Source organism: Mycolicibacterium iranicum, from assembly GCF_014190915.1.
Taxonomy (GTDB): Bacteria; Actinomycetota; Actinomycetes; order Mycobacteriales; family Mycobacteriaceae; genus Mycobacterium; species Mycobacterium iranicum_B.
Window position 1 is genome coordinate 112463 of the sequence record NZ_JACHVU010000008.1, and the last position, 57373, is coordinate 169835.

55 protein-coding genes and 1 tRNA gene (2 of these 56 cut by a window edge) are annotated in these 57373 nt (G+C 68.8%); 15 read left to right on the top strand and 41 right to left on the bottom strand.

Annotated elements, in window-relative coordinates; genetic code table 11:
- Positions 1-525, top strand: the 3' portion of a protein-coding gene (locus FHR72_RS17800) for an alanine racemase (protein ID WP_183470499.1). The gene continues 732 nt to the left of window position 1, outside the view; the window shows 525 of its 1257 coding nt (coding positions 733-1257); the start codon falls outside the window, past its left edge; its stop codon occupies positions 523-525.
- Between the two features lie 64 nt (positions 526-589).
- Here the strand turns inward: FHR72_RS17800 and FHR72_RS17805 are convergent, their stop codons facing one another.
- Positions 590-3148 carry an Ig-like domain-containing protein gene (locus FHR72_RS17805; protein WP_396888472.1) on the bottom strand — a complete coding sequence of 853 codons (2559 nt, stop codon included), beginning with the start codon at positions 3146-3148 and terminating at the stop codon, positions 590-592.
- Between the two features lie 468 nt (positions 3149-3616).
- Here FHR72_RS17805 and FHR72_RS17810 point away from each other — a divergent pair, with 468 nt between their 5' ends.
- Entirely contained in the window at positions 3617-4288 is a 672-nt protein-coding gene (locus FHR72_RS17810; protein WP_311736185.1) for a TetR/AcrR family transcriptional regulator, read from the top strand.
- Positions 4289-4304: 16 nt separating this feature from the next.
- Here the strand turns inward: FHR72_RS17810 and FHR72_RS17815 are convergent, their stop codons facing one another.
- The 11 genes from FHR72_RS17815 to ftsH form a co-directional block, all read right to left on the bottom strand.
- Positions 4305-5120, bottom strand: a complete 816-nt coding sequence (locus FHR72_RS17815; RefSeq protein WP_183470501.1) for a type III pantothenate kinase — start codon at positions 5118-5120, stop codon at positions 4305-4307.
- A 4-nt stretch (positions 5121-5124) separates the two neighbouring features.
- The gene (gene panD / locus FHR72_RS17820; RefSeq protein ID WP_183470781.1) at positions 5125-5532 is read right to left on the bottom strand and encodes an aspartate 1-decarboxylase; all 408 of its coding nucleotides are present in this window, start codon (positions 5530-5532) and stop codon (positions 5125-5127) included.
- The gene (gene panC / locus FHR72_RS17825; RefSeq protein ID WP_183470503.1) at positions 5532-6476 is read right to left on the bottom strand and encodes a pantoate--beta-alanine ligase; all 945 of its coding nucleotides are present in this window, start codon (positions 6474-6476) and stop codon (positions 5532-5534) included. Before panC ends, panD begins: the two co-directional genes overlap by 1 nt.
- Positions 6473-7420 carry a Rossmann-like and DUF2520 domain-containing protein gene (locus FHR72_RS17830; RefSeq protein WP_183470505.1) on the bottom strand — a complete coding sequence of 316 codons (948 nt, stop codon included), beginning with the start codon at positions 7418-7420 and terminating at the stop codon, positions 6473-6475. Before FHR72_RS17830 ends, panC begins: the two co-directional genes overlap by 4 nt.
- A gap of 77 nt (positions 7421-7497) precedes the next feature.
- Complete coding sequence (locus FHR72_RS17835; RefSeq protein WP_183470507.1) at positions 7498-8781, bottom strand: DUF6779 domain-containing protein; 1284 nt, start codon at positions 8779-8781, stop codon at positions 7498-7500.
- Between the two features lie 77 nt (positions 8782-8858).
- Entirely contained in the window at positions 8859-9335 is a 477-nt protein-coding gene (locus tag FHR72_RS17840) for a DUF3180 domain-containing protein (protein WP_183470509.1), read from the bottom strand.
- The gene (folK, locus tag FHR72_RS17845; RefSeq protein WP_183470511.1) at positions 9335-9862 is read right to left on the bottom strand and encodes a 2-amino-4-hydroxy-6-hydroxymethyldihydropteridine diphosphokinase; all 528 of its coding nucleotides are present in this window, start codon (positions 9860-9862) and stop codon (positions 9335-9337) included. The genes FHR72_RS17840 and folK overlap by 1 nt, the downstream gene beginning before the upstream one ends.
- Before the next feature lie 19 nt (positions 9863-9881).
- A complete protein-coding gene (folB, locus tag FHR72_RS17850; protein ID WP_183470513.1) occupies positions 9882-10262 on the bottom strand; it encodes a dihydroneopterin aldolase in 381 nt (126 codons plus the stop codon).
- The gene (folP, locus tag FHR72_RS17855; protein WP_183470783.1) at positions 10255-11082 is read right to left on the bottom strand and encodes a dihydropteroate synthase; all 828 of its coding nucleotides are present in this window, start codon (positions 11080-11082) and stop codon (positions 10255-10257) included. Before folP ends, folB begins: the two co-directional genes overlap by 8 nt.
- Positions 11083-11105: 23 nt before the next feature.
- A complete protein-coding gene (gene folE / locus FHR72_RS17860; RefSeq protein ID WP_183470515.1) occupies positions 11106-11711 on the bottom strand; it encodes a GTP cyclohydrolase I FolE in 606 nt (201 codons plus the stop codon).
- A gap of 29 nt (positions 11712-11740) precedes the next feature.
- Positions 11741-14107 (bottom strand): ATP-dependent zinc metalloprotease FtsH, encoded by a 2367-nt coding sequence (ftsH, locus tag FHR72_RS17865; RefSeq protein ID WP_183470517.1) that lies wholly within the window; start codon positions 14105-14107, stop codon positions 11741-11743.
- A gap of 188 nt (positions 14108-14295) precedes the next feature.
- On the opposite strand from ftsH, the gene FHR72_RS17870 reads away from it, so the two are divergent.
- Together FHR72_RS17870 and FHR72_RS17875 are read left to right on the top strand one after the other, a co-directional pair.
- The gene (locus FHR72_RS17870; RefSeq protein ID WP_183470519.1) at positions 14296-15258 is read left to right on the top strand and encodes an alpha/beta fold hydrolase; all 963 of its coding nucleotides are present in this window, start codon (positions 14296-14298) and stop codon (positions 15256-15258) included.
- Between the two features lie 86 nt (positions 15259-15344).
- Positions 15345-16082, top strand: coding sequence for an SIMPL domain-containing protein (locus tag FHR72_RS17875; RefSeq protein WP_183470521.1), 738 nt, complete (start codon positions 15345-15347; stop codon positions 16080-16082).
- A gap of 6 nt (positions 16083-16088) precedes the next feature.
- Here the strand turns inward: FHR72_RS17875 and FHR72_RS17880 are convergent, their stop codons facing one another.
- The 5 genes from FHR72_RS17880 to dacB are packed head-to-tail and all read right to left on the bottom strand — an operon-like array spanning position 16089 to position 22390.
- Positions 16089-18335: a molybdopterin-dependent oxidoreductase gene (locus FHR72_RS17880; RefSeq protein ID WP_183470523.1), complete on the bottom strand. Its 2247-nt coding sequence runs from the start codon at positions 18333-18335 to the stop codon at positions 16089-16091.
- 21 nt (positions 18336-18356) lie between these two features.
- Positions 18357-18923: a hypoxanthine phosphoribosyltransferase gene (gene hpt / locus FHR72_RS17885; protein ID WP_311736186.1), complete on the bottom strand. Its 567-nt coding sequence runs from the start codon at positions 18921-18923 to the stop codon at positions 18357-18359.
- Positions 18924-18957: 34 nt separating this feature from the next.
- Positions 18958-19935, bottom strand: a complete 978-nt coding sequence (gene tilS / locus FHR72_RS17890) for a tRNA lysidine(34) synthetase TilS (protein WP_183470527.1) — start codon at positions 19933-19935, stop codon at positions 18958-18960.
- Positions 19914-21014, bottom strand: coding sequence for an Rv3626c family coenzyme F420 biosynthesis-associated protein (locus FHR72_RS17895; RefSeq protein ID WP_183470785.1), 1101 nt, complete (start codon positions 21012-21014; stop codon positions 19914-19916). Before FHR72_RS17895 ends, tilS begins: the two co-directional genes overlap by 22 nt.
- Positions 21014-22390: a D-alanyl-D-alanine carboxypeptidase/D-alanyl-D-alanine endopeptidase gene (gene dacB / locus FHR72_RS17900; protein WP_183470529.1), complete on the bottom strand. Its 1377-nt coding sequence runs from the start codon at positions 22388-22390 to the stop codon at positions 21014-21016. Before dacB ends, FHR72_RS17895 begins: the two co-directional genes overlap by 1 nt.
- Positions 22391-22505: 115 nt before the next feature.
- Between dacB and FHR72_RS17905 the strand changes: the two genes are divergently transcribed.
- A complete protein-coding gene (locus FHR72_RS17905; RefSeq protein WP_183470531.1) occupies positions 22506-22991 on the top strand; it encodes an inorganic diphosphatase in 486 nt (161 codons plus the stop codon).
- A gap of 109 nt (positions 22992-23100) precedes the next feature.
- Complete coding sequence (locus FHR72_RS17910) at positions 23101-23622, top strand: 2-oxo-4-hydroxy-4-carboxy-5-ureidoimidazoline decarboxylase (RefSeq protein WP_183470533.1); 522 nt, start codon at positions 23101-23103, stop codon at positions 23620-23622.
- Positions 23623-23659: 37 nt separating this feature from the next.
- Here the strand turns inward: FHR72_RS17910 and FHR72_RS17915 are convergent, their stop codons facing one another.
- Together FHR72_RS17915 and FHR72_RS17920 are read right to left on the bottom strand one after the other, a co-directional pair.
- A complete protein-coding gene (locus FHR72_RS17915; protein ID WP_183470535.1) occupies positions 23660-24082 on the bottom strand; it encodes a hypothetical protein in 423 nt (140 codons plus the stop codon).
- 71 nt (positions 24083-24153) lie between these two features.
- Positions 24154-25191 (bottom strand): TerC family protein, encoded by a 1038-nt coding sequence (locus FHR72_RS17920; RefSeq protein WP_183470537.1) that lies wholly within the window; start codon positions 25189-25191, stop codon positions 24154-24156.
- A gap of 220 nt (positions 25192-25411) precedes the next feature.
- Between FHR72_RS17920 and FHR72_RS17925 the strand changes: the two genes are divergently transcribed.
- From FHR72_RS17925 to FHR72_RS17950, 6 genes are read left to right on the top strand one after another with little or no spacing between them, the layout of a single operon-like run.
- The gene (locus FHR72_RS17925; protein ID WP_183470539.1) at positions 25412-29362 is read left to right on the top strand and encodes a Pls/PosA family non-ribosomal peptide synthetase; all 3951 of its coding nucleotides are present in this window, start codon (positions 25412-25414) and stop codon (positions 29360-29362) included.
- The gene (locus FHR72_RS17930; RefSeq protein ID WP_183470541.1) at positions 29359-30705 is read left to right on the top strand and encodes a M1 family metallopeptidase; all 1347 of its coding nucleotides are present in this window, start codon (positions 29359-29361) and stop codon (positions 30703-30705) included. Before FHR72_RS17925 ends, FHR72_RS17930 begins: the two co-directional genes overlap by 4 nt.
- Positions 30702-31973, top strand: a complete 1272-nt coding sequence (locus tag FHR72_RS17935) for a hypothetical protein (RefSeq protein ID WP_183470543.1) — start codon at positions 30702-30704, stop codon at positions 31971-31973. Before FHR72_RS17930 ends, FHR72_RS17935 begins: the two co-directional genes overlap by 4 nt.
- Positions 31974-31982: 9 nt before the next feature.
- A complete protein-coding gene (gene galE / locus FHR72_RS17940) occupies positions 31983-32960 on the top strand; it encodes a UDP-glucose 4-epimerase GalE (RefSeq protein WP_183470545.1) in 978 nt (325 codons plus the stop codon).
- Positions 32961-32964: 4 nt separating this feature from the next.
- The gene (locus FHR72_RS17945; RefSeq protein WP_183470547.1) at positions 32965-34743 is read left to right on the top strand and encodes a hypothetical protein; all 1779 of its coding nucleotides are present in this window, start codon (positions 32965-32967) and stop codon (positions 34741-34743) included.
- A 25-nt stretch (positions 34744-34768) separates the two neighbouring features.
- Complete coding sequence (locus FHR72_RS17950) at positions 34769-35383, top strand: maleylpyruvate isomerase family mycothiol-dependent enzyme (protein WP_183470549.1); 615 nt, start codon at positions 34769-34771, stop codon at positions 35381-35383.
- A gap of 14 nt (positions 35384-35397) precedes the next feature.
- Here the strand turns inward: FHR72_RS17950 and FHR72_RS17955 are convergent.
- Together FHR72_RS17955 and FHR72_RS17960 are read right to left on the bottom strand one after the other, a co-directional pair.
- Positions 35398-35473, bottom strand: a tRNA-Thr gene (locus FHR72_RS17955).
- A gap of 47 nt (positions 35474-35520) precedes the next feature.
- Positions 35521-36735: a DNA polymerase III subunit delta' gene (locus tag FHR72_RS17960; RefSeq protein WP_183470551.1), complete on the bottom strand. Its 1215-nt coding sequence runs from the start codon at positions 36733-36735 to the stop codon at positions 35521-35523.
- Positions 36736-36817: 82 nt separating this feature from the next.
- On the opposite strand from FHR72_RS17960, the gene FHR72_RS17965 reads away from it, so the two are divergent.
- Positions 36818-38425 (top strand): adenylate/guanylate cyclase domain-containing protein, encoded by a 1608-nt coding sequence (locus FHR72_RS17965; protein WP_183470553.1) that lies wholly within the window; start codon positions 36818-36820, stop codon positions 38423-38425.
- A gap of 36 nt (positions 38426-38461) precedes the next feature.
- Here the strand turns inward: FHR72_RS17965 and topA are convergent, their stop codons facing one another.
- From topA to FHR72_RS17980, 3 genes are all read right to left on the bottom strand, one after another.
- Positions 38462-41302, bottom strand: coding sequence for a type I DNA topoisomerase (topA, locus tag FHR72_RS17970; RefSeq protein ID WP_183470555.1), 2841 nt, complete (start codon positions 41300-41302; stop codon positions 38462-38464).
- Between the two features lie 147 nt (positions 41303-41449).
- The gene (locus FHR72_RS17975; protein ID WP_183470557.1) at positions 41450-42040 is read right to left on the bottom strand and encodes a hypothetical protein; all 591 of its coding nucleotides are present in this window, start codon (positions 42038-42040) and stop codon (positions 41450-41452) included.
- Positions 42041-42269: 229 nt separating this feature from the next.
- The gene (locus FHR72_RS17980; protein WP_006243848.1) at positions 42270-42473 is read right to left on the bottom strand and encodes a cold-shock protein; all 204 of its coding nucleotides are present in this window, start codon (positions 42471-42473) and stop codon (positions 42270-42272) included.
- Between the two features lie 313 nt (positions 42474-42786).
- On the opposite strand from FHR72_RS17980, the gene FHR72_RS17985 reads away from it, so the two are divergent.
- Entirely contained in the window at positions 42787-45126 is a 2340-nt protein-coding gene (locus FHR72_RS17985; RefSeq protein WP_183470559.1) for a DNA 3'-5' helicase SftH, read from the top strand.
- A gap of 259 nt (positions 45127-45385) precedes the next feature.
- Positions 45386-46453 (top strand): PAS domain-containing protein, encoded by a 1068-nt coding sequence (locus FHR72_RS17990; protein WP_183470561.1) that lies wholly within the window; start codon positions 45386-45388, stop codon positions 46451-46453.
- Between the two features lie 44 nt (positions 46454-46497).
- On the opposite strand, the gene FHR72_RS17995 is transcribed toward FHR72_RS17990, so the two are convergent.
- From FHR72_RS17995 to FHR72_RS18080, 17 genes are all read right to left on the bottom strand, one after another.
- Complete coding sequence (locus FHR72_RS17995) at positions 46498-46878, bottom strand: Rv3654c family TadE-like protein (protein WP_183470563.1); 381 nt, start codon at positions 46876-46878, stop codon at positions 46498-46500.
- Entirely contained in the window at positions 46847-47155 is a 309-nt protein-coding gene (locus FHR72_RS18000) for a TadE family type IV pilus minor pilin (protein ID WP_183470789.1), read from the bottom strand. The genes FHR72_RS17995 and FHR72_RS18000 overlap by 32 nt, the downstream gene beginning before the upstream one ends.
- A 14-nt stretch (positions 47156-47169) precedes the next feature.
- Positions 47170-47298, bottom strand: coding sequence for a DUF4244 domain-containing protein (locus FHR72_RS18005; RefSeq protein WP_183470787.1), 129 nt, complete (start codon positions 47296-47298; stop codon positions 47170-47172).
- A 54-nt stretch (positions 47299-47352) separates the two neighbouring features.
- On the bottom strand, positions 47353-48333 hold the full coding sequence (locus tag FHR72_RS18010) for a hypothetical protein (RefSeq protein WP_183470565.1): 981 nt from the start codon (positions 48331-48333) through the stop codon (positions 47353-47355).
- A 2-nt stretch (positions 48334-48335) separates the two neighbouring features.
- Positions 48336-48983: a hypothetical protein gene (locus FHR72_RS18015; RefSeq protein ID WP_183470567.1), complete on the bottom strand. Its 648-nt coding sequence runs from the start codon at positions 48981-48983 to the stop codon at positions 48336-48338.
- Positions 48980-49438, bottom strand: a complete 459-nt coding sequence (locus tag FHR72_RS18020) for a hypothetical protein (protein WP_183470569.1) — start codon at positions 49436-49438, stop codon at positions 48980-48982. Before FHR72_RS18020 ends, FHR72_RS18015 begins: the two co-directional genes overlap by 4 nt.
- A gap of 175 nt (positions 49439-49613) precedes the next feature.
- On the bottom strand, positions 49614-49985 hold the full coding sequence (locus FHR72_RS18025) for a Gp19/Gp15/Gp42 family protein (RefSeq protein WP_183470571.1): 372 nt from the start codon (positions 49983-49985) through the stop codon (positions 49614-49616).
- A 214-nt stretch (positions 49986-50199) separates the two neighbouring features.
- Complete coding sequence (locus FHR72_RS18030; protein WP_183470573.1) at positions 50200-50496, bottom strand: hypothetical protein; 297 nt, start codon at positions 50494-50496, stop codon at positions 50200-50202.
- 470 nt (positions 50497-50966) lie between these two features.
- Positions 50967-51149, bottom strand: a complete 183-nt coding sequence (locus FHR72_RS26840) for a BRO family protein (protein ID WP_221193829.1) — start codon at positions 51147-51149, stop codon at positions 50967-50969.
- A 1342-nt stretch (positions 51150-52491) separates the two neighbouring features.
- A complete protein-coding gene (locus FHR72_RS18045) occupies positions 52492-53313 on the bottom strand; it encodes a phage major capsid protein (protein WP_183470577.1) in 822 nt (273 codons plus the stop codon).
- Between the two features lie 152 nt (positions 53314-53465).
- Positions 53466-53903, bottom strand: coding sequence for a hypothetical protein (locus FHR72_RS18050; RefSeq protein WP_183470579.1), 438 nt, complete (start codon positions 53901-53903; stop codon positions 53466-53468).
- Positions 53900-54112 carry a hypothetical protein gene (locus FHR72_RS18055; RefSeq protein ID WP_183470581.1) on the bottom strand — a complete coding sequence of 71 codons (213 nt, stop codon included), beginning with the start codon at positions 54110-54112 and terminating at the stop codon, positions 53900-53902. Before FHR72_RS18055 ends, FHR72_RS18050 begins: the two co-directional genes overlap by 4 nt.
- 262 nt (positions 54113-54374) lie before the next feature.
- Positions 54375-54551: a hypothetical protein gene (locus FHR72_RS18060; RefSeq protein WP_183470583.1), complete on the bottom strand. Its 177-nt coding sequence runs from the start codon at positions 54549-54551 to the stop codon at positions 54375-54377.
- A gap of 877 nt (positions 54552-55428) precedes the next feature.
- Positions 55429-55680: a hypothetical protein gene (locus tag FHR72_RS18065; protein ID WP_183470820.1), complete on the bottom strand. Its 252-nt coding sequence runs from the start codon at positions 55678-55680 to the stop codon at positions 55429-55431.
- 89 nt (positions 55681-55769) lie between these two features.
- A complete protein-coding gene (locus FHR72_RS18070; protein WP_183470585.1) occupies positions 55770-55922 on the bottom strand; it encodes a hypothetical protein in 153 nt (50 codons plus the stop codon).
- A gap of 495 nt (positions 55923-56417) precedes the next feature.
- Positions 56418-56735 carry a hypothetical protein gene (locus tag FHR72_RS18075; protein WP_183470587.1) on the bottom strand — a complete coding sequence of 106 codons (318 nt, stop codon included), beginning with the start codon at positions 56733-56735 and terminating at the stop codon, positions 56418-56420.
- A 1-nt stretch (position 56736) separates the two neighbouring features.
- Positions 56737-57373, bottom strand: the 3' portion of a protein-coding gene (locus FHR72_RS18080; protein ID WP_311736187.1) for a recombinase family protein. Its footprint extends 989 nt past the window's final position; 637 of the gene's 1626 nt are visible here — the last part of the coding sequence; the start codon falls outside the window, past its right edge — the gene reads right to left on this strand; the stop codon is at positions 56737-56739.

Here is a 57373-nt window from a genome sequence, read left to right on the forward strand (position 1 = left end):
GCCGTGCTGCGGCTGGCACCGCTGGTCGAGGCCGACGACATCCTCGTGACCGCCGGCGGCAGCACGTATTTCGACGACGTCGCCGACACTCTGAGCGACTGGCCGGCGGACCTGCCGGTGCGCACCGTGCTGCGCAGCGGCTGCTACCTCGCCCACGACCACGGCCTCTACGCGCGCACCTCACCGCTGACCCGCGACGGGGGCCACGCCCTGCGACCGGCACTGGAGGTTCACGCCCAGGTGGTGTCGCGCCCCGAACCGGACCTGGCGATCCTGACGATGGGACGCCGGGACGTCTCGTTCGACCAGGGCATGCCGGTGCCCCTCGGACTGCCGTCGAGCGCGGTGACCAAGCTCAACGACCAACATGCCTTTCTGCATCTGGGCGACGACGACAGGGCCGAGGTGGGCGACTGGCTGCGGTTCGGGATCTCGCACCCCTGCACCACTTTCGACAAGTGGCGGCTCATCCCGGTGCTGGACAGCGACGACCGCGTGGTCGACCTGGTCCGCACGTTCTTCTGAGTCGTTCTTCTGAGGCGTTCTTCTGAGGGTCAGCGGCCCCGCGCCGCTGACCCTCCGGAGGTTTTCACACCCCCGCTTTGGCGTCCTCGATCCGTTCGGGGTCGAGCAGCACCAGCACGTCGCCGTCGAGCACCGAGGTGATCTGTGTGCCGACTGCGCCTCCGGTCACCGAGGACGGTGTCGGAGCGATGGACCGAGACGTCTTGTTGATCAACACATCACCGGTGAGCGAGCCGGTGTGCGCCCCGGTCACCTCGATGTCGGCGACATAGCGGATCAGGTTCTGGCTTCCGGTCGTGTCCGTCCACTCAGTGCCGTTGAGAATCATGCCGGCCTCGTTCACGTAGTCGACGTACGTCACGGTACGCACGGTGTGCGTGCGGGGCCGTGGGCCGTTCGGATCCACCACATAGGACGTCTCGCTCACCGTGGCGGTACCACCGTTCTTCCCGGCATACGTTCCCGTAGGCGGGACTTCGGGTGCGGCGGGCACGTACTCACTGAGCTTCGTGGCCCAGGTCGCATCCGGTGTCGCCTTGATCTCGGCGACACCCACGCTTGTCGTGTACTTCAGGTTGGCGATGACTATGCGCGTCAGCGGCAGTGAGGAATCGGTGCCGGCGAGCCGTTCGTAGAAGGTCACCGCCGTGCCGTCGTGATTCCAGCTGGGCATGCTTCGCGCCGTATAGCCGTCGCCCTCGAATTCGGGGGTGCTCGGATCGTCGCTCACGAACAGTGGCAGGCCGTTCTCACGCTTCAGGTCGTCCTCCACCGCGACGAGCCACTCCTGGTTGGTCACATTGACTCCCTTCGCATACGCCTCGTACAGGGAGCCCTGGATCAACGCCGGCAGGAAGGAGGGCCGGACGATGCGCGACATCGGCGTCAACGCGTCGAGACCGTGCGCACTACCGATCGCCAACCAGCGGCCATTGGGAGACAAGTCGGTGTCCTCGTCGTAGTCGAGGTTGCCGGTCAGCCGGGTGACCTGCCCTGTGGCGATGTCCACGAGGATGTCGTCGACGTTACCGGCGTCGGCGAAACCACCGAGGATGATGACTCCCTGCCCGTCCGCGGTCCACTGCTTGGCCTCTCCGGTGTAGTAGATGACCCGGGGATCGGTGAGCTCGTAATTCATTGCGCCACGGGTGATTCCCGCTACGATCGGCACCGCCGCGATCAAGTAGTCCCCCGGGGGCTGCGCACCCGGTTGATCTTTCGGAACGAGCTGGATCTGCGTGAAGACGACGTGGGTGCCATCAGGGGAGATCCTCATCTCCCGGGTGCGATCCGCCGCGGGGACGATCGTGCCGGCCCTCGTGGGCGGCGGCGTGATCGCGACCAGTTTCGCTTCGGTCGCACCCTGGAAACCGACAGGCTCGAAGACGCTCCAGATGTTGTCCCCGGTCTCGACCAGCACCCGCCCGGATCCGTCCTCGAACGGGGTCATCTTGCCCAGGTCGTTCGGGATCGCGGCGCCGGCCGGGTTGTAGGCCGTCACCCCGCAGGTCAGGCATTGAATGCCGGTCCCGTCGATGTTGATCTGATAGAGCTCACGGCGCGGACGCGGCGCACCCGGCTCGAACGTCGGCTGCGCGTGGAACAACAGCGATTGGCCGTCCGAGGTGTAGCGCGGGTTCTGAGGGTTGACTATTCCCTCGGGCATCGCCACGATCGTGCGCTCGATGCTGGGGCTGAGCACGCCCACGTCGATGACGGACGTGGCGCGATGCGGTTGCCCGAGGAAGCTGAGCACGTTGACCTTGCCGTCGCTCACCGTGACGGTGAACGAATCAGTTTGTACCGCGGTGTAATTGATGTCGTCCGGCGTATACGTGAAGTCGCCCGTCGCCTGATCGATCGTCACCGTGCCGTGCTTGGGCCCCTTGGAGATGACGTAGGTCAGCGCGTCACCTTCGGCGTCTACCGCGCCGAGGTTGCCGGTCAGCGTCTGCCCGGTCTGTCCGGTCGTGTTCGGGTTGTAGGTGATTGTGGGAGCTTCATTGAAGAACTGACGGCGAACCCAGCCCAGGACGGCCCACACCAGCGGCGTCAGCGGGTTGGGCGTCGAGGGTGCCGGTTCGAGGAACGGGTCGAGCAGGCTCGTGACGATCCCGTTCACCAGCCCCACGAAACCGACCACCGGGTTCACCGGTCGCACCGCGGGCGGGGTGGGCACAGTCGATCCCGGTGTGACCGCCGAACTGGCGATGTCGCTGTCCCGCAGAGTCGTTCGCGATGCCATGGCGGACGCGCCCACCACCGCAGCGATCTCCTCGGGAGCGGTTGACACCACGCCCTCCTCCTCGATCACCCCGGGATCCGCTGATGCGGCCGCGCCTCGGAGCGACCCCTTCGATTCCTGTGCCGCGATCGCCTCAGACGTCGACGCCGACTCCAGTTCCGGCTCCGGCTCCGGCTCCGTTGAAGGGGTGATGGTCGGGCTGGTGGCCGGATCGCGCGGTTCCCCGTTGACAGGCTCAGCCGCTCCGGGGTTGTCGTCCGCGTCGTCGGGAGCCGATCCCGCGTCGCCGTCCGCATCCTGTGCGCCGCCGGTCTCCTCGATGCCGTCCTCGCCGCCGTCCACGCCGCCGTCCTCGATGCCGTCCTCGATGCCGTCCACGGTCTCCTCGTCCGCCCCGGACTGCGGCCCGCCCCCTCCGAACTCGACACCACCGCCGCTGATGTCAGCCGGATCGTCCTTCGACGCGGTCTCTCCGGCTCGCGAGCCGGTCGCCGTTCCGACTCCCGCGGACGCGTCGCTGGAAGCCGATGCGCTGCTTGTGTCTGCATATGCGACACCGGGTGATGTCGCTATGACTACTCCCACTCCTAATGCCGTAGCCAGCGCGCCCACCCGGCCGATATAGCGGCCATAGGCCCTGACGTGCTGATTCTGTGCATACATGTGGTCTCCCAGACGCGTAGCTTTAAGTGACCGCGTCGAACTTTTACTTTCCGACCGTAAAGTTCGCGCTTGTCGAACGTAAAGCTGAGCGACGACTGTGTCAAGCATCACATCTTGCCGGTCGTCAAGTAAGCTCGTGGCAATCAGCATCATCGATTAACTCGCCGGGAGGGGTGCAACAACGTGTCGATCTCTCGCGAGGACGGCGACGGGTACAGATCCGATACCCGGCAGCGGTTGATCGACGTGGCTGTCCAGCTCACGGGGCAGCACGGGTTCGCCGGCACGTCTCTGCAGATGATCGCCGACCAGTTGGGTTTCAGCAAAGCCGCGATCTATTACCACTTCCGCACCCGCGATCAACTACTGATCGCCATCATGGAGCCGTGGCTGCGCCAGATCCGCACCATCGTCGAGGCTGCCGAGCAACGACGCACGCCACGAGGTCAAATCGACGAGATGGTGCAGGGATACGCAGGAGTTGTCGCCAGGAACCGCACCCTGGCCGCACTGGTCGTCTTCGACCCCGAGGTGCACCGGATCCTGCAATCCCAACCGGATTGGGGCGACCTCATCGGCCGCCAACTGGCGCTGGTCACCCAGTTGGACGAGGAGCCCACCGGAATCATCAAGGCCACCGCATTGATGACGGGGCTGGCGGGCGCAGCCACCGGCGCGCCGACGGGAATCTCGGAATCCGAACTGACCGGGCAGCTCACCGACATCGGCCGACGGATCATGGGCCTTCGCCGGCCGGCCCGCACGGCGCACGAACAACCGACGGGTTCGGGCAGAGCGCCGGCCGTCCCCTCGACTGCGCCGGGACGATGGCAGAGTTTCCTCACCGAATCCTGACGTCGCAACCGGCCGGCTACCGCGCTTGTTTGAGCTTCCCGCGCTGATTGTCGCGGTTGCGCTCGAACACCAGGCGCAGCCCGTCCAGGGTGAGGTGGCGGTCGTAGTGCTCGACGGTGCGCAGGTCCTCCAGCACGAGCGGGGCGCCGTGACCGGTCGCCACGACGTTGACGTCGTCCCCGCCGAAACCGTCGACGTCGTCGCGGACGCGGTTGACCAGCGCGTCGACCAGACCGGCGAAGCCGAACACCGCACCGGCCTGCATGCACTCGACGGTGTTCTTGCCGATGACCGAGCGGGGCCTGGTCAGCTCCACCCGGCGCAGTGCCGCCGACCGCGCCGCCGCGGCATCCGAGGACACCTGCACACCGGGGGCGATCGCACCGCCGAGGAACTCGCCCTTGGCCGACACCACATCCACGCAGATCGACGAACCGAAGTCGACGACGATCGAGGCGGTACCGAATTTGTGATATGCGGCAAGGCAATTGACGATGCGGTCGGCGCCGACCTCCTTCGGATTGTCGACCAGCAGCGGAATGCCGGTGCGCACACCCGGTTCGATCAGCACCTGCGGAATCGACGGCCAGTACTGCTCCAGCATCACCCGCACCTCGTGGAGCACCGACGGCACCGTCGACAAGCCGACCGCGCCGGTCAGCCGTTCGGCGTCGTCACCGATGAGACCGTCGATCGTCAGGGCCAGTTCGTCGGCCGTCACCTCGGGCTCGGTGCGGATGCGCCAGTGGTGCACCACTTTCGCGTGATCGCCCGACCCCGAGATGAGGCCGACGACGGTGTGGGTGTTGCGGACGTCTATCGCGAGCAGCACGACATCACCTCGGCGAGACGAGGTCGGCGACGCCCGGTGGTACCGAGGCCGGGTCGGTACCGAGATCGACCAGACGGTTCGCGGCATCGACGAACACCACCCGCGGCCGGTGTGCCCTGGCCTCGGCATCGTCCATCACGCCGTAGGCGATCAGGATGACCAGGTCACCGGGGTGCACCAGATGTGCTGCGGCGCCGTTGATCCCGAGGACGCCGCTGCCCCGCTCGCCGGTGATCGCGTAGGTGACCAGGCGTGCGCCGTTCTCGATGTCGACGATCGTCACCTGCTCCCCCTCGACGAGGTCCGCGGCCTCCATCAGGTCGGCGTCGATCGTCACCGATCCCACGTAGTGCAGATCGGCCTGCGTGACCGTGGCCCGGTGGATCTTGGATTTCAGCATCGTCCGTAACATCAGTTCCTCCACGGCATCTCATGGCCCGGGCCCGTCGCGGCCCGCGGATGGCCGTCGATGCCCGAGCTCGCCCCCACGTCGATCGCGATGTTGTCGAGCAGCCGGGTGCGCCCCAGCCGGGCGGCGATCAGCATCCGGGCGGGACCCTCGACGGGCGCGGGGCCCATCAGCGGGTCGCGAAGCTCCAGGTAGTCCAATTCCAGTGCGGGGACCTCGTCGAGCACGGCGCGGGCGGCGTCCAGCGCCGCCACCGCGCCGGCCGACGCGGCGTACATCCCGGCCAGCAGGGCCGCAGACAACGCCCCGGCCTGCTCACGCTGCACCGGGTCGAGGTAGCGGTTACGCGACGACATCGCCAGCCCGTCGGCCTCCCGGACCGTGGGCACCGCCTGGATCTCGACGCCGAGATCCAGGTCGGACACCATCTGGCGGATCAGCGCCAACTGCTGGAAGTCCTTCTCGCCGAAGTAGGCGCGATCCGGGCGCACCGTGTTGAACAGCTTCAGCACCACCGTCAGCACACCGGCGAAATGCGTTGGGCGCGCTGCACCTTCGAGCTCCTCACCCAGCGGTCCCGGCTGCACCGTGGTGCGCATCCCGTTCGGGTACATGTCCTGCGGGGTGGGGGTGAACACCACTTCGACCCCTTCCTCACCCAACAGCGCGAGGTCGTCGTCGAGGGAGCGCGGGTAGGCGTCGAGGTCCTCCCCCGCGCCGAACTGCAGCGGGTTGACGAAGATCGACACCACCACCACCGCGCCAGGCACCCGCTTGGCGGCGCGCACGAGGGTCAGGTGGCCGTCGTGCAGGGCGCCCATCGTGGGTACGAAGACGATGCGCCTGCCGGTCGTGCGCAGCGCCCTGGTCACATCGGCGACATCGGCCGGCCGTGGGTACACATTGAGCTGCCCCGCCACGAACGTGGGCGCCTTGCGATTGATCATTCCTGTCCTGCTTCCGCCAACACGTCGAATACGGCCTGGGGGGCGTGCGCCCGCTGCGCCGTGCGCTGCGAATCCGCCCGGTATGCCTGCGCCAGATCGAGATTCACCTCACCCAGCGCGTGCAGGTGTCGTGCGACGGCCGCCGCGTCGCCCCGCGCGACGGGGCCCGTCAGCGCCGACTGGCCACGCTGCAGCGCATTGTCCAGTGCGGCACGGGCCAGCGGGGCGATGATCCGCTCGGCGATACCGCCCGGACGTTCCCCGACGGTCTCCTGCCCCAGCAGTTCCTGCCCCCACAGGGCTGCCCGCAGCGCGTCCACCGCGTCGAGCACGACCGTCACGAGATGGTTGCTCCCGTGCGCGAGCGCCGCGTGGTAGAGCGCACGGGCGTCCTCTCTGACCCGGAACGGCTCGCCGCCGATCTCCAGCACCAGCGATTGCGCGATGGCATAACCGATCTCGTCGCCGGCGGTGATACCGAAGCAGGTGCCGGCGAGGCGGTCGACGTCCTCGTCGGCGCCCGCGAAGGTCATCGCCGGATGGATGGCCAGCGTGATGCATCCCAGATCGGCCAAGGGAGCGAGCACGCCGATCCCGTTGGCGCCGGAGGTGTGCACCACGATGGTGTTGGGCCGGACCGCACCCGTAGCGGCCAGTCCTGTGACGAGGGCGGCCAGTTCGGTGTCGGGGACGGCGAGCAACAGCAGCTCGGCCCGTCCCGCCACCTCGTCGATCGGAAGGACGGGGGTGTCCGGCAGCCACCGCTGAGCCCGGGCCCGCGAGGCGCCCGACACCGCCGCGCAGCCGACGACGACGTGCTCGACCCGTTCGAACGCCGCCCCGAGCGCGGTACCCACACGGCCCGCCGAGATCACACCGATCGTCAGCCGGGCCGGGCGGAGCCCGTCGTGCGGAGTCGTCCCGCCGGCGGAGGGCTGCACCATCGCAGTCGACCTCGCTGTTTCTGTGGCTTCGTTCCGGTCCCTCGACACGGGTACCGGACGGTCGCCACGAGCCTAGCTCAGTCCTCCCGGCGCCTTCGCCCGCCGCCACCCGACGGGGTGGCCTGCAGGCGCGCCATCAGGTCGGCGACCGACTGCCCGCCGACGTGCGCGCCGCCGTCGCCGTCCTGTTCGGCGGGCTCCTCCTGCGGCTCGACAGGTTGCTGCTCCCCGCCGGCGTAATGCCTGCCGCGCGGCTCGGGTTCTGCCGGGTGCTCCTGCGGAGCCTGGACCGGTGTCGGCTGCGGTGAGGGTGCCGCGGGCTGCGGGGCCGACTCGTCGCGGGCGCGTCGGCGGCCGACGTACTCGTTCTCTGCGCCGTTCGCCGGCGGCGCCACCCAGTTGCTCCCCGGCTCGCCGGCCGGGATGAACTGCCCCTCGGCGGGGACGGGCTGCCAGTGCGATGCGGTGGGAGCGGGTGCGGGCCGGCCCAGGGGTGGCGAGGGCTGCGAGGGCTGCGGCGGCTGCGAGGGCTGCGGCGGCGGGGCCGGCTGGGGCGCCGGCTGCGGGGGCAGCCACGGGAACTGGGGTGGTGGCGAGTGTTGCGGCGGCGCGGGCTGCGGGGGTGGCGGCGGTGGGGGTTGCTGCGGCGGCGGGGGCGGCACCCAGGCCGGCTCGGCGGACTCCTCGGCCTGGCGCCGGTGTCCGGTGGCCTGCTCCCCCGACCGGCGATGCGCACCGCCGGGCTCACCGGCCTGCGGCGCCCACTCGCTCTCGGGCGGGTGCGGCTCCGCGGGCACGTCGATGATCGGGCTCTCGTCGGTCTTCGGCGCGTCCGGATCGTCGGCGGGTCCGAAATCGTCCTCGGTGTCGATCCTGCTACTGCTGACCCGTCCCGCGGTGCGTTCGGTCTCGATCGCGGGCCGGTGTGAGAGGTCCGCGTCGAACAGGTACTCGAGATTGGCCCGCAGGGCGGCGAGCTCGGCACGCAGCGCGGCCACCTCGTCTGCGGACTGCGCCCGCACCTCGGATGCGAGCTCGCGGCGCAGGTGCGATTCGACGGCCAGCTCGTACTCGCGCCGCGCGGAGATCTCCCGCTCGAGTTGCAGGTCGTAGACGAGCTTGAGGTCGCGGACCTTGGCCGCGTCGCTGTCGCTCTGCCTGCGGTAGATCACCGAGACGAAGGCGGCGACGACTGCGGCCCACAGCGCGAGAATGACTGCGAGCTTGAGCAATTCGACGCGGTTGGTGAAAACCAGGGCCGAGCTGGCGGCGATGGCCAGCACCAGCAACACCGTCATGAGTATCCAGCCCGGCCTTCGACCGCCGCGTCTGAGGCGGCCGCCGCGGGTCGGATCGGTCATGGGGCGACTGTACCCGCCACAGGTCATCTCGCGTGTCGACCTCCGCGGCGATTCGGCGTGCGCGCCGCACGAAATCCTCAGCCGGGGGCGGGGTCCGCGTTCTGGCCGGTGTCGTCGGGAGACCTGCAGCAATGCTGCAGCCACATCGCGGCGAGGACCAGTGCGAGAGCGCACAGCGCGGCCACGACCGCTCCGGAGGTGTCCTCGGCGGCGACCCGCAACGTGCTGCGCCGCGGCAGGAGATAAACGACGACGGCCAGCCACCACCCCAGCACCACGCTGCCCATCCACGCCGAGGCCTTCGCGATGACGACCGACCGGGCCACGGCCAGCGGGTGCAGGCGACCGGCGCCCACGCCGATCTGCCCGTCGCGAATCCTGGCGCGCACGAGGAACGCCCAGCCCGCGATCGCGACCGCGACGCCCAGCAGGGACACCCCCGTCCACAGCGTGATCGGCGGGAAGGAGCGGTATACGACGTGCATCAGCACGTAGGTCGCCACCGCGGCGACGGCGGCGGCGGTCGCCAGGTCACGCTTGCGCGTCGGCCCCATCAGCGGCCGTTCCTGCGGTGCAGCACGAGCGGGGTCTCGCGGACGCCGGCGCGTTCACCGGCGTCCACGTCGAGGAGGTGGTCGGCGACCGGCCGGGTCCGTCCCGCCACGGTCAACGTCGCGCCGGGATCGGCGGCCTGCCACGGGATCAGCACGAATGCGCGCACGTGCGCGTAGGGGTGCGGCAAGGTGAGGACCCGGTCGTCGACGACGGTGTCGCCATCGGGGCCGGGGCAGGTGACGAGGTCGACGTCCAGGGTCCGCGGCCCCCACCGCACGTCGCGGACGCGGTGCGCCGCGGCCTCGAGCTCGTGTGCGCGGCGCAGCCAGCCGTGCGGGTCCAGGTCCGGATCGCGGGCCAGCACAACGGCGTTGAGGAACGGCTGCTGGTCCACCCCACCCCACGCGTCGGTCTCGTAGACCGGCGACACCGCGGTCACCGCCTCACCGAGGCCGTCGAGGACGGACTGCAGGTGCGCCAACCGGTCGCCGATGTTCGACCCGATGGACAGGACCACCGACGTCATGCGTCCTCCGGTCGCGTGCTCACACGGCTCCCCGGCCGCCGCGGCGCGAGCGGCGGGCCACCACCGCGACGTCGCGGAAGGTCAGCGGGATCGGCGCCGACGGCTTGTGCAGCACGACCTCGACGGCGTGCACGCGTTCGTCGCGCATCACGTCGTCGGCGATCTCGCCGGACACCGTCTCGATCAGGTTGCGCGGCGGGCCGCCGATGATGTCGGCCGCCCGCTGGGCCAGCGCGCCGTAGTCGAGGGTGTCGACGAGGTCGTCGCTGGCGGCCGCCGCGGCCAGATCGACCCACACCGTGATGTCCACGACGAAGTCCTGCCCGTCCCGGCGCTCATGGTCGAACACCCCGTGATTGCCCCGAACTGTCAGTCCCCGCAACTCGATTCGATCAGCCATCCGATCCCGTCCGCCAAGCGTTCACCACTGCCAGCGCGTCGACCGACGCGCGGACGTCATGCACCCGAACCCCCCAGGCCCCGTGCCAGCCGGCCAGTGCCGAGATCACCGCGGTCGCCGTCTCGCGGCCGGCGGGCGGCCGCGGCTCCCCCGCGTCGTCGGCCAGCAGTGTGCCGAGGAACCTCTTGCGCGACGCGCCGACGAGCACCGGGACCCCGGTTCCGACCAGCTCGGGCAGCGCGTGCAGGAGAGCCCAGTTGTGCCGGCCCGTCTTGGCGAAGCCCAGACCGGGATCGATGACGACCTTGGCGGGGTCGACCCCGGCGTCGACAGCCGCGTCCACGCAGCCGAGCAGATCGTCGCGCACCTCGGCGACCACGTCGGTGTAGTCCGGCACCGCGTGCGGCTCGTCGCTGCCGACCGAACGCCAGTGCATCAGGATCCACGGCACCCCGGCGTCGGCCACCACGCGGACCATGTCCGGGTCGGCCTTGCCGCCGGAGACGTCGTTGACGATGGCGGCACCACTGGCGAGCGCTGCCTCCGCGACCGCCGCGTGCATGGTGTCGATGCTGACCGTGATGCCCTGTTGGGCCAGGGTTCTGACCACCGGGACGATGCGTGCCGTCTCGATCTCAGGATCGATCCGCGTGGCGCCCGGCCGGGTCGACTCGCCGCCGACGTCCACGATCGCCGCGCCCTGGGCGGCGAGCTCGACACCGTGTGCCACGGCGGCGTCGCGGTCGAGGAACAGTCCGCCGTCGGAGAACGAGTCGTCGGTGACGTTCACGACGCCCATGACCCGCACCTGACCGGACATCCCCTCGCTCCGCTCGTCCGGCGTCACTTCCGCAGGATCAGGTCCAGGGCTTCGGCGCGGGACGCCTTGTCGGTCTTGAACTGTCCGCGCACCGCGGAGGTGGTCGTCACCGCACCCGGCTTGCGGATGCCGCGCATGGCCATGCACAGGTGCTCGGCCTCGATCACCACGATCGCGCCGCGCGGATCCAGTTTGCGCATCAACGCATCGGCGATCTGGGCGGTCAACCGCTCCTGCACCTGCGGCCGCTTGGCGTACAGGTCGACCACGCGCGCCAATTTCGACAGCCCGGTCACCCGGCCGTCCACGCCGGGGATGTAGCCGACATGGGCCACACCGTGGAACGACACCAGGTGGTGCTCGCACGTCGAGTACATCGGGATGTCCTTGACCAGCACCATCTCGTCGTGCTGCTCGTCGAACGTCGTGTTCAGCACGTCGTCGGGGTCGGTGTACAGCCCGGCGAAGATCTCCCGGTAGGCACGCGCCACCCTCGCCGGGGTGTCGCGCAGCCCCTGTCGGTCCGGGTCCTCCCCGACCGCGATCAGCAGCTCACGCACAGCGGCTTCGGCGCGGGCCTGGTCGAAATCGGGGGTGAGCGTGGCCGAGTGGTTGTGCGACCGCGTCATCGAGATCTCCGTTCGGAAGTGTCAGCCGGTTACCGGTCCTGGCTCGGCGGGCCGTTGTGCCCGTTCTCCCTGCCCGCGTCCGGACCGGGACCCTCGTTCGGGTTCGGTGCGGGCGCACCGCCCTGAGGAGCATGGTGCCCGGGCTGCGGGTACGGCTGATAGGGGGGATACCCCGGATAGGTCGGCGTCGGCGCCTGCTGCCAGCCCTGCTGCTGAGGAGGCGGGCCCGGGTACCAGTAGCCCTGAGGCTGCTGCTGTGGGTGGCCCTGCTGCGGCGGGGCGCCGTGCTGCGGGGGCCACCCGGGCGCGTGCCAGCCGGCCGGGGCGCCGTAATCCGGTTGCGTGGGGCCGTTGTTCGCGCCGTTCATGCCCTGCGCGCCGTTGCCGCCGTTCTTGTGCGCACGCTCGGCGGCGGCCTTCGACGCCTGGGCGATCGCGACCTTGAACGCGGGCTCGGGCACCGGCTTGGGCCACGGCTCACCGCGCTCGATCGCCAGCTCGCCCGGCGTCTTGATGGGCGGCTTGTCCGACGGCACGCGGCCACCGAAGTCGTCGAACATCGTCAGCCGCGGCCGCTTCTTCACGTCGCCGAAGATGGCCTCCAGCTCGACGCGGTGCAGCGTCTCCCTCTCCAGCAGCTCACCGGCCAGCGTGTCGAGCACGTCGCGGTACTCGGTGAGGATCTCCCACGCCTCGGTGTGGGCGGCCTCGATCAACTTGCGGACCTCGTCGTCGATGATCTGGGCGACCTCGTGGCTGTAGTCGGCCTGGGTGCCCATCGTGCGGCCCAGGAACGGGTCGCCGTGCTCGGTCCCGTAACGGACCGCACCGAGCTTGGAGCTCATGCCGTACTCGGTGACCATCGCGCGGGCGATCTTGGTGGCCTGGTCGATGTCCGACGAGGCGCCCGTGGTCGGCTCGCGGAACACCAGTTCCTCGGCGGCGCGGCCACCCATCGCGAACACCAGGCGCGCGATCATCTCCGAGCGCGTCATCAGGCCCTTGTCGTCCTCGGGCACCGCCATCGCGTGGCCGCCGGTGCGTCCGCGCGCCAGGATCGTCACCTTGTAGATCGGCTCGATGTCGGGCATCGCCCAGGCGGCCAGCGTGTGCCCGCCCTCGTGGTAGGCGGTGATCTTCTTCTCGTGCTCGCTGATGATGCGCCCCTTGCGGCGCGGCCCGCCGACGACGCGGTCGACGGCCTCCTCCAGCGCGGGGCCGGTGATGATCGTGCCGTTCTCGCGGGCGGTCAGCAGCGCGGCCTCGTTGATGACGTTGGCCAGGTCGGCGCCGGACATGCCCACGGTGCGCTTGGCCAGGCCGTCGAGGTCGGCGTCCTCGGCGATCGGCTTGCCTGCCGAGTGGACCTTCAGCACGGCGCGGCGGCCGGCCAGGTCGGGGCTCGACACGGGGATCTGCCGGTCGAAGCGGCCGGGACGCAGCAGCGCCGGGTCGAGGATGTCGGGGCGGTTGGTCGCGGCGATCAGAATGACGCCCTGGCGGTCGCCGAAGCCGTCCATCTCCACCAGCAGCTGGTTGAGGGTCTGCTCGCGCTCGTCGTGACCGCCACCCAGCCCGGCGCCGCGCTGGCGTCCGACGGCGTCGATCTCGTCGACGAAGATGATGCAGGGGCTGTTCTGTTTGGCCTGCTCGAACAGGTCGCGCACGCGGGAGGCGCCGACACCGACGAACATCTCGACGAAGTCAGAGCCCGAGATCGTGAAGAACGGCACGCCGGCCTCGCCCGCCACGGCGCGCGCGAGCAGGGTCTTGCCGGTGCCGGGCGGACCGTAGAGCAGCACGCCGCGCGGGATCTTCGCGCCCAGAGCCTGGTAGCGGCTCGGGTTCTGCAGGAAGTCCTTGATCTCGTAGAGCTCCTCGACCGCCTCGTCCACGCCCGCCACGTCGGCGAAGGTGGTCTTCGGCATGTCCTTGGACAGCATCTTGGCCTTGGACTTGCCGAAGCCGAAGCCCATCCGCCCGCCCGACTGCATCCGGGAGAACATCACGAACAAGCCGACGAGCAGCAGCAGCGGCAGCATGTAGATCAGCAGCGTGCCGAGGATGCTGCTCTGGTTGACCACGGTGTTGGTCTTGACGTTCTTGTTCTGCAGCGCCTCGAACAGCGGCACCCCGTAACCGGTGGGGTACTTGGTGATGACCTTGTTGCTGTTCTCGGTGTCGCCGTTGCCGTTCTTGAGCTCGAGACGCAGCTGCTGCTCTCGGTCGTCGATCTGCGCGCTGTTGACGTTGTCGCCGGTGATCTGCGCCATCGCGACCGACGTGTCCACGGGCTTGTAGCCGCGGGTGTCGTCGCTGAAGTAGAAGAACGACCAACCCAGCAGCAGCACTACGGCGATCACCGTGAGCGTGCGGATCACATTCTTGCGGTTCATGAGTGAGTCCGGTTCATCAACATGTGCGGCCGACGGTCGGTCCCGACGGCCAAATCCTTCCAATACGCGCAGCTGGAATAGTCAAGGCTACCGCTAGACCAACGTCCGGCAGTTCCCGACGCCGGTGGCCGGTGCGCACCCGGATCGGTGAGCCACTCCGAAAGCCGATCTGTGCGCACACTGGAGGCATGGCGTCCCGGATGGTGTACCGACACATCGAGACCAACGGGGTCACGCTGCGGGTCTGTGAGGCCGGGGATCCGGGGGCGCCGGTGGTGGTGCTGTGCCACGGCTTCCCCGAGCTCGCGTTCACGTGGCGTCATCAGGTCCGTGCCCTCGCCGAGGCGGGCTTCCACGTGCTGGCGCCGGATCAGCGCGGCTACGGGGGCTCGGACAGGCCCGACGCCGTCGAGGCCTACACGGTGGCCGAGCTGACGGCCGACGTCGTGGGACTGCTCGACGCGGTGGGCGCCGAGAAGGCCGCGCTGGTGGGCCATGATTTCGGGGCCGTCGTCGCGTGGGGCGCCCCGCTGCTGGCGCCCGACCGGTTCTCGGCGGTCGCCGGTCTGAGCCTGCCGCCCGTCCCGCGGCCCACGGTGCCGACGACGCAGGCGTTCCGCAGGCTCTTCGGCAACCGGTTCTTCTACATCCTCTACTTCCAGCAGCCGGGGCCCGCCGACGCGGAACTGGCGCGCGACCCGGCCACCACGTTCCGCAAGCTGTTCGCCCTCGACGCGATCGGCGACGACGCGGCGGCGCTGCGCATGGCCCGGCCCGGACCCGAGGGATTCCTCGACCGCATCCCGGAACCGGCCGCACTGCCCGGCTGGCTCGCCGAGGAGGACTTCGCCGTCTATGTCGAGGAGTTCACCCGCGCGGGATTCACCGCCCCGCTGAACTGGTACCGCTGCTTCGACCGCAACTGGGAGCTGACGGCCACCCCCGCGAAGCCGACGATCGAGGTGCCCGCGCTGTTCGTCGGCGGTACCGCGGACGCGACGCTGGCCTACACACCGCGCCACCGGGTCCGCGAGGTCGTCAGCGGCGAGTACCGCGAGGTGATGATCGACGGGGCCGGCCACTGGCTCACCGAGGAGAGGCCCGACGAGGTGTCCCGCGTGCTGCTGGAGTTCCTCACATCTCGTCGCTGACACCGCGCGTGAGGGCTGCCGACGTCGTCGCCGGGACACGCAGCGAGGCGATCCGCGGGCCGCGGCCGGCGCGCTAGGGTGCGACCATGCCGATCCCAGGACGCATGCGGACAGCCCGAAAGACCTTGATCGCGTTCGCCGCAGCGGGGCTCACCGCCGCAGCGGTGACGGCCTGCGACGCGCAGAGCGCGCCGACGCTGGAACCCAGTGCCGACAGCCGGCAGGTCACCGTCGTGGGCGCCGGACAGGTGCAGGGGACCCCGGACACGCTGACGGTCAACGCGTCGATGGAGTTCCTCGGTCCGGACGCCACCGCCGCGATGAACCAGACCAACGAACGTCAGCAGGCCGTCATCGACGGGCTCGTCGGCCTCGGCATCGACCGTACTGACATCGCCACCACTGCAGCCGATCTCGCGCCCCAGTACGGTTCGGACGCCACATCGATCGGCGCGTACCGCGCCACCAACTCGATCAACGTCACGATCCGCGACCTCGACCGGGCCTCGGATGCGATCGGCCTGATCGTCAGCACCGGCGGCAACGCCGCGCGCATCAACTCGATCGCCTACTCGATCGAAGACGATTCGCAGCTGGTTCGCGACGCGCGGGCCCGCGCCTTCGAGGACGCGAAGGACCGCGCCGATCAGTACGCGCAGCTGTCCGGGATGGGTCTGGGCAAGGTCATCTCGATCTCCGAATCGGGGGGCCCGACACCGCCGGTGCCGGTGCAGGCCCCGCGCGCAATGGAGGCCGCGGTACCGATGGAGCCGGGGCAGCAGACCGTCGGGTTCTCCGTGACGGTCATCTGGGAGCTGACCTGAGCGAGCTCAGCTCGCCGGCCCCACCACCACCGGAATACCGTTCAGCACACTGGTTCCCGACAGCGGGTCGAGCACCGACCCGTCGTTGAGCTGGTTGACGTTCACGCCGGGTTGCGCGGCGGCCAGCGTCTGGCCGGTGCCCGCGCGGTCGTGACCCCAACCGTGCGGCAGTGACAGCACGCCGCGGCGGATGTCGTCGGTCACCTCGACGGGGACCACCAGCTCGCCGCCCGGGCCCTTGACGATCGCGGTGTCGGTCAGGCCGAGCTCGGAGGCGTCGTCGGGGTGGATCTGCAGCGTGCACCGGTTGGAGCCGCCGGAGAGCGCGGGCAGATTGTGCATCCAGCTGTTGTTGGACCGCAGATGCCGGCGGCCGATGAGCACGAAGCCGTCCCCGCGCCTGCCGAGCGCGTCGCGCAACCTCGCGGCATCCGAAACCAGTTGTGGCGGAGCGAGTTCGATGCGACCCGACGGCGTGCGCAGCAGGTCCGGCAACCGGGGCTGCAGCGGGCCCAGATCGATTCCGTGCGGCGCCGCCTTGAGCGCGGCCAGCGTCAGACCGCCGGGCCGCGCGCCGAACGCGTCGCCGTAGGCGCCGATGCGCAGCATCATGTCGAGGCGGCGCTCGTAGCCCGGGCCTGCGGGCAGCAAGGCGATCAGTTCGTCGACCGCGCGGCCGGCGACAGGGGAATTCGCGTCGGCGGTCTCTTTGGTCAGCGTGGTCGCGATGACCTGCTCGTCGACCAGCGCGGGGTCGCCGTCGTGCCCGATCCCGTACAGCACCAACGCGATTCGCGAAAGGATCTCGGCCTCGTCCGGACGCCCCTGCAGCGGCAGCGCCGGCGGAGAGTAGCGGGCGTTGTTGCGCACCGCGAGGTTGTTCAGCGCGAAGTCGAAGTGCGGGCTCTGCGACGGCGGCGGGGGCGGCAGGATGACGTCGGCGTGACGGGTGGTCTCGTTCAGATACGGATCGACCGAGATCATGAACTCGACGGTGTCGAGCGCGCGGTCCAGACGTTCGCCGTCGGGCGCCGAGAGGACCGGGTTCCCCGCGATGGTGACCATGGCCTTGATCTGCCCCTCGCCCGGGGTCTCGATCTCCTCGGCCAGCGCCGCGACGGGCAGTTCGGAGAGCACCTCGGGGTGACCGGACACCCGGCTGTGCCAGCGTCCGGTGCTGAACCCGCGGCCGGGGCGGTGCCCGCGCGGGGCCGGCGCCACCGGCGACATCGGGAACATCACCCCGCCGGGCCGGTCCAGATTGCCGGTGAGGACGTTCACGACGTCGACCAGCCAGCTGCCCAGGGTCCCGAACTCGACCGTGGACGTCCCCACGCGCCCGTACACGGCGGCCGTGGGCGCGGCGGCCAGTTCACGCGCCAGCGTCTCGATGTCGGCGGCGTCCACCCCGCAGTACGCGGCGACCGCCTCGGGTGCGAAATCGGTTGCCAGCGAACGCAGCTCGTCGAGACCGGCGACGTGGTCACCGACCGTGCCGAGGTCGACGAGACCTTCGGCGAAGAGCACGTGGACCACCGCGAACAGCAGCGCGGCGTCGCTGCCGGGCCGCGGTGCGAGGTGGCGGTCGGCCAGCTCAGCGGTCCGGGTGCGGGCCGGGTCGATCACGACCAGGCGCCCGCCGCGTTTGCGCAGCCGGCGCAGCTTGCCGGGGAAGTCGGCGGCCGTGGCGAGGCTGCCGTTGGACACCAGCGGGTTGGCGCCGATGATCACCAGGTAGTCGGTGCGGTCGAGGTCGGGCACCGTGAACGCCACCGGGCTGCCGAACATCAACCCCAGCGACACGTGCTTGGGCATCTGGTCGAGCGTGCTCGCCGAGTACACGTGGCGGGTGCCCAGACCGCGCACGATCAGCGGCGGGTACAGCGCACCGGCGACGGTGTGGGCGTTCGGGTTGCCGAGGTAGACGCCGACCGACGCACCCCCGTGGTCGCGCACCGCGGCGCCCAGGCCCTCGGCGGCCGCGGCGAACGCCTCGTCCCAGGTCACCTCGGTCAGCACGCCGTCGCGACGCACCATCGGCGCCCGCAACCGGTCGGGGTCGTTGTCGAGTTCGGCGAAGCTCGCCCCCTTGGGGCACAGGAACCCTGCGGAGAACACGTCGTCGCGGTCGCCGCGTGCGCCGGTCACCCGGCCGTCGTCGATGGTCAGCGTCAGCCCGCAGGTGGCTTCACAGAACGGGCAGATGCGCAGGGCGGTAGCACTGCCCGCATGCGCGGGGCCGGTGTCGGTCACCCCTGCATCATGCGCCGCGGATCAGTTCTCGTACACCTTCGGGTCGAGGGTGCCGATGTACGGCAGGTCCCGGTAGCGCTCGGCGTAGTCGAGGCCGTAGCCGACGACGAATTCGTTCGGGATGTCGAAGCCGATGTACTCGATGTCGACGTCGGCGCGCACCGCGTCGGGTTTGCGCAGCAACGTGCAGACCCGCAGCGACCGCGGACGCCGCGTCGCGAGGTTGCGCAGCAGCCACGACAGGGTCAGGCCGGAGTCGACGATGTCCTCGACGATCAGCACGTCGCGGTCGTTGATGTCACGGTCGAGGTCCTTGAGGATGCGCACGACACCCGACGAGGACGTCGACGAGCCGTAGGAGCTGACGGCCATGAACTCCAGCTGGGTGGGGACCGGGATCGCCCTGGCGAGGTCGGTGACGAACATGACCGCGCCTTTGAGCACGGTGATCAGCAGCAGGTCCTGGCCCGAGGGCGCGTCGCGGTAGTCCTCGGCGATCAGCGCTGCGAGTTCGGCGGTCTTGTCTTTGATCTGTTCTTCCGACAGCAACACCGATTTGATGTCGCCGGGATACAAGTCCGCAGGCACACGCACAGCCTAATGGCAGGACCGGCAGTCGTGGTCAGACGGGTTCGCGGTACAGCGTCAACCGGCCGTCGCGGCGCCCGGCGAACAGCCGCTCGCGTTCGCGGCCGCCCGGGACGGCGACACCGCCCTGTCCGCGCCAATGCGTCACCAGCGCGTCGACGGCCCGGATCTGCGTGTCCGTCAGCCCGGTCGCACCGCCGGCCAGCAGCCATCCGCGCAGCACCCGGCGGCGCACCGCATCGGGCAGCGCGACCAGCGCCGCGACGTCCGGACCGGCCCCGCCCTCGCCACTCCCACCCGGGGCGGCGGCCAGGATCCCGGCCGCCGCGGCGTCGAGGGCGTCATTGTCCTCCCGCAGCGCCGCGGCCGTCCGGGCCAGCGCCTCGGCGACGCCTCCGCCGAGGACGTCCTCGAGCAGCGGCAGCACCTCGGAGCGCAGCCGGACCCGGGTGAAGCGCGGGTCGCGGTTGTGCGGGTCCTGCCACGGGGTCACGCCCAGCTCCTCACAGGCGCGCCGGGTCACGGCGCGGCGCACCCCCAGCAGGGGCCGGCACCACGGCGGGTCGTGGGCCCGCATCCCGGCGATCGACCGGGCTCCCGACCCCCGGCCCAGGCCGAGCAGAACCGTTTCGGCCTGGTCGTCGAGGGTGTGGGCGAGCAGCACGGGCGCGTCCCCGCGCGCGTCGGCCAGCGCGCGGTAACGGGCGGCGCGGGCCGCGGCTTCCGGCCCTCCCCCGGTTCCGACGTCGACGCCCAGCACGTGCGCCTCGACGCAGCCCAGCGCGAGGGCCTGCTCGCGGGCGGTCGCCGCCACCGCGGCGGACCCGGCCTGCAGTCGGTGGTCGACGATCAGCGCGGTCGTCGGGCGCAGGCCGGCGGCGACGGCGGTCAGCGCCAGCGAGTCCGCTCCGCCCGAGAGCCCCACGCACCAGCGGTCGGCCCCGGCCACATGGGTGCGCGCGAACGCGCCCAGCGCCGAGCGCAACCCGGCTAGAGCACCCTGTCGATCCATCGCTGCGGCTCGTCGATCTCGGTGGGCAGCGGCAACGTCGCGGCGTCGGTCCAGATCGTGTTGAACCGCGGCATGCCGACCTTGCCGACCACCTCGTCGACGAAGGCCTTGCCCTTGGTGTACTGGCTCATCTTGGCGTCCACGCCGAGCAGCGCGCGCAGAAGGCGTTGCAGCGGAGGCTGTTTGCGCTGCCTGCGCTGGTCGAACCGGTGCCTGATCGAGGCCACCGACGGCACCACCGCGGGCCCGACGGCGTCCATCACGTGTTCGGCGTGACCCTCCAGCAGGGTGCCGAGGACCAGCAGCTGGTCGAGGGCAGCCCGCTGCGGCCCCGACTGCACCGCGCGCAGCAGTCCGAGCACGCCCGTCGAACCGAGTTCGGGCTCACCGTTTTTCACCACCACCTGGCGGTCACGCACGAAGTCGGCGAGGCGGCCCACCATCTGCCCGATGTCGTCGCCGGCATCCTCGGTCAGCACCCCGAGCGCATTCGACATGTGCCCGGCCAGCCACGGATTGGCGCGGAACTGTACCCGGTGGGTCACCTCGTGCAGGCACACCCACATGCGAAAGTCCTTCGGCACCACGCGAAGTTGCCGCTCGACGGCGATCACGTTGGGGTAGACGAGCAGCAGCTCGCCGCCGGCCCCGTCTTCCCGGTCGCCGCGCTCCTGCCCTTTACCGGCGAACGGGTCGTACTGGCCCAGAATGCCCGAGGAGACGAACGCCAGCACCGCCCCGGTCTGCACCCCGGCGATACGTCCGGAGACCGGGCGGGGCTTCGACTGCCCGTCGCCACCCCCGGTCATGGCCCGCATCGACTGCGCCGCGGCCCGAATCCACTGCGGCCGGTCCACGATTCGCGCTTCGGGGATCTCGCCACCCTCGTTGAGACCCGTCACCTCCCGCACCGGGAGTTCGGAGGCGCGCGCCGCCTCGGCGAGTTGGTCGATGGCCTGCCTGCGCGTGTACTCGGTGGCGGCGGGCGCCTGGCGGGCGAGCTTGCCGCCCAGCGAGGCGGCGAGGTCCCAGTCGACGGCGTTGCCGACGGTGAAACCGGACTTGGGTTTCGGGGTCATCATCGGCATCCGCAGGATCGTAGGGTGGCGGCGAACGCGTCCAGGGACGTCCGTCCGGTCGGGCCCGCGTTGTTCGACAGCAGCGCGAACGTGAGCACACGCCCGCTCTCGTCGGTGACGATGCCGGCCAGCGTGTTGGTTCCGGTCAACGATCCGGTCTTGGCCCGTAGGTACCCGACGGCGGCGCGGCCGGGTGCGGTGTCGTGGTAGCGGTTCGACATCGTGCCGCTGCCGCCGGCGATCGCCAGCAGGTCGACCATCGGGCGCAGCTGCGGGGTTTGGTCGCCGACCGCGGCCTGGATGACGCCGTCGAGGGTCTCGGCGGTCAGCCGGTCGTCGATCGAGAGCCCGCTGGAATCGAGCAGCCGCGCTCCGGTGGTGTCGACACCCGCCTCGTCGAGGGCGTCGAGCACCGACTGCGCGGCGCCGGCGAAGCTGCGCGGTGCGCCGCGGGCCTCGGCGACCTCGCGCCCGATCGACTCGGCCATCACGTTGTCCGACGAATGCATCATCTGGCGCAGCCGTTCCATCAGTGGGGCCGACTGCACGGAGGCGATCTCCTTCCCGCCGGCGGAGCGCCCCGGCGGCAGCACCGCGACCGCCGCGGGATCGAGCCGCAGCGCCACGGCGAGCGCGCGGCCGGCGTCGAGGGCCGGCGTCCTGGACCTGCGCGACTCCACGCTCACCGGCTGGGTGCGGCCGGCGTCGAGCATGACCGCCTCCATCGGCGCGATGTCGCCGCCGTCGATGTCCAGCGGATCCCAGCCCGGCGCCATGTCCGGTCCGGTGTAGGCGCTGACGTCGACCTGCACCCGCTTCACGTCGACACCGCTGCGCCGGATCTGGTCGGCCAGATCCGAGATGCGCGCCGCGTCCCGGTACCAGGTGTCCTCGTCGCGCCGCACCGCCGACAACGTCTGGTCCCCGCCGCCGACCAGTACGGCCACGCCGGGGGCGGTCGACACCACGCGCGTCGTCAGCCGGGCGTCGCGGTCCAGGGTCAGCAGCGCGGCGGCCGCGGTGAGTACCTTGTTCGTCGACGCCGGCTGCATGGGCAGGTTCTCGCCCTGCGCCCACAGCTCCTCACCGGTCAGCGCGTCGGTGATGCGCCCGGTGAACGTGCCGAGGTTCGGGTCGGCGGCCACCACGCGCAGCGCGGCGGCCAGGCCGCTCGACGACGGCACGTCGGCCGAATCGGAGACCGGCACCACCCCGGGATCGGCCGTGGCCGCCGGCGGCGCGGGTTCCACCGCGACCTGCTCGTCGGTCTGACGGGAGGCCACCAGCGCGGCCGCGGCGACGACCACCGCAACGAGCAGCAGCACGAACACCCCCACCACGACATACGTGGACCGCCGCCACCGAGTCGGCCGCATGTTTCTCCTGATCTCGCTTCGACTAGCCCGAGCCACCCCTGTAGTGCAGGGTATCCCTCGTTTACTGTGGACCCGCGTCGTCAGCAGACCGTCCCAGCACATCTAGGAGTCACGCGTGCAGTTCGATGTCCTCATCGAGATCCAGAAGGGTTCACGCAACAAGTACGAGGTGGACCACGAGAGCGGCAAGGTCAAGCTGGACCGCTACCTGTTCACGTCGTTCGGCTACCCCACGGACTACGGCTACATCGAGGACACCCTCGGTGAGGACGGCGATCCGCTGGATGCGCTCGTGCTGCTGCCCGAGCCGGTGTTCCCCGGCTGCATCGTCGAGGCCCGCCCGGTCGGGATGTTCCGCATGGAGGACGAGAAGGGCGGCGACGACAAGGTGCTGTGTGTGCTCGCCGATCCCCGCTGGGACCACATCCAGGACATCGGCGACGTGTCCGATTTCGAACTCGACGCGATCAAGCACTTCTTCGTGCACTACAAGGATCTCGAGCCCGGCAAGTTCGTGAAGGCCGCCGACTGGGTGGGCCGCGAGGAGGCCGAGGCGGAGATCAGCCGCTCGATCGAGCGGTTCAAGACCGAAGGGCACTGAGCCCGGTTCCGGGTCCGGAAGGGCCCGGCGTCCCGCACCCGTTCGGCGAATTTGCGTGGCCGTAACACGACGTAACGTCGGCGCCGCTTCGCCGTCTCATCATGGCGGTGTGCTGCTGCATCAGGGGATCGGACTGCACGCGTTCAACGCGATGCCGATGCGCCGCGCCGTGCACGCGGTCTACGAATGCTGCTACAGCGTGCCGCTGGCCGCCGACCTGTGCCGGGCGCGGCCGTTCGACAGCCACGACCGCCTGTTCCGGTTCGCCGACACCCTGCTGTTCGGGCTCGCCGAGGAGTCGATCGACTCCATCCTGCAGGCCTACCCCGATGTGGGCCGGCGCCCCGGTAGTGAGAAGTCGCGGGCCGAGCAGTGCGCGATCGCCGACGAGCGGCCCGAGATGATGTCGGAGCTGGCGAGCGCGTCGCGGACCTACCTTGAGCATTTCGGGTTCGGGTTCGTCATGTACGTCGACGGGGGCTGCGCCGAGGACGTCCTCGCGTCGGCGCGCGACCGCCTGCACAACGACTACGAGACCGAACGCAAGGTCGTCCGCAACGAACTGGCCCGTATCAACCGAACCAGGCTGGAGCGGATGCTCGGACCCGAGGGCGGTTACGACAACTGGTGATCGGGACGCCGGCGCCTGACGGGCGTGGGCCGACGAACTAGGACGCGCGCGGCTGATCGCGCAGCGCGAGCCGGCTGAGCACGTCGCGGCCGACGGTTCCCACGTCTTGGCGCGGCGACGCCGAGATCAACGTCACCCCGTCGGCGACCCCGGCCGTCTCGATATCGGAGATCAGGCCTGCCAGGCCGTCCACGGTGCCCGCGTACCGGACCGTCTCCGCGTACTGCGGGGTGTCCCCGTCGGCCGCGCCGAGCACCTGCTGCGCGGAACGGAAGTCGCCGGCGACCGCGACGGTCAGGTCGAGGATCACCGCGACGTCGCCGGAACCGTCGCGGATCCTGGCCCGGGCCCGCCGGGCCTGCTGGAGATCCCGCGCCGCCACCCGCACGATCTGCTGGTCGCCGTCGGTCAGCTCACTGACGCCGTCGGGTTCATTGGGATCAGCCAGAAATAGCCGCACCCGGCCAAGCTATCCAGCAGGCCGGGTGCGGTGCAGTGTTTGCGATCAGCGCGAGTGCAACAGTCGCACGCCTACCGGGTGGCGTCGTTCTGCGGATCCGACGTGGTCCCCTGCCCGGAAACCTCGTCTGACGTGGCCTCCTTGCGCACATCGTGCACGCGGGTCTTGTACAGGCTCGCCGCGGTCGTGATGAGGAGCGTGACGATGATCACCCCGAGGCTCAGCAGGGTCGGGATCTCGGGCACCGGCACGTGCTGGCCGCCGTTGATGAACGGCACCTCGTTCTCGTGCAGCGCGTGCAACACGAGCTTCACGCCGATGAAGAACAAGATGAACGCCAGGCCCTGCGACAGGTACACCAGGCGCTTGAGCAGGTCCCCGAGCAGGAAGTACAGCTGGCGCAGGCCCATCAGCGCGAACACGTTCGCGGTGAACACCAGGTAGGGCTCCTGGGTGAGGCCGTAGATCGCCGGGATGGAGTCCAGCGCGAAGATCAGGTCGGTCGTGCCGAGGGCGATGATGACCAGGAACATCGGCGTCATCAGACGCTGGCCGTTCTCGTGGACCCACAGTTTGAGCCCGTCCCAGGTGTCGGTGAACTTCATCCGCTTCTGCGCGAACCGGACCACCGCGTTGTCGCCGTCGTCGTCGTGATCGGTGTCCTTGACCAGCTTCAGTGCCGTGTAGAGCAGGAACGCGCCGAAGATGTAGAACACCCAGGAGAACTGCTCGATCGCCACGGCGCCCAGAGCGATGAAGATGCCGCGGAAGATCAGCGCCAGGATGATGCCGACGAGCAGCGCCTGCTGCTGGTAGATCCGCGGCACCTTGAAGCTGGCCATGATGATCAAGAAGATGAACAGGTTGTCGACCGAGAGGCTGTACTCGGTGAGCCAGCCGGCGAAGAACTCGACCCCGTAGTCGTGACCGTGGAACACCCACGTCCAGATACCGAAGGCGATCGCCAGCCCGACGTAGATCGTCAGGGCCGTTCCGGTCTCACGTTTGGAGGGCTCGTGAGGACGCCGGCCTATGACGAGCACATCGAAGAGCAGGATGCCGATCGTCACGGCGAGCGTGATGCCCCACTCGAGTCCACTTACGTTCATCAAACCTCCGGTCGTCGTTCAACGCCGGAGGTCTCTTCCACCACCGCACGCAGCAGTAGGCCCACGGCACCGGTCGTCCGATGACAGACGACGTGATGACGACACCGTGGCGAAGGAATACTCCCCTCCAAGCGGCTCATTGTGCCAGGCAGCCGCCCGACACGCGAAACGAGCAACCCGACGGAGCGGGATGACCCCGGACGCTGAGTAGTTTGTACCCGTGACAGCCCCGGATCGAACCCCCGAGATCCCCGACCAATATCTGCTGTCGGCCTACGCCTCCGCGCCGCGGACCTTGATCGACATCCTCTACGAGACGGCCCGCCGATTCCCGGACGCCCCGGCGCTCGACGACGGCACCGTGCAGCTCACCTACGCCGAGCTGATCTCCGATGTCGAGGACAGCGTGGCGTGGCTGGGAGCACGCGGAATCGGGCGGGGAGACCGCATCGGCATCCGCATGCCCTCGGGCAGCTACGCGCTGTACGTTGCGATCCTGGCCACCCTCGCCACCGGCGCGGCCTACGTCCCAGTCGACGCCGACGACCCGCAGGAGCGGGCCGACCTGGTGTTCACCGAGGCCGCCGTCGTCGCCGTGATCACCGAGCAGGGCCTGGTGCGCGGCCCCGGGTCGTCGCGGGGCTGGCGCGCGGCCGCACCGCTGAGCCGCGACGACGCGTGGATCATCTTCACCTCCGGGTCGACCGGCACCCCGAAGGGCGTCGCCGTCACCCACCGCAACGCGGCGGCGTTCGTCGACGCCGAGGCCAAGCTGTTCTGCCAGAACAATCCGCTCGGGCCCGGAGACCGCGTGCTCGCCGGGCTGTCGGTGGCCTTCGACGCGTCCTGCGAGGAGATGTGGCTGGCCTGGCGGCACGGCGCCTGCCTGGTTCCCGCGCCCCGCTCGCTGGTGCGCAGCGGCATGGACCTGGGGCCATGGCTCATCTCGCGGGACATCACGGTCGTCTCGACGGTCCCGACGCTGGCCTCGCTGTGGCCGGCCGAGGCGCTCGAAGCGGTACGGCTGCTGATCTTCGGCGGTGAAGCCTGCCCTCCCGAGCTCGCCGAACGGCTCGCCGCGGGCCCCGATTCCGCGGGCCGCGAAGTGTGGAACACCTACGGGCCCACCGAGGCGACGGTCGTCGCGTGCGCGGCCCGCCTCGACGGCTCCAGCGCGGTCAGCATCGGGCTGCCGCTGCCGGGCTGGGACCTTGCCGTCGTGGACAAGCAGGGTGAGCCGGTCGCCGTCGGCGAGGTCGGCGAACTCGTGATCGGCGGCGTCGGGCTGGCGCGCTACCTCGACGCGGACAAGGACGCGGAGAAGTACGCCGCAATGCCCACCCTGGCGTGGAGCCGGGCCTACCGCAGCGGGGACCTGGTGCGGCTGGAGACCGACGGGCTCTACTTCGTGGGGCGGGCCGACGACCAGGTCAAGGTCGGTGGACGCCGGATCGAACTCGGCGAGGTCGACACCGCGCTGGTCAACCTGCCCGGGGTCAGCGGCGGCGCCGCGGCCGTGCGCCGCACCGCCAGCGGCACGCCGCTGCTGGTCGGCTACATCGCCGTGACGCCCGGACTGGAGGGGTCGTTCGACGTCGCCGAGGCCCGGGCGCGGCTCAGCGAATCGCTGCCCGCGGCGCTGGTGCCGCGGCTGGTGGTCGTCGACGAGCTGCCGACCCGCACGTCGGGCAAGGTCGACCGCGACGCCCTGCCGTGGCCGGTCGGCGCCGAGGGCGACGGCAGCGCCGACGACGGCACCGACTTCGGCGGCACCCTCGGGTGGCTGGCGGGGATCTGGCGTGAGGTGCTCGCCGCCCCGATCGACGGCCCGGAAACCGACTTCTACGCCGTCGGGGGCGGTTCGCTGTCGGCCGCCCAGCTCGTCGCCGCACTGCGGCAGCGCTATCCGCAGGTGACGGTCGCCGACCTCTACGACCACCCGAGGCTCGGCTCGCTGGCCGGGTATCTGGACGAACTCGATCCGCCGCCCGCTGTCCAGACCCGGGCGGTCACACCCGTGTCGACGGTGACGCAGGCGGTCCAGGTGGCCCTGACGGTGCCGCTGGCCATGCTGACCGGCATCCAGTGGGTGGTGTGGCTGACGATCGCGAACAACGTCGCCGCCGAACTGTCTCTGGTCCCGTGGGCCCGGCCGATCGACTGGTGGTGGGTGCTCGCGGGCTTCCTGCTGTTCGTGACCCCGCCGGGACGCATGGGCATCGCCGTGTTCGGCGCCCGGATCCTGATCGGCAACCTGCAGCCGGGCACCTACCGGCGTGGCGGCTCGGTGCACCTGCGCGTCTGGCTGGCCGAACGACTGGCCGAGGCGAGCGGCGCGGAGAACATGGCGGGTGCGCCGTGGCTGGTCTACTACGCCCGCGCGCTCGGCAACAAGGTCGGCAGCGGCGTGGACCTGCACTCCGCCCCTCCGGTCACCGGCATGCTGACGCTCGGCCACCGCTGCTCGATCGAGCCGGAGGTCGACCTGACCGGGCACTGGATCGACGGCGACCAGTTCCACGTCGGCCCGATCACCGTCGGCAACGACGCCACCGTCGGCGCGCGCACCACCCTGCTGCCCGGCGCGGTCGTCGGCAAGAACGCCGACGTGGCGCCCGGCTCGGGGGTCGTCGGCAAGGTCAAGAACGGCCAGTACTGGAAGGGCTCGCCGGCGGTGAAGTCCGGCAAGGCCAAGCACCCGTGGCCGGACCACCGCCCGCCGCGCGCCCCGGTGTGGGTCGCGATGTACGGCCTCACCTCGATGCTGCTGGGTGCGCTTCCCCTGGTGGCGCTCGGCGCCGGACTGGCCGTCGTCGGCTGGGGCGTGCGCGGCACGGCGTCGCTGTCGGCCGCGATCGTCCCGGCCCTGCTGTGGATCGTGCCCGCAACCGCCGCCGCGGTCCTGGTGTACGCGCTGCTGACCGTCCTCGGCGTCCGGATGCTCTCCCTCGGCCTGCGCGAGGGCTACCACCCCGTGCGCAGCCGCGCGGGGTGGCAGCTGTGGGCCACCGAACGGCTGATGGACGCCGCCCGCAACTACCTGTTCCCGATCTACGCCGGCCTGCTGACGCCGTGGTGGCTGCGGCTGCTGGGCGCCACGGTGGGCCGGGACACCGAGATCTCCACGGCGCTGCTGATCCCGAAGTTCACCGTCGTGAACGACGGCGCCTTCCTGGCCGACGACACGATGGTCGCGTCCTACGAACTGGGCGGCGGCTGGATCCACGTGGCCACCACCACCGTCGGAAAACGCGCGTTTCTCGGCAATTCGGGCATCACGCAGCCCGGGCGCCGCGTTCCCGACGACGGCCTCGTCGCGGTGCTCTCGGCGACACCGCACAAGGCCAAGGCCGGTTCGTCATGGCTGGGCAGCCCGCCGGTGCGCCTGCGCCGCCAGCCGACCGCGGCCGACGCGCTGCGGACCTTCAACCCGTCCCAGCGCCTGAAACTGTTGCGCGCCACCGTCGAGACGTTCCGGTTCGTGCCCGTCGTGGTCACGTTCGCGATCGGCGTCGCGGTCCTGTTCGCGCTGCAGTCGGTGGCCGGGACCTTCGGCTGGTTCTGGTCGGCGGTCGCGGCCGGACTGATCCTCCTGATCGCCGGGGCGGTGGCCGGCGGCATCGCGGTCGTCGCCAAATGGCTTGTCGTCGGGCGCATCACCGCGATCGAACATCCCCTGTGGTCGTCGTTCGTGTGGCGCAACGAGGTGTCGGACACGTTCGTCGAGACCGTCGCGGCGCCGTGGTTCGCCCGGGCCGCATCGGGTACGCCGGTGATGAACCTGTGGCTTCGGGCCCTGGGCGCGAAGATCGGACACGGTGTGTGGTGTGAGACGTACTGGCTTCCCGAAGCCGACCTGGTGACGCTCGCCGACGGCGCGACCGTCAACCGCGGGTGCGTGGTGCAGACGCACCTGTTCCACGACCGCATCATGCGCATGGACACCGTCGTGCTGGAGCAGGGCGCGACGCTGGGGCCGCACTGCGTGGCGCTGCCCGCGGCGCGGATCGGGGCCGGCGCCACCGTGGGTCCCGCGTCGCTGGTCATGCGCGGGGACGAGGTGCCCGCGTCGACGCGGTGGCAGGGCAACCCGATCGCGCCGTGGAATCCGCCGCGCAAGAAGCGCGGCGACTCGTCGAACTCCAAATCCAAGAAGCAAGCCGCCGCGTGACGGCACGCAAGAGGGTCGCAAAGAAGAGCTCTGCGCCCGTCATCGACCCGTACCTGCCCGAAGCGGGCAACTTCGGCTACCGGGTCTCGCGCTACGAACTGGAGCTCGAATACAAGGTCGCCATCAACCGTCTCGCCGGGGCGGCGTCCATCACGGCCGTCACGCTCGCCGAGCTGAAGACCTTCACCCTCGATCTGTCGAGCGCACTGTCGGTGACCAAGGTGACCGTCGACGGAAAGCGCCCGGCCCAGTTCCGGGCGTCGCACGGCAAGCTGCACATCACGCTGGCCGACCGGCTGCCCGCGGGCGCGGCGATGACGGTCGCGGTGCGCTACGGCGGAACTCCGAGACCCACCCGATCCCGTTGGGGCTCGGTCGGTTTCGAGGAACTCACCGAGGGGGCGCTGGTCGCCGGCCAACCGAACGGCGCGTCGTCGTGGTTCCCGTGCGACGACCATCCGAGCGCCAAGGCCAGCTTCCGCGTGCAGATCGCCACGGAGAGCAGCTATTTCGCATTGGCCAACGGCAAGCTGCTGGCCCGGCGGGCGCGCGCGGGCATGACGACATGGGTCTACGAGCAGGCCGAGCCGACCTCGACCTACCTGATGACGCTGCAGATCGGGGTGTACGACCGGCACCGGATGGCCAAGAACGGCGTCGAGATCTTCGCGGTGCTCCCCGACCGGCTGCGCGAGCGGTTCGACCACGACTTCGGCCGCCAGCCGGAGATGATGAAGCTGTTCACCAAGAGGTTCGGCCCGTATCCGCTGGCGAACGGATACACCGTGGTGGTCACCGACGACGAGCTCGAGATCCCGTTGGAGGCGCAGGGCATCTCGATCTTCGGCGCCAACCACTGCGACGGCAGACGCGGTTCGGAACGGCTGATCGCCCATGAGCTGGCCCACCAGTGGTTCGGCAACTCGGTGACCGTGCAGCGCTGGCGGCACATCTGGCTGCACGAGGGATTCGCCTGCTACGCCGAATGGTTGTGGTCCGAACACTGCGGCGAGCGCACCGCCGATCAGTGGGCGCGCCACTACCACCACCGGTTGAAGAGCTCGCCGCAGGACCTGGTGCTCGCCGACCCCGGGCCCGACGACATGTTCGACGACCGCGTCTACAAACGCGGGGCCCTGACCCTGCACGCCCTGCGCCGCCACCTCGGTGACACCAGGTTCTTTGCGCTGCTGCAGGACTGGACCGAGCGGCACCGGCACGCCAGCGTCGTCACCGATGACTTCGTCGGCCTCGCCGCGCAGTACGCCGACGACTCGCTGCGCGCGCTGTGGACGGCGTGGCTGTACAACACCCGGGTCCCCGCGCTGGACAGCGGGCCGTGACCGACGCGACCGCGGGCCCGTCGGGCGCGGTCACCCGGGGCAGCGTGGTTCGGGTCGGCGCCGCGACGGCGGTCTCGGCGCTGTGCGGGTACGCGGTGCTCTACCTGGCTGCACGGGACCTCGCCCCGGCAGGCTTCTCGGTGTTCGGCGTGTTCTGGGGAGCGTTCGGCCTGGCCAGCGGCGCTGCATTCGGGCTGCTGCAGGAGACCACCCGCGAGGTCCGTTCCCCGACCGTCGATCCCGCCGGCCGGCGCACGCACCCGTTCCGGGTGGCCGCCGGGATCGGACTGGCCGCGGCCGCCGTCATCGCCGCCACCTCGCCGCTGTGGTCGTCGCACGTGTTCGTCGACGCCCGCGGCCTCAGCGTCGCGCTGCTGTGCGCCGGGCTGGCCGGATTCTGCGTCCACACCACGCTGCTGGGTGCACTGGCCGGGGCGGACCGCTGGTCTGCCTACGGCGCGCTGATGGTCACCGACGCCCTGCTGCGTGTCGCGGTCGCCGCCGCGAGCTTCGCGCTGGGCTGGGGCCTGGGCGGTTATCTGTGGGCGACCGTCGCCGGGGCGATCGGATGGGTGCTGATGCTCGCCGTCTCCCGCGCCACCCGGAGGGCCGCCCGCGTCACGACGCCAGGTGGGACGGCTGCGTTCCTGCGGGGCACCGCGCATTCCACGGCCGCCGCGGGAGCCAGCGCCGTGCTGGTGATGGGCTTCCCGGTGCTTCTGCAGGCCACCTCCGACGATCTGGGCGCCGCGGGCGGGGTGGTGATCCTGGCCGTCACGCTGACCCGGGCGCCGCTGCTGGTGCCGCTGACCGCGATGCAGGGCAATCTGATCGCCCACTTCGTCGACCAGCGCGAGCACCGCCTCACCGCGCTGCTCGGGCCGGCTGCGCTGGTGGCCGCCCTCGGTGGAACGGGCGTCGTGCTGGCGACGGTGTTCGGGCCGTGGCTGCTGCGGGAGGCGTTCGGCACCCAGTACCAGGCCGACGGCGCCCTGCTCGGCTGGCTGACCGCGGCGGCCGTCGCGATCGCCATGCTGACGCTGACCGGCGCCGCGACCGTCGCGGCGGCACTGCACCGGGCCTACGCCGCGGGCTGGGTGATCGCGACGGTCGCCTCGGCGCTGCTGCTGCTCTTGCCGCTGGACCTGGAGGTCCGCACGGTCGTGGCCCTGCTGTGCGGCCCCCTGTTCGGCATCGGGGTGCACCTGGTGGCGCTCGCCCGGCCGCGCGCCGTCGCGGCGCCCACCTATGCTGCGATCGATGACTGAGGAGAGAACATGAGCTGGCTGGTGACCGGTGGCGCCGGGTACATCGGTTCGCACGTGGCCCGGGCGATGCTCGACGCCGGGCTGGACGTGGTGATCATCGACGACCTGTCCAGCGGGTTCGAGGTCTTCGTGCCCGAGGCCGCGCAGTTCGTCAAGGGCACCCTGCTCGACGCTGCGCTGGTCGACGACACCCTGGCCCGGTTCGAGGTGGACGGGGTCATCCACGTTGCGGGCTACAAGTACGCCGGCGAATCGGTGAAGCGTCCGCTGCACACCTACGAGCAGAACGTGTCCGCGACCGTGACCCTGCTGCAGGCGATGGAGAACCACGGCGTCGGTCAGATCGTGTTCTCCTCCAGCGCCGCGACATTCGGCACCCCCGATGTCGAGATCGTGGACGAGACGACACCCACCACACCCGAGTCGCCGTACGGGGAGACCAAGCTGATCGGCGAGTGGCTGCTGCGCGACGCCGGCCGCGCCACCGGGCTGCGGCACACCAGCCTGCGCTACTTCAACGTCGTCGGGTCCGGCTCGGTCGACCTCTACGACACCAGCCCCCACAACCTGTTCCCGAAGGTGTTCGACATGTTGTTCCGCGGGGAGACGCCGCGCATCAACGGCGACGACTACCCCACGCCGGACGGCACGTGCGTGCGCGACTACATCCACGTCACCGACCTCGCGCTGGCCCACGTCGCCGCCGCCCGCAGGCTCACCGACGGCCTGCCCGTCGAACCGGTCTACAACCTCGGCAGCGGCGCGGGGACCTCGGTGCGCGAGATCATGACCGCGATGCGGACCGTCACCGGAATCGATTTCGACCCCGAGGTGATGCCGCGCCGTCCCGGGGACCCGGCCCGGATCGTCGCGGCGGGCGAACTCGCCGCGCGCGACCTGGATTGGAGCAACCGCCATTCGCTCGAGGAGATGGTGGGCTCCGCGTGGCGGGCGCGCCGGCATGCCGGGGATGCGTATCCCCGCTAGCTCGATGAGATCTGCCGTCGCCCGTATCGCCCTGGCGCTGATCGCGCTGCACCTGGCGGTCCGGGCGGTCCTCGCGTTCGGCGGCTACTTCTATTGGGACGACCTGATTCTGGTGGGCCGGGCCGGCACCCAGGGTCTGCTCTCGCCGGACTACCTGTTCGACGACCACGACGGGCATGTGATGCCGGGCGCGTTCCTGGTGGCGGGCGCGATCACCCGCGCTGCCCCGCTGGACTGGACCGGGCCGGCGGTGAGCCTGGTGGTGCTCGCCCTGCTGTCCTCGCTGGCGCTCCTGCGGGCGCTGCACGTCCTGCTCGGCTGGCGTCCGGTCCTGTTGCTGCCGTTGACGTTCGCGCTGTTCACCCCGCTGGCCGTGCCCGGATACGCGTGGTGGGCCGCGGGGCTGAACTCGCTGCCGATGCTGGCGGCGATGGCCTGGGTGTGCGCCGACGCGATCCTGTTGCTGCGCACCGGGAATCGGCGGTATGCGTGGTCGGGCGCCGCGGCGTACCTGGGCGGTCTGCTGTTCTTCGAGAAGTCCGCGATCATCCCGTTCGTCGCGTTCGCAGTGGTGGCGCTGCACACCTACGTGACGGGTGACGCCACAGGCGGTGCGACGGTGCGGCAGGTGTGGCGGCGGGGTGTCCGGCTCTGGGTGTCCCTGCTGACGTTGACCGTGGCGTGGGTCGGCGTGTACCTGCTGGTGGTCGATCAGCAGCGCTGGAGCTTCGACCTGTCTATGACGTGGGATCTGCTGCGGCGCTCCTTCACTCACGGCATCGTGCCGGGGCTGGCCGGCGGCCCCTGGGACTGGCAGCGGTGGGCGCCGGCGTCTCCGTGGGCCACCCCGCCCGTCGCCGTGATGATCCTGGGCTGGGTGGTGCTGACGGTGGTGCTGGCCGTGTCCCTGGCACGCAAACACCGCCTCGGGCCGGTGTGGCTGGCCGCTCTCGGCTACGCCGTGGCCTGCCAGGTGCCGATCTATCTGATGCGGTCCTCCCGGTTCACCGCGCTGGAACTGGCGCAGACACTGCGGTATCTGCCCGACCTGGTCGTCGTGCTCGCCCTGCTGGCCGCCGTCGGGCTGTGCGCACCGAACCGCGCCGGCTCGCGGTGGCTGGATCACTCCCGCCGCCGCACGGTGCTGATCGCCTGTGTGACAGTCGCCTTCGTGGCGAGCAGCCTCTATTCGACCGCGACGTTCCTCACCAGCTGGCGTGACAACCCGACCCGGCCCTACCTGCAGAACGCCCGGGTGGGCCTGGCACAGGCACACGCCTCCTCTGAGGCGCCCATGCTCGACCAGGAGGTCGACCCGCTGGTGCTGCAACGCGTGGCCTGGCCGGAGAACCTCGTCTCGCACATGTTCGCCCTGCTCCAGGACAGGCCCGAATTCGCCCCTGCCACAACCGAATTGCGCATGCTGGACGTGCACGGCAACCTGGTGGACGCGCAGGTCACGTGGGTCCGCAGCATCCGCCCGGGCCCCGACGCCCAGTGCGGATACCTGGTGCAGCCCGACTTCCCCGTGCGCATGCCGCTGGACGGGCCGCTGCTGCCCGCCGACTGGACCGTCGAGCTGAATTACCTCGGCAACAGCGACGGCTCGATGACGCTGTCCCTGTCGGAGGGCGACCAGGTCAAGGTGCCGGTCCGCCCCGGGCTGAACCGGGTCTTCGTCCGGATCCCCGGCGCCGGCGACGCACTGACCGTCAGCGCGAACACCGCCGCGCTGTCGGTGTGCCTGGCCTCCGGCCCGGTCGGTTTCGTCGCACCGAACTAGACGGCACGCACGGCAGACTGACCCCATGGGGACCGTCCGCCGTCTAGCCCAGCGCGAGCGGGAACGATTCGCCGACCTGCTGGCCGGATTGACTCCCGAGCAGTGGGCCGCGCCCAGCCTCTGCCCGGGCTGGTCGGTGCGCGACGTCGCCGCGCACACCGTCGGCTATCTGGGTCAGAGCGTGCCCGCGCTGGCCGCGGCCATGGTGCAGCACCGCGGCGACGTCGACCGGCTCAACGCCCGGATGCTTGCCGGGTTCGCGGCGTGGTCACCGTCCGACCTCGTGGAGGCGATGCGCCGCGACAGCGCTCCGGCCGGCGCCGGCGGTCTCTACGGCGGACGCGTCGCGCTCATCGAATGCGTGGTCCACCAACAGGACATCCGCCGGCCGCTCGGGCTGCACGCCGCGACACCCGCCGACGCGCTGCGGGTGTCGCTGGACTACGCGCGGATCAGCCCGGTGATCGGCGGCGCCCGGCGCACCCGCGGACTGCAGCTGGTGGCCACCGACATGGCGTGGAGCGCAGGACGCGGGCTGCAGGTCCACGGGCCCGCCCAGGCGCTACTCATGGTGCTGACCGGCCGAGGAGACGTGGTGCGCGCCGAGCTGTCCGGCGAGGGCGCCGCCCGCGTGGGATGACATGCGGAGCGTGGTGGAGCCGCCTGGGGGAATCGAACCCCCGACCTATTCATTACGAGTGAATCGCTCTACCGACTGAGCTAAGGCGGCGCTGTCGGGCGGGATGAGTCTACGGCAGGGCCTCCCGGCGACCCAACTCAGCTGCGCAGGGCCTGCCCGACCGTCCCGACCATCGCGTCGACCGCGAACTTCGGCTTCACATTGACCGCCAGCGCCTCGCGGCATTCCAGCACGGCCTCGATGCAACGCAGGAGCTTCTCCGGTGAGGCGTGTGCCGCCATCGCGGCGACCTTCTCGGCCATGTCGGGGTGGTTGGCCGCCACGTCCGTCGCTCCGGACGACACCAGCAGCGCGTCGCGGAAGTAGGTCGCCAGGTCGATCAGGGCCCGGTCCAGCGCGTCGCGCGAAGCCCGGGTCTGGCGCGACTTCTGCCGTTTCTCCAGGTCTTTGAGCGCGCCGGCCGCGCCGCGCATCGTGCCCGCGGTGCCCTTGCCGGTGCCGCCGGCGCCGAGCGCGGTGCGCAGCTCCTCGGCTTCCACTTCGTTGCGGCCCTCGGTCAGCGCGCGCGCCTCGGCCTCGGCGGTGGCGACCAGCTCCTCGGCGGCCGCGTAGGCCCGCGACGGCGTCGCGGCGTCGCGGGCAAGCCCCAGCGCCCGGGTGCGCCGCTGGCGGGCCTGGTCGTCGGTGGCCAGCCTCCGGGCCCGGCCGACGTGTCCCCCGCTCACCGACGCGGCCCAGTGGGCGTCGGCCTCCGGCAACCCGTCGGAGTCGATCAGCACCCGGGCGATGGCGTCGACCGGCGGGGTGACCAGCGCGACGTGCCGGCACCGCGACCGCAGCGTGATCGCGATGTCCTCGGGATCCACCGACGGGGCGCACAGCAGGAACACCGTGGACGGCGGCGGTTCCTCCACGACCTTCAGCAGCGCGTTCGCGGCGCCCTCGGTGAGCCGGTCGGCGTCCTCGACCACGACGATCTGCCAGCGGCCAGTCCCCGGGCGGCGCGAGGCGATCTGCACGATGGTGCGCATCGCGTCGACCCCGATCGAGAGCCCCTCGGGGATGATCCGCCGCACGTCGGCGTGGGTGCCGGCCATCGTCGTCGTACAGGCCCGGCACTCGCCGCACCCCGGGGTCCCCTCCGAGGAGCACTGCAGCGCCGCGGCGAAGCAGAGCGCTGCCACCGACCTGCCCGACCCGGGCGGGCCCGTGATCAGCCACGCGTGCGTCATGGTGCCGATCTCACCGGCGTCCCCACTGTGAGTGGAATCACCGCGCGCAGCCCGCGCAGCGGCCACCAACTCCGTCTCAACAGCGTCTTGACCCACCAGACGCGAGAAAACACCGGCCATCGCCGATAACAGTAATGCTGCGAACCGACACGTCCGTCCCAGACGCCCCTTCTGCGTCAGCAGAGCCCGATACGGTAATCCAATGGCCGCCGAACCGATCGAGATCGGACGAATCAGCGCATTCGTCCGCTGGGTCGCGCGCACCCCGTGGCCGGTGTTCACGCTGGGCATGCTGCAGGCCGACATCATCGGTGCTCTCCTGGTCCTGGGCTTCCTGCGCTTCGGCCTCCCGCCCGAGGACCGCATCCAGCTGCAGGACCTGCCCGCCTACAACCTCGCCATCTTCCTGGGCTACCTCTTCGTGTCGTTCACCGTCGCGTCCTACCTGACGCTGCGGATGCTGATCCCGGTGATGCGCTGGCAGCGTCGGGACATGCTGCTCGGCGACCGCGACCCCGGGGACACCGAGGTCGCGCGCATGCGGGCGCTGAAGATGCCGTTCTACCGCTCGCTGATCAGCGCGACGAACTGGCTGCTCGGCTCGGTGGTGTTCATCGTCGCGAGCTGGCCGGTGGCCAGCAAGTCGGCGCCCGTCGTGGCCGTTGCGACCGGCCTGGGCGCGACCGCGACCGCGATCATCGGCTACCTGCAGTCCGAGCGCGTGCTGCGGCCGGTGGCCGTGGCGGCGCTGCGCGGCGGTGTGCCGGAGAACTTCCGTGCGCCGGGGGTGATCCTGCGGCAGGTGCTGACGTGGGTGCTGTCCACCGGCGTGCCGGTCCTGGCCATCGTCCTGGCGCTGGTCGCCAGCAAGTTCGAGGTGCTGACCGCGCCGGCCGACCGGCTGATCACCACGATCCTGCTGCTGGCGATCGTGGCGCTGGTCATCGGCCTGTCCAGCACGGTGCTGGTGGCGATGTCGATCGCCGACCCGCTGCGCCAGCTGCGCTGGGCGCTCGGCGAGGTGCAGCGCGGCAACTACAACGCGCACATGCAGATCTATGACGCCAGCGAGCTAGGCCTGCTGCAGGCCGGGTTCAACGACATGGTCCGCGACCTGGCCGAACGGCAGCGGCTGCGTGACCTGTTCGGCCGTTACGTCGGCGAGGACGTGGCCCGCCGGGCGCTCGAGCGGGGCACCGAGCTGGGCGGGCAGGAACGCGACGTCGCGGTGCTGTTCGTCGACCTGGTCGGCTCGACGCACCTGGCCGCCACGATCCCCGCCTCGGAGGTCGTCAGCCTGCTCAACGACTTCTTCCGGGTCGTCGTCGACACCGTCAACCGCCACGGCGGGTTCGTCAACAAGTTCCAGGGTGACGCGGCGCTGGCCATCTTCGGCGCCCCGATCGAGCACCCCGACGCGTCCGGGGCGGCGCTGGCCGCGTCCCGTGAGCTGCACGACGAGCTGATCCGGGTGCTCGGCGAGACCGACTTCGGCATCGGGGTGTCGGCGGGCCGCGCGATCGCCGGCCACATCGGCGCCCAGGCCCGGTTCGAGTACACCGTCATCGGCGACCCCGTGAACGAGGCGGCGCGGCTGACCGAGCTGGCCAAGCTCGAACCCGGCCACGTGCTCGCATCCTCGATCGCCGTCTCCGACGCGCTGGACGCCGAGGCGCTGTGCTGGGATGTCGGCGAGATCGTCGAGCTGCGCGGGCGCACCGCGCCGACGCAGCTGGCGCGGCCGGTCAACCTGATCACCCCGCAGCGGGTCGCCCACGACGTGCCCGGCGACGTCTCGAAGACGCGCTGACCAAGCTTTCTTCTAGGCCTTCTTCTAGGCCTTCTTCTAGGCCTTCTTCGCCGCTTTCTTCGCGGGCGCCTTCTTTGCCGGCGCCTTCTTGGCCGCGGCCTTCTTGGTCGTCTTCTTCGCCGCGGCCTTCTTCTTGACCGGGCCGCGGGCGCGGCGGTCGGCGAGCAACTCGGAGGCACGCGCATCGGTGATCGACAGGACGTCGTCGCCCTTGCGCAGGCTGGCGTTGGTCTCCCCGTCGGTGACGTACGGGCCGAAGCGGCCGTCCTTGATCACCATCGGCTTCTCCGACACCGGGTCGACGCCGAGCTCACGCAGCGGCGGGGTCGCCGCACCCTGACGGCCGCGCCGCTTGGGCTCGGCATAGATTTTGAGCGCCTCGTCGAGCGTGATGTCGAACATCTGCTCTTCGGTGGCCAGTGATCGAGAGTCGGTGCCGCGCTTCAGGTATGGCCCGTAGCGGCCGTTCTGCGCGGTGATCTCCTCGCCGTTGGCGGGGTCGACGCCGACCACCCGGGGCAGCGACAGCAGCCGCAGGGCGTCCTCGAGCGTGACCGTCTCCAGGTCCATCGACCGCAGCAGCGAACCGGTGCGCGGCTTGGGCCCGGTGGGCTTCTTGCCCTTCTTGGCCGTCGATCCGGCGGTGCCGTCGTCGGGGTCACCAGATTCGGGTTCGGGCAGGATCTCGGTGACGTACGGGCCGTAGCGGCCGTCCTTGGCGACGATCTCGTGCCCGGTCGCGGGGTCCACACCCAGCGATCGGCCCTCTTGCGGTGTGGCGAACAGCTTTTCGGCGAGCTCGAGGGTGAGCTCGTCGGGGGTGAGCTCGTCCTTGAGGTTGGCCCGCTGCGGCTTGAGCTCGCCCGGATTTTCTGGATCAATGACCATCCGCTCCAGGTACGGGCCGTTGCGCCCCACCCGGACGTTGACCGCACGGCCTTCGGCGTCATCGAAGAGCTTGATGGAGTTGACTTCTCGTGCGTCGATCTCTTCGAGGTTGCCGCCGACGAGCTTCTTCAGCCCGCCTGCGCGCGCGATCGAACCGTCGACGCCGTGCTCGCCACCGAAGTAGAAGTTGCTGAGCCAGTTGGTGCGTCGCTCGTTGCCCGAGGCGATCTCGTCGAGCTCGTCCTCCATCGCCGCGGTGAAGTCGTAGTCGACCAGACGGCCGAAATGCTGCTCCAACAAACCGATTACGGCGAACGCGACCCAGGACGGCACCAGTGCGCTGCCCTTCTTGTGGACGTAACCGCGGTCCTGGATGGTCTTGATGATCGAGCTGTACGTCGACGGCCGGCCGATGCCCAGGTCTTCGAGGGCCTTGATCAGCGAGGCCTCGGTGTAGCGCGCCGGGGGCGAGGTGTTGTGGCCGTCGGGGGTCAGGTCCTTGGCGTCGACGCGCTGCCCCTGCGTGAGGTTGGGCAGTCGGCTCTCGGCGTCGTCGGCCTCACCGCCGGCCTGGTCGTCGATGCTCTCGACGTAGGCCTTGAGAAAGCCGGGGAACGTCAGGGTGCGGCCGCTGGCGTTGAACACCACCTGCTCGCCGCTGCTGGCGGCTCCGCCGATGCGCAGGCTCAGCGTGGTGCCGCGGGCGTCGGCCATCTGGGACGCGACGGTGCGCTGCCAGATCAGCTCGTAGAGGCGGAACTCGTCGGTGTCGAGCTGGGCGTGGAGCTGGCCCGGGGTCTGGAACACATCGCCCGCCGGGCGGATGGCCTCGTGGGCCTCCTGGGCGTTCTTGACTTTGCGGGTGTACTGGCGGGCCGTCGGGTGCAGGTACTCCTCGCCGTAGAGCTGACGGGCCTGGTTGCGCGCGGCATCAATGGCCGACTGCGACAGCGTGGTCGAGTCGGTGCGCATGTAGGTGATGTAGCCGTTCTCGTACAGGCGCTGCGCGATGCTCATGGTGCGCTCGGAGCTGAAGCGCAGCTTGCGGCCGGCCTCCTGCTGCAGCGTCGAGGTCATGAACGGTGCGTAGGGCTTGCGGGTGTACGGCTTCTGCTCGACCGACGAGACGGCCAGCTGGGCGCCGCGCAGGTTGACGGCCAGAGCGTTGGCGCCGGCTTCGTCGAGGACGAGCACCTCGTCGGGCTTCTTGACCGCACCGAGGGAGTCGAAATCGCGCCCGGAGGCCACGCGGCGCCCGTCGACGGTGTTGAGCTTGGCCACGAAGGTCGGCGGGCTGGCCTGCGCGTCGGACACGCTGGCATCGAGCTCGGCGGTGACATCCCAGTAGCCGGCGCTGCGGAACGCCATCCGCTCGCGTTCGCGCTGGACGATGATGCGCGTCGCCACGGACTGCACCCGCCCGGCCGACAGCTTCGGTGCGACCTTCTTCCACAGCACGGGGCTGACCTCGTAGCCGTAGAGGCGGTCGAGGATGCGGCGGGTCTCCTGGGCGTCGACGAGGTGGTTGTCGAGGTCGCGGGGGTCTTCGGCGGCCGCACGGATCGCGGGCTCGGTGATCTCGTGGAACACCATCCGCTTGACCGGGACACGCGGTTTCAGTGTCTCCAGCAGGTGCCACGCGATGGCCTCGCCCTCGCGGTCGCCGTCCGTGGCGAGGTAGAGCTCGTCGACGCCTTTGAGCAGGTCTTTCAGCTCAGCAACGGTGTTCTTCTTGTCCGGGCTGATGATGTAGAGCGGTTCGAAGTCGGCGTCGACGTTGACGCCCAGACGCGCCCACGGTTCCGACTTGTATTTGGCGGGGACGTCGGCAGCGGCGCGCGGCAGGTCGCGGATGTGCCCGCGGGAGGACTCGACGATGTAGTTCGACCCCAGATAACCTGCGATTTTGCGCGCTTTTGTGGGCGACTCGACAATGACGAGCCGCCGCACGGACCCGTTCCTGCCGCTGCCGCGGTCCTTGTCAGCCACCTGACTTATTCACCGATCTAGCTCCGCCGTTCTTCTGCTACCTGCTGAGTGCATTTACCCATGCGACCCGCTCCGGCAACTCACAATTTCGCACCCCGGGCCTGCCGACGCAAACCGTCCCTCCCCCGCCGCGCAGCCGCAGACGGGCTACAGCCGCGGCCACTGGGCCAACGCCTCGTCGACCTCCGGAGGTTCCCCCACGTTCTCTACCAGGCGCGATAGACGTCGTCGTCCACTGATCCGCAGCGCCGGATGGGACCCTCTGGTCCCGATGAGAGTCGGCGCGATCCCGACCCTCATCATGGCCGATGCCAGCGCGGAATGCGTGTCGGGGGCGTGCGGATCGAGCCCGAGCAGATACCGATCGGCCTCCGGGGCCCCCGAGGCGAGCGTCCAGGCCCGCAATTCGCGGGGCCCGGGCAGCCACTGCGGCGGTACGGTCTTGACGGCGCCCCGCGTCCATTCAGCGGCCATTCCGACCAGCCGGGCGTCGGCGGCGGTGCGTACCAGCGGCGTGTTCTCGTCGGTGCGCGCGATCTCGGGCTCCAGGCCGGCCTCGGCGATCATCTCGGCGAGCGCCTCGGCGCGCCACACGGCGTCCACGACGACCGACAGCCGCGCGGCCTGGCCCTGGGCCCCACCGAGCAGCACGACCTGGCCCGGAGCGGCCAGCAGACCCGTCAGGTCGGCGATGGCCGGGGGCACCGACTCCGCCGAGAAGAAGGACAGCTGGCTCACAACGACGACCCTAGGCCAGCGCCACCCCGCAGACGCGTTGCCCGGCCGGGGATGGCCCCGCTGTCGCCGCGGCGATGTCTACATACGAGAACACCCCCGCGTCCTCCGAGGTGGACGACGCGGGGGTGGTACTCAGGCCGTTGACGAGCCTGCGGCTCGGTGCCCGCTGACAGACCTCCGGCTCGGAGGCCCTAGACGAGCGTGCGGCTCAGTGGTCTTGGGGTGTTGCTCAGACGGCGCGAACGCCGGTGGCCTGCGGGCCCTTGGGGCTCTGGCCGACCTCGAACTCGACCTTCTGGTTCTCTTCCAGGGTGCGGAAGCCGGAACCCTGGATCTCCGTGTAGTGGACAAAAACGTCAGCGGAGCCGTCCTCGGGGGCGATAAAGCCGAAGCCCTTCTCCGCGTTGAACCACTTCACAGTTCCCTGTGGCATCTTTCGTACTTTCCTTCTCTATATTTCACCGGGTGCGGCCCGCCGTCTTTCGGCAAGCCGGGCCCGTTCCGACCGCCATACCTTCGTGGAGTGCTCGGAACTCGACCCGACCTACAACCCTCGCAGGAACCGCGATCGCAACGTCGTTCCTGCGAGTGCTGATACACGAACACAGAAGCTGCGACCGCAGTCAGTCAACCACGTTCATGGCTGCTGCGACAGTCTCGCCGCAATCACGTAGTGAACAATTCACGTACAACCTGTGCTGGGCCGGAGTTCCTACCGCCCCACGCCCTGACCGGAAAGGTCCGACGTGACAGATCCGGTGCCGGATTTCGGTCGCGCGCTGCTCGCGTGCGCGGTCGAGGGCACCGCCGCCGACGAGCACCCACTGCGCCATGTCGCCGACCTGGCCGCCCGGCGCGCCCGGCCCCAGGCGTGGCCGCACTGGGCGGACCCAGATGTGGTGCAGGCGTTCCATGATCGCGGTGTCGAGTCGCTGTGGTCGCATCAGCTCACCGCGGCCGACCTCGCACACGACGGTCGGCACGTCGTGCTCAGCACCGGCACCGCGTCGGGTAAATCCCTGGCCTATCAGCTGCCCATATTGACGGGCCTGAAACAGAATCCGCGCGCCCGCGTGCTCTATCTGTCCCCCACCAAGGCCCTCGGGCACGATCAGCTGCGTGCCGCGGCCGCGCTGACCGCCGCGGTGCCCGGTCTGGCCGATGTCGCACCCTCGGCCTACGACGGCGACAGCCCCACCGAGGTACGCCGTTTCGCGCGGGAGAGGTCGCGATGGATCTTCTCCAACCCCGACATGATCCACCTCTCGCTGCTGCGCAACCATGCCCGCTGGGCGGTGTTCCTGCGCAACCTGCAGTACGTGGTGATCGACGAATGCCATTACTACCGCGGTATTTTCGGCTCCAATGTGGCGATGGTGCTGCGGCGGCTGCTGCGTCTGTGCGCGCGGTACTCGCCGAACCAGAGCATGCCCACGGTGTTCTTCGCCAGCGCCACCACCGCCGAGCCCGCGGCGACGGCCTCGGAGCTGATCGGGCAGACGGTCGTCGAGGTGACCGAGGACGGGTCGCCACAGGGGGCCCGCACGATCGCGCTCTGGGAGCCCGCGCTGATCCCTGACCTGTTGGGCGAGAACGGCGCCCCGGTGCGGCGGTCGGCGGGCGCCGAGGCGTCCCGGGTGATGGCGGATCTGATCACCGAGGGCGCGCGCACCCTGACGTTCGTGCGGTCCCGTCGCGGCGCCGAACTCACGGCACTGGGGGCGCGGGCGCGACTGGCTGACACGGCCCCCGATCTGGCCGAGCAGGTGGCGTCTTACCGCGCGGGCTACCTCGCCGAGGACCGCCGGCAGCTCGAACGCGCCCTGGCCGAGGGTGAGCTGCGCGGCATGGCGACCACGAACGCCCTGGAGCTCGGGGTCGACATCGCGGGCCTCGATGCCGTTGTGCTGGCCGGGTTCCCGGGCACGGTCGCGTCCTTCTGGCAGCAGGCAGGCCGGGCGGGACGGCGCGGTCAGGGGGCGCTGGTCGTGTTGATCGCGAGGGACGATCCGCTCGACACCTACCTCGTGCACCATCCCGCGGCCCTGCTCGACAAGCCCATCGAGCGGGTGGTGATCGACCCCCGCAACCCGCATGTGCTCGGTCCGCAATTACTCTGCGCGGCAACCGAACTCCCGCTTTCCGACGCCGAGGTGCGGATGTGGGACGCCGAGGAGGTGGCGGCCACCCTCGTCGACGACGGGCTGCTCCGCCGCCGCCCCAGCGGCTACTTCCCCGCCCCGGGCCTGGACCCGCACCCGGCCGTCGACATCCGCGGCGCCAGCGGCGGGCAGATCGCGATCCTGGAGGCGGGGACCGGCCGGATGCTCGGCAGCGCGGGCGCCGGGCAGGCACCGGCGTCGGTGCACCCGGGTGCGGTGTATTTACATCAGGGTGAGAGTTATGTCGTCGACTCGCTCGATTTCGAGGACGGCATCGCCTTCGTGCACGCCGAGGACCCCGGCTACACCACCTTCGCCCGGGAGCTGACCGACATCGACGTGACCGGGCCCGGCGAACGGTCCGAGCACGGCCCGGTCACCGTGGGGCTGGTCCCCGTCTGCGTGAGCAATACCGTCACCGGCTACCTGCGCCGGGGGCTCGACGGTGAGGTGATCGACTTCGTCGAGTTGGAGATGCCGACCCGCAAGCTGGAGACGATGGCGGTGATGTGCACGATCACCCCGGAGGCTCTGCAGGACGCCGGCATCGACCTCCTGCGGGTGCCGGGCGCACTGCACGCGGCCGAGCACGCCGCCATCGGGCTGCTGCCCCTGATGGCCAGCTGCGATCGGGGTGACATCGGCGGGGTGTCGACCGCGATCGGGCCGGTGGACGGACTGCCGACGATCTTCGTCTACGACGGTCATCCCGGCGGTGCGGGCTTCGCCGCCCGCGGATTCCGCACGATGAGCCGCTGGTGGGAGGCGACGGCGTCGGCCATCGACGCCTGCGAGTGCCCGATGGGCTGCCCGTCGTGTGTGCAGTCGCCGAAATGCGGCAACGGCAACGATCCGCTGGACAAGGTCGGCGCTGTGCGCGTGTTGCGGCTGGTCATCCGCGCGCTGGAGGGGCGCTTCGACTAGCTGCCCGACATGGCGATCGACCCCTCGACGACCACCACCGGGGGCGGGGGCCGCGGCCGGACCTCACCGGCCGGGCTCGGCCGCGAGGGGTCTGACGACGGGATCCGTTCCCACTGGGTCCTGTCGGAAAATACTCCGTGAGCGCGGGCGTTGGCAATGAGTTGACGGCATTCGCGGCCGCCCAGGTGCTCAGACAGTTCGGATTTCGCAGAGCCTTTTCGCAGCGAACCGGGTGGGGGCGATCGGTAGGATCACCTCCATGACCCACGACTGGGTGCTCGTGGAAACGCTCGGTAGCGAGCCCGTCGTCGTCGCACATGGCGCCCACACCAAGAACCTGATCCCGATCGGGACCTTTCTGCGCCGCAATCCGCACCTGATGGCGATCCAGACCGCGATCGGGGAGACCGTCCGCGCCGCGACCGGGCTGAGCAGCATCACCCCGAAGAACGACCGGGTGATCAGGACCGAGGTCGTCCAGATGTCGGACGGCCGCATCCACGGGGTCCAGATCTGGCTCGGCGCCCCGGACGAGGCGCCGCCGGAGCGTCCGCTGGTCGGGTCGCTGCTGTGGGACCTGACGGCGGGGACGGCCACTGACACCACCGAGTCGTTGCAGGTCGGCGGCTGGGATCCCGCCCGGCAGGCCACGCACGGCCGGGCGTTCGCCGACGATCTGCCCCGGCGCGAACTGAACCCGAACGAAGCCGAGGTCATCAGCATGGTGATCAAGCCGGAGGCCGGGGTCACGATCTGCAACACCTGGGATGTCACGGACTACCGCGGCGAACCGATCACGGTCGGGTTCGTCGCGCGCTCGCTGCCCGAGACCCAGGACGACGGCACCGAGCGGCTGATCTGCCGGGCGATGAACTGGCGCAGCGTCAGCGAGGGGCCGAACATCCAGCACGACCTGCTGGCGCAGCGCATCCTCGACGGCCTGGCCCAGCCCGGCGTGCACCGTGCGCTCGTCGACCCCAAGCACTGGACGCTGCTGAAGTGGCTCGACGACCCGGTGCCGTTCTTCGACTGGCGGGCCGGGATGGTCCGCGATGAGGCGGTGCACCCGCAGGACCGTGAGGTGATGAAGGCGATGGCCGCGGACTTCGAGTCCGGCACGGCCAGCGGCGTGCTGCGCATGGTCGGTCAGCACGGTGGCTGGACGCCGGTTCATGTGACGGTCAACCGCGTCGAACTCGGCCGGGGCATCTACGCCGGGCTGGCGTCGCTGCGGCTGCCGACGGACGCCGAGATCGCCGCGGCCGGACTCACCGCGAACACGGACACCGAGCGAAAGACGTTCTCTCGCAGGGCAAGCACACACTGACCCGCCGACCGGGGCCGGGCACCGTCGCGGTCTCACCGGCCCCGTCAGCCGGTCCCGCCCTCGTCGGGACCTGCCCGCGCGACCGCCCTGGCCGGGCCCGCCCCGAACAGGCGCACCGCCGCCCGGGCCTCGACGGTCACCACGGCGTCGAGTCCGTCGACCACGCAGTCGACGGCCGTCACCGACATCGCCCGCGCCACCGCGCTGGCCTGCGCGCATGCCTGTTGCCGGCCGGCCGGGACCGCGGCGGCCGCAGCGAGGGCGGCGAGGTCGGCCGCCGCCTGCGCGCGGTGGCGGGCGATCACCGCGGCACCGATCTGCGCGCCGCCCACCGTGACCGCCACCAGCGCCGCGCACATCGCGGCCGCGATCACGCTGGCCGCACCACGCTCCTCACGCGCCCGGCTCGACAGCCGACACACCATCGGCAGAGATCGACACCATCGGCAGCAATGCCGATCTCGCCGTGACCCGGGCAGTGACGAAACCGCCGTCGCGGCGCACCTCGACCGACGCTCCCCGCGGGGCGATGTCCTGCGCCACCCGCGTCGCCGAGGAATCTCCGCGTGCCGCCAGTCGCGCGGCCTCCCGGGCGGCGTCGACACAGCGCACCTGCATCGAGACGGCGGTGAGGCCCGCCAGGCAGACGGCGAGCACCGACACCAACGCCACCGTCGCGAACGCGGCTTCGGCGGTGGCGATCCCGGCCTCATCGTCTAGACGTTGGTGTTCAGCGCCCGGCTGATGATGTTCGTCAGCGCGGTGACGATCGAGTCGCCGGTCACCACCGTGTAGAGAATGGCCCCGAAGGCCGCCGCGGCAATAGTGCCGATCGCGTACTCGATAGTTCCAGTTTACACCAAGGCACGTCGAACGCGGGGACCGCAGTAAGACTCCGCCTAGAGAAACTTCTTTAGTTCTTCCTTTGACCACTTCACGAATTGAGCTCGTTCGCTGTCACGCCACGCGGAATCTGCCTTATGGGCGGCGCGGATCGGGGGAAGAATTGTCTGCCAAATGTCCTGCACCATTCGTGGTCGCGATTGCGCGGGCGGAAGTTTCTTCAGCTCTTGATCATCGTATTTGCTGCCGGTGTAAATGTGGAACCCGCCATCGGGATACACCTGTAACTCGAAGTATCCTTCCGGCTCGGCATAATGGTAAAGCGCCACCCTTGCCGGCCCGAAAGCCGCTCGGTTGCGGCCTACTAGCGAAAGGGAAACTTCTGAGGACATGTCGACTCCTCGCGACATGTTCGCCCTCTTGCCGACGTAAACACTGTTCATGTCGGAAATACCTGAAAGCTTCACCATTGGAGCAATACGTCGATTCTTGTGGTGCATGTATAGGAGCCACAGAAAGAAGTCGGGTTCCAATTCTTCTGTGACGCTTGACGAGGTAATGGTCCCAGGGGGCGTCTCGTCTTCGACAAGTTCGTTGAGCGCCTGCCGGACGTAATTGTCGACTTCGTCAGCTTTTCGTGTAGTGACGAGTGCCGTGATTTGATTGGGCTCGCCCTCGTCCAACAGAAGCACGTCGAACGAATGTCGTACCGAGATCAATCGCCAGTCCGCGTCGGAGGTGAATCGGCGAACAAGTTTGGGGTCGTACAGGTCGTAATAATAGCGGAGGGCCAGTATGGGTGTGTCAACGTGGTTCTTTGCCGCTGCAAGCTTGAAGCCCTTGTATTTTTTTATCCGCACGCCTTCCGGCCCTGCGAACAGCGGGTCGTCAGACGTCGATCCCCACCCGTTGCTCGGCTCGGTCGGGTCCGCGGGGTAGCGGTGCTTCTCGGCCGCGGTCACCATGCCTTGCAGGCCGAGCTGGGTATTGACCTTGAAGACACTGATCGAGAGGTGCCCTCCCGTCAGCAATCCCATTGCTACCCTCCCTGAAGGTTGAACCCGTCGATGCCGGTCTGAACTTTCAGGAGTTTAGGCCATCCGAGGGCCAGTTTCGGTGACCAACTCTGCCTAATCCGGAGATCAATCGGGTAGCCGCCCGTGATTCCGTCATCGCGTTTGACACGAATTGCAACTGCGGCTTTGATGCCGGGGTCCGGCCGAATGCCGTAGAAGACGAGGCCCGTCCGGGTTTGATTCTCAGTCAGCGTGTCGTTTCTTCCCCGCTGCACGGTGACCAGGTGGCTGCCGACGGGATGGAGATCGATCTCGAAACGGAGGCCATGGTGCTTCACGTAAGAACGAATGAGCCGACAAAAGAGCGAATCGCCCGAGACGTGCACCTGGAGATTGACCGCCTGGCCCGAGACGATTGTAGGGCGTCCGCTGTCGGGCTCGACTTGATTGTCACCCAGCCGCCACTGCAATTCTAAGGTGGGTCGGCCTGCTATAAAGCTCCAAAAGAAAGATGCAATCAAGGAGGCTATCGAAACCTCGAGAACCGCCTCCAAAAGCTTGCCGCCGACAAACCCGAATTCCCACGGCAGCAGGGTAATCAGCCAGTAAGTAAGAACTGTGGATGCGAACTTCGCGGAATCGAAGACCCACTCGCGATACTTGGAAGTCACCGGTATAGGTTGACTCGCTTTAGCGCAACACTCAGTGATGCGAAGTCTTCTTCTTTGGCATAGACGATACCGTCCTGCACGACGGTAATGTCATTATGCGTTGAACCATTGTGGAGACGAACCTGCTCTACGAATCGCCCATTCAAGTGAGTTGCGATGAAAATCTCAATTGAGTCCAACAGTCGTTGCTCGATCAAATCAACCAACTGATCCGATAACCAGTCCGCCTCAGTCTCTGCAATTGGTTGAAAGTACCGGTCGACGAAGGCGAACTGAATTACCCGGAAGTTGCTGAAACTCAAACCGAGCGCAATCCAGATGAGGTCGTCCGAGCCCGCCAAGAAAGTGTCCGTGCCGTTCCTGAACATCTGCGCGGGTTGCAGTTGCTCGGGGTTCGGGAGCGGCTGAAGTTCTTGCTTGCCCTTGCCGCCCCGTACCAGCTGGAGGACGGTCATACGGACATCCTCCCCCGGGGGTCTGACAAGGCAACGCGTGGAGGGCCACCAGCGTAGGCGGTCGCGCCCCACGCTGTCATGGCTCCTCTCAAAGTAACGGCTACCTCCCACTGACGCGATCCGTCGAGGACGGCGCGCCGCGAAACTGCGGCGTCCCCTGTGGCGCTGACGCTCATCAACGCCTCCCCGTTCTTGGCTCGATCTGGAAGATCTTCCTCTGCCTTACGCCGAGTCGTTCCCACTCGTCGGCCAGGAGGCGGAGCCGGTTGTCGGCAGCCGCCCGCGACAGTTGATAGCCGTAGTTACCATCGTTCTCGGCCTGCAGGCCCTCAGGATTCCTGATCACTCTCAGCACGGCCTCGGCTTCGATGTCGATCACGTCGGCCACGTCAAGGTGGCTGTCTTCAATCCTCGCGGCAAGGTCAGGAATCCTGCGGATGATCATCCGCTCCACCTGGGCGAGACGGCGCTCGATAAGCGCCTTCACCTCGGGCTCGGGCTCCCTGGCCCACAACTCGACCACGTCTTCGGCGGTTGCGTATGCCATCAGATGGCCCTTTCGAGTCTGTTGAGTAGTGCTGCACTTGCGGGGTTAACGAGCAGCCCTGCTGCTTGCTTCCCCCGCATGTCTGCGAGGAACTCCGCGTGCGAGCGTGGGTCTCGCCGGTTGAGTCGGCCCCGTAGGAAGTCGACAACGGACAACGTCGCCGCGGGTCTGCTCGGCGTCCGCTTGCGTCGCCGCAGCGGTCGACTCGACTTGCTCATCGGTCCTCATCCTCGGGCTCGGCGAAGTTGATCCGCGACAGGAGCTGAGCCAGGAGACCGCGCTGGACGCGGGCCTCGGCGATGAACGGGGAGATCACAGGCTGTCCCATGCTGCCCTTGACGGTCAGAGGTGCCTCCGCCGCTGCGTCGTCCAGCTCTGCGATCTGATCGGCCGTTTTGCACGCCTGAAACAGCAGTTCCGCTTTGTCTGGGTAGCTTTCAACGTCGAAATCCGAGGCTATTTTTCGCCACAATTTCTGGCCGGGTTTACCTAAACCCGCAGGTGAACGCATGTTTATTCCTAACTTACTGTCTATGAAAAACAGGGGTTTATGTCTCATCGGATTAGGCACCCGCATAACCGACCGGTCGGAGACCGGGGGCAGGGGGTAACCCCCCTGGGGGGCTTCAGCTAATCCAGGATCAACACGTCGCAAGACGTTTGCCTGCTGTTATGCCACGGCCGACGCCGTGCGCCAGCTAATGCACCTCTTGTGCTCTGCTGGCCGATGAGGGAAGGTGTGGCCTATGCGCTGCGGACCTGACCAGGACTACACCCAAGACCCTGACCATCAGTGCGTGGTCATTCCTGAGGGGTACTTCGCGAGTCAGACCACGCCGCCGTCGTGGGTAGCTCGGCCATCGGTGTAGCCGCAGTACGGTTACCGCTGTGATGCTTGTTTGTGCCTCGGGCTCATGGCTGCCGAGGATCAGCGAGTAGAGCCCGGACTCGTTGACGACGTTGGCTCTGGTGTTGGGGGGGCTATGTCGAACATAGCCCTCTTGTCTGAGCCAATCGGGCGACCGCCTGGGTAGCGTCGGGATTACGGATGCTACCTCGTTCGTCCTGGTCAAGGGCAGAAAGAGCCCCTCCCACGTTGACCAAGCCCAGCACAGAGCACACGTCTTTGGCGATGAACCACGGCTCGCCGTCTATCACGGTCACGCGGACCTCGGCGTTGGTGATCCTGGGGTCGTTACTAACGACCCCTCCCTTGACCTGCTGCTTCTCGTCGTCGTCCAGGTCAGCGAGTACAGACCGGACTCGTTGATGATGATCACGTCTCCCCCACCACTGAGGGGATTAGTGATCCCCACAATGCGACCTGCGGCAACAATCTTCTCGTCGTCGTCCAGGTGCTGAATGGCGTTCCCCGCCTTGCGGAACCCGAATACCATCAGCATCGCTGATGGAACGTCCCATACTCGGCGTCGCAACGTCTCCAATGCCCCTGACCAGGCTCAACAAGGCAGACATCAGTTCAACTGATGTATGGTCCGAGGCCCGGAATCGGAGCTACAAGATGGTGACGGTCAGCGAGTCGGGTCTCTACGACCTGATCCTCGACAGCCGGAAGCCAGAAGCCGAAAACCGGAAGCGTTCCCGCTGTTCTGGTTAAAACACGTCAGATCAACGGGTTTGCCGATGATCAGCGGATCCCTGCCCCGGCACTGTTGGGGTTCATGGCGGTCAGAACCGCCTGGAGCTGCTGTCTACTGAACTTATATCAGCCCCATCGAGCCTGTTCAAAGCCACTGCGGAGGTGGTGGGGCCCAGCGCGCTGCACACGTCCTCGGCTACGAATCGCTGATGACGTTCGAGGGGCGACCAAACCTATTGATTCGATATGTTGGGGTGTCCTGAGCAGGCAACGTTCTGCTGGACGGCCTGGGGCGCCGTTCTGAACGCAAGACCGGCTCAGGCTCAAGGCAGTTCTGGTGGAGGCCAGACCTGACCTCAGTTGAATGAGGTCAGCATGATCCGGTGACGGAGTGAGCAGCCTATGGCGCTGAGGTCGAGGGCTCTTGGAGGTCTCTGGCCTCTCGCCAAATCCTGCTTCGCATTCTCAACACCTCGGTGACCGCGTCTGCCGCGGCTGTAGCCTCCACCCACAAAGCATTTTTCTCAGGGTGATCGACTGTGCGACAGGTCGTCTCGATGGCTCGAAGCATCTGATCCAACGCGCTGCAGAGCCCGTTACAGAACTTGTGCTTCTCGGGGTAACTCACCCTCCGGTCGCAGCCCTCCCGGGCGCACCGGACATTCCCATTGTTGGCAGGACTCGGCGCTCGCCGGTTGCCGGGCCGCGTGAGGTTGGTCGTTCTGGTCGGGGGAGCTGGCGGCGTTGGCCGCTTGCAGGCAGCCTGCGCTGCGAGCTGGGCGGGTGACTGTCTCATGCGGGGCTCTTTCCTCAAGTTCAGTGGCGGGCAGCGAAAGAGGCCCGGTGGTGTGACCGGGCCTCCTCGGCTGGGTATCGCATATTCAGTTGTGGGTCAGGAGATCTGGGTCACGCGGCGTCGTATCCGCGAACCACACCGGCCTCGTTTACGAAGCCGATGCCGAGGCGGGAGATGGCGCGGATCCAGGTGCCGTCCTGCTGGACTGCCGGGAACCGCTCGACCGTGGTGCCCTTGCGCTGGACGAACATGACGTGCGCCGAGGGAATGCCCCAGAACAGGGTCGCGGCGTCGACCTGGTTCGAGCGCAGTACCGGCAGACCTGCGACGGTGATGCCGTCTGCGACGAACTCGATCAGCGGCTGGTTCGAGCCGCTGGCGGTCTTGAGCTTGCTCAGGGCCTCGGCCGTCGCAGGCTTGACGATCCAGTGCGTAAGCTCGGAACCTGCTGCCTCAGCGGCGAATCGGGCCGAGATGAACGGGTCCAGGTTGGCCAGCGCGGCACCGGTGTCCACGGTGCTGTAGTCGATGGACAGCAGACCGTTCGGGCCCTTGGCCGTGGTGTTGGCGAGGTAGGCCGCGTCGATCGATCGGGCGATCTGGTTCGCCAGGCCCCTGCCGATCTGATCACCAACCGACGGGTCGGAGTCGTCCTTCAGCTCGTTCGAGATGAGGCTGATACCGGCCGTCTTGGACGGAATCACCTCGACCTGATCGGTCTCACCGTCGGTGGTCGCGATGGTGTCCAGCTCGTTGTAGAACGCAACGGCGGGGTCGGAGACCCATAGCGGGAAGCTGACTTTCACCTTGTCGGTCTCGAACAAAGTCGCCGATCGGGCGGCGATGGACTGCGCCTGGACGGCCAGGTTGACCAGCCCGCCGAAGTCTTCCGGAGTGAACGCGTCCGCGGTGGTGGAGTGCTGCATAGCCATGTGTTTTGTCCTTTCAGACAGGAATGGCCCTGAGCCGAATGCTCAGAGCCTCAGAGGATTTGGTGCTTAGCCGACCTCGGGTCGGCATTTATGTGCGACACAGTCGCGGTACTGCAATGCCAGCCAGGCCACAGACCTGCTGGCGAAATTCTTCAATCGCCGAGCAACGCTCCCCACGACGGCTCGCGCTTCGGCCGGCCGCTGCCACCCGTACCCTGCGTCGGATCGAAAGCGGAAGCGTGCCGTCGCAAGCCTGGTCGGCTGTTCAGCAGCTCGGCAGCCGCCTCGGCTACCAGCTCGGCGTCCAGCTCCCCGGACTCGTCCAGGAACTCAGCCAGAGACTTGCCGGTCAGCGCCAGCAGATCCGCCGGGTTGCTGATCGCTACCCCCGCGACACGCTCCAGCTCGCGGGTCTGCATCCGCTCGACCCGCTGGGCCAGGGCGTCACGCTCGGCTCTGGCCTCATTGCGCTCGACGCGATATCGAGCCTCCTTGTTGCCCTTCTGCGGCTCTCCTGCACTGCCACCCTCGGGGGTGGCTGCTGTGCCGCCAGCGTCTTGGAGAGGCGTTTGGGCTGGTAACTCGCTCACGCTGCTTTCCTGTTCCGGCGCTGCCAGAGCGCCCTGCGAAGTTCCATCGGATCGGTGTCGGGCGGTAGTCCGAGCTGCGCCGCGGTAGCGGCTCGCTTCTCCGGGTCCAGCGGCCACGGTGTGCCGCCGTTGTCGATCACGGCAGCCTCGTAGGTCTGGCCGTACTTCTCGAACCACTCCTCGAACGTCTCCGGTGAGCCGACGATCATGCTGCGGATCCCATCTCAGAGGGGTCGGCTGAGACCGCAGTCCACGATGAGCTGACCGCAAGGGCTTCTCTGGGGTGCAAGGACTGGCCCTCCCGTAGAACGGGGTTCAGCGGTCGAGCTTTGGCCTTCAGTCGCCAGCTCCCATCGGCAGGAGCCTGGCCGTGCTTCCCGGCGCACTTCGCCGTGCTCGCGTGGCAGGTTGGGCACAGTCCCGGCTCGGTGCCGTTGTAGGCGCAGTGCCTGTGTCGTAGGCAGGCGGTCATCATTCGCTGCGACCAGCCGCCACGTCTGCGTGCTCCCACGCGGTGATCTGCAGGCCGTCGAACGGGTGGCCTCCGCTGCTGAAGTCCACGGCGGCGTCAGGGCCGACGTGGAACGTTTTCGGCGGTGCGCCACCCTCGGCGGCTGTCAGGATGGCTTGCTCCAGTTGGTCGTACATAGTGCTCTCTCCCTCTCGGACGACTCGGCTCTCGCCGGTCGCCTCGGTTGTGTCAGGAGCCAGCGGATGCGGGCCCCGGATACGACGAAGCCCCCGGTGTTGGCCGGGGGCCTCGGTTAGGTATTGCGGTTGCGGATCGATCAGTCCCACGGGGAGTCCGGTGGGCCTCCTGCGGCTGCAGGTTGCAGAGAGGGCGAACCTCGTTCCTCGCGTGCTCTCGAACCAGCGAGCCATGCGGGCTCGCGAGCGAACGGGTCATCGAACCGTGACCCGGTAGCGGTTGGCGGTTGCAGGCCTACGGGTCTGTGTTCCACTTCGGCGGCCTCATCACAGGCAGCCTCATGGGTGGGGCCTCCACGGCCCCGAGTATCGGCACCGTTGCTCGGTGCCTCTGTTCTTCCCCCAACCGCTATAGGGAACTTCTCTTGAGGAGAAGTTCCACGAGTAGTAGGGCGTGCATCTGCGCCCGGTAGTAACCGGGCGTCTGCGCCCGGTTGTGGTGTGTAACCGGGCATCTGCGCCTGGTTAGACCCACGTCCGGTAACCGTGCGTATTTGCACGGTTGGGCTCTGTTCATCACCGACGTTCAACCGGGCATTTGCGCCCGGTTGGGGGTAGGTCAGCCGGTACTCACTGGCGCGGCCGGCTCGCCCCCGCTTGGTCACTGCGATCCAACCTGCTTCAGTGTTCTTCTTGATTTGGCGTCGTACGTTCGACTCATCCAGGCCGATATCTCGGGCTAGGGTCTCCTGAGAGACCCAACCGGCGAGAGTGTGGTTGTTCATGTAGGTGCGGATGACGTTCATGACGGCCCGCGGTAGCTTTCCGTCTCCGTTGCGGTTGTAAGCCTGATCCCACGCGATGATCGGGAGTGCCATCAGACGCGCTCGGCGCGGGCAGCGGCGAGATCGGCGCGTGCCTCGTTGCGTTCCTTGCGTAGCTGGACGTTCTCGTCACGGAGCTTCCGCAGCTTTTTCTCCCACGACGGCGGCAAGTCCTGGGCCCCAAGTCGGGGGATGTCCCGGAGGCGCGTCCTGAGTTGCCGGTTCTCCACTCGCAGCTTACGAATTAGGCTCTGTATCTCGATCGGCAGACCCGCGAGCGTGCCGGTCGTTTCGGTGTCGTGCATGGTGGTGTCCCTTCCATCTCGGTTGGTTGCCTGCCACCTGGGCAGGGCTGTGCTCCCCGGCAGACAGCCGGGGAATCTGTGGTGCTGGCCTACGAGGCCAGTGCGGCCTCTATTGCGCGGTAGCGCAGAAGCTGCTCGCGGCACTTCGCCCGGTGGCGCTTGCGGGCCTCGTGGCGGCACGTCTGGCAGCGCCCATCGCGGCGGTGGTGCTCCGGGTGCTCGGTGCATCGGCGTCCGGTCATGGTGTGTTCCTTCGCTGAGGTCGCCGCTGACGGCCTCTCATCTCGGTTGATGGACCGCTGACCGCTGATCAGCGATGGCTCTCGGGAGCCTTTTGTCCGATGAAAAAATGCCGATCACCAGAGTGATCGGCGAAGCTCAGCCCCGGAGGCATGGCTGCTGGCGCCGAACTCCGGGGGAGGGACGAGGCTCAAGGCTCACGTCCATGCCGACGGATCCTCATTCGTCGGCGAGTCTCAGCGGTCGGCGAGAGGGGATGGTTTCCGACCGGCCGCTGGGCTCCGATGGGTGAACAAAGCCCATCGGCGTGCGGGACTCACGTCCCGCCGTGCGGCGCTCACCCGAGGGGAGCTGCCAGCAAGTTACTCGAGGCCATTCGGCCCTCACTAAATAGATACGCGTTACTTGCAGCGTCTTGCAGCGTGTCTGGGCGCATATCGCCACGTCGCTCGACACGCGCGCTCGCGCGTGTCGGTAAGGGGCATGGTCGGATGCGGTTACGGGATCCTGAGTTCGAGGACGTGCTCCTCCCAACCAAACGGCTTGTCTTGGCTGGAGCTACTCGCGACGAACACCGTCTCCAGGAACCCGAAGCTGATCAGCTCCTCCACGGCATCCGAGCAGTCAGTCGCCGTCGTCGTGGACATCACGTCGTCACCGACCTTGCGGCCTCTACGGTTAATTGACCGTGCCATGCGTTCGGCGTCAGTCACGCCCAGCAGGATCTCAGAGGCAGCATGAACCGGCGTGATCATCACGCGTCCGTAATGCCCGTGGATCGCATCGAGCCATTCCGTCCTGTCGATCTCCATCACGTCATTCTCCCCTTCCGTACGCGTCCGAAAGCGCAGCAGTTTCCACCCTCTGACCGTCAGTGCCCACGAATACGACGGCGTCGTCGCGAATCTCCATCCCGGCTATGCCGCTGTCCTGCATAGCTTTATAGATGTCCTGCCATTCATTCGCGGGACCGCTGGCATTCAAGTGCTGCGTGAGCGTTTCAAGGTCTCCGAGGTCCAGGCGCAGACTCGGCGACGGGTCGTCGGTCGCGTATTCGAACTCGAGGCGGATTCCCATTGACCGCAGCCAGACGTTGCGAGCGTTTACATCCTGTCGCCCCCACCAATCCCCGAACTTGTCCCCGGTGGGCTGCCAGGCCCAGCCTGCGGGTTTGACGGCCTCGGCTGCGAGCTGGGCTTGGCGTCCAGCCAAAGCCGCGATCCTGGCGTCCAAGCGAGCGCGCTGCGGCGTCCCGCGAGTGAAGGCACCGGTACCGAGCTGGTCGGTCAGGTCGGCCAGCGTGTTGTCGATCTCGGCCAGCTCCTCTGAGTGATCTGATCCTTTGTCCCACAACCGCTCAAGCCGTTCGGATTCACCGAGCATCCCGAATACGAGCGTCTCGACAGCGTCGTCCGCGTACTCCAGCGGTATCGACTTGTTGCCGCACGGCTCC

Coding starts and splice junctions, on each gene's coding strand:
- panD (WP_183470781.1), bottom strand. CDS start 5,532: ATGTTACGGACGATGCTGAAATCCAAGATCCACCGGGCCACGGTCACG.
- panC (WP_183470503.1), bottom strand. CDS start 6,476: ATGATCAATCGCAAGGCGCCCACGTTCGTGGCGGGGCAGCTCAATGTG.
- FHR72_RS17830 (WP_183470505.1), bottom strand. CDS start 7,420: ATGGTGCAGCCCTCCGCCGGCGGGACGACTCCGCACGACGGGCTCCGC.
- FHR72_RS17835 (WP_183470507.1), bottom strand. CDS start 8,781: ATGACCGATCCGACCCGCGGCGGCCGCCTCAGACGCGGCGGTCGAAGG.
- FHR72_RS17840 (WP_183470509.1), bottom strand. CDS start 9,335: ATGGGGCCGACGCGCAAGCGTGACCTGGCGACCGCCGCCGCCGTCGCC.
- folK (WP_183470511.1), bottom strand. CDS start 9,862: ATGACGTCGGTGGTCCTGTCCATCGGGTCGAACATCGGCGACCGGTTG.
- folB (WP_183470513.1), bottom strand. CDS start 10,262: ATGGCTGATCGAATCGAGTTGCGGGGACTGACAGTTCGGGGCAATCAC.
- folP (WP_183470783.1), bottom strand. CDS start 11,082: ATGTCCGGTCAGGTGCGGGTCATGGGCGTCGTGAACGTCACCGACGAC.
- folE (WP_183470515.1), bottom strand. CDS start 11,711: ATGACGCGGTCGCACAACCACTCGGCCACGCTCACCCCCGATTTCGAC.
- ftsH (WP_183470517.1), bottom strand. CDS start 14,107: ATGAACCGCAAGAATGTGATCCGCACGCTCACGGTGATCGCCGTAGTG.
- FHR72_RS17870 (WP_183470519.1), top strand. CDS start 14,296: ATGGCGTCCCGGATGGTGTACCGACACATCGAGACCAACGGGGTCACG.
- FHR72_RS17875 (WP_183470521.1), top strand. CDS start 15,345: ATGCCGATCCCAGGACGCATGCGGACAGCCCGAAAGACCTTGATCGCG.
- tilS (WP_183470527.1), bottom strand. CDS start 19,935: ATGGATCGACAGGGTGCTCTAGCCGGGTTGCGCTCGGCGCTGGGCGCG.
- FHR72_RS17895 (WP_183470785.1), bottom strand. CDS start 21,014: ATGACCCCGAAACCCAAGTCCGGTTTCACCGTCGGCAACGCCGTCGAC.
- dacB (WP_183470529.1), bottom strand. CDS start 22,390: ATGCGGCCGACTCGGTGGCGGCGGTCCACGTATGTCGTGGTGGGGGTG.
- FHR72_RS17920 (WP_183470537.1), bottom strand. CDS start 25,191: ATGAACGTAAGTGGACTCGAGTGGGGCATCACGCTCGCCGTGACGATC.
- galE (WP_183470545.1), top strand. CDS start 31,983: ATGAGCTGGCTGGTGACCGGTGGCGCCGGGTACATCGGTTCGCACGTG.
- FHR72_RS17945 (WP_183470547.1), top strand. CDS start 32,965: ATGAGATCTGCCGTCGCCCGTATCGCCCTGGCGCTGATCGCGCTGCAC.
- FHR72_RS17950 (WP_183470549.1), top strand. CDS start 34,769: ATGGGGACCGTCCGCCGTCTAGCCCAGCGCGAGCGGGAACGATTCGCC.
- FHR72_RS17960 (WP_183470551.1), bottom strand. CDS start 36,735: ATGGCCGGTGTTTTCTCGCGTCTGGTGGGTCAAGACGCTGTTGAGACG.
- FHR72_RS17965 (WP_183470553.1), top strand. CDS start 36,818: ATGGCCGCCGAACCGATCGAGATCGGACGAATCAGCGCATTCGTCCGC.
- FHR72_RS17980 (WP_006243848.1), bottom strand. CDS start 42,473: ATGCCACAGGGAACTGTGAAGTGGTTCAACGCGGAGAAGGGCTTCGGC.
- FHR72_RS17990 (WP_183470561.1), top strand. CDS start 45,386: ATGACCCACGACTGGGTGCTCGTGGAAACGCTCGGTAGCGAGCCCGTC.
- FHR72_RS17995 (WP_183470563.1), bottom strand. CDS start 46,878: ATGGTGTGTCGGCTGTCGAGCCGGGCGCGTGAGGAGCGTGGTGCGGCC.
- FHR72_RS18010 (WP_183470565.1), bottom strand. CDS start 48,333: ATGGGATTGCTGACGGGAGGGCACCTCTCGATCAGTGTCTTCAAGGTC.
- FHR72_RS18020 (WP_183470569.1), bottom strand. CDS start 49,438: ATGACCGTCCTCCAGCTGGTACGGGGCGGCAAGGGCAAGCAAGAACTT.
- FHR72_RS18025 (WP_183470571.1), bottom strand. CDS start 49,985: ATGGCATACGCAACCGCCGAAGACGTGGTCGAGTTGTGGGCCAGGGAG.
- FHR72_RS18030 (WP_183470573.1), bottom strand. CDS start 50,496: ATGCGTTCACCTGCGGGTTTAGGTAAACCCGGCCAGAAATTGTGGCGA.
- FHR72_RS18045 (WP_183470577.1), bottom strand. CDS start 53,313: ATGGCTATGCAGCACTCCACCACCGCGGACGCGTTCACTCCGGAAGAC.
- FHR72_RS18055 (WP_183470581.1), bottom strand. CDS start 54,112: ATGATCGTCGGCTCACCGGAGACGTTCGAGGAGTGGTTCGAGAAGTAC.
- FHR72_RS18060 (WP_183470583.1), bottom strand. CDS start 54,551: ATGTACGACCAACTGGAGCAAGCCATCCTGACAGCCGCCGAGGGTGGC.
- FHR72_RS18065 (WP_183470820.1), bottom strand. CDS start 55,680: ATGCACGACACCGAAACGACCGGCACGCTCGCGGGTCTGCCGATCGAG.
- FHR72_RS18070 (WP_183470585.1), bottom strand. CDS start 55,922: ATGACCGGACGCCGATGCACCGAGCACCCGGAGCACCACCGCCGCGAT.